49 protein-coding genes (1 of these 49 running past the window's edge) are annotated in these 57,671 nt (G+C 54.7%); 25 read left to right on the forward strand and 24 right to left on the reverse strand.

Going from position 1 to position 57,671, the window contains the following annotated elements:
• From BH712_RS02310 to dsbG, 11 genes are all read left to right on the forward strand, one after another.
• A protein-coding gene (locus tag BH712_RS02310; RefSeq protein ID WP_006810689.1) for an alpha/beta hydrolase crosses the window boundary here: on the forward strand, positions 1 to 1,319 show its 3' portion. It extends 157 nt beyond the left edge of the window; only the last 1,319 of its 1,476 coding nucleotides appear in the window; the start codon falls outside the window, past its left edge; its stop codon occupies positions 1,317 to 1,319.
• Positions 1,320 to 1,405: 86 nt separating this feature from the next.
• Positions 1,406 to 2,617: a diguanylate phosphodiesterase gene (locus BH712_RS02315; RefSeq protein ID WP_006810688.1), complete on the forward strand. Its 1,212-nt coding sequence runs from the start codon at positions 1,406 to 1,408 to the stop codon at positions 2,615 to 2,617.
• Positions 2,618 to 2,705: 88 nt separating this feature from the next.
• Positions 2,706 to 3,602 (forward strand): aminoimidazole riboside kinase, encoded by an 897-nt coding sequence (locus BH712_RS02320; protein WP_006810687.1) that lies wholly within the window; start codon positions 2,706 to 2,708, stop codon positions 3,600 to 3,602.
• 169 nt (positions 3,603 to 3,771) lie between these two features.
• Entirely contained in the window at positions 3,772 to 5,289 is a 1,518-nt protein-coding gene (locus tag BH712_RS02325; RefSeq protein ID WP_006810686.1) for a carbohydrate porin, read from the forward strand.
• A gap of 66 nt (positions 5,290 to 5,355) precedes the next feature.
• On the forward strand, positions 5,356 to 6,726 hold the full coding sequence (locus tag BH712_RS02330; protein ID WP_006810685.1) for a sucrose-specific PTS transporter subunit IIBC: 1,371 nt from the start codon (positions 5,356 to 5,358) through the stop codon (positions 6,724 to 6,726).
• Positions 6,726 to 8,132, forward strand: coding sequence for a sucrose-6-phosphate hydrolase (locus tag BH712_RS02335; RefSeq protein WP_006810684.1), 1,407 nt, complete (start codon positions 6,726 to 6,728; stop codon positions 8,130 to 8,132). Before BH712_RS02330 ends, BH712_RS02335 begins: the two co-directional genes overlap by 1 nt.
• A 28-nt stretch (positions 8,133 to 8,160) precedes the next feature.
• Positions 8,161 to 9,177, forward strand: a complete 1,017-nt coding sequence (locus tag BH712_RS02340; RefSeq protein ID WP_006810683.1) for a LacI family DNA-binding transcriptional regulator — start codon at positions 8,161 to 8,163, stop codon at positions 9,175 to 9,177.
• Between the two features lie 95 nt (positions 9,178 to 9,272).
• Complete coding sequence (locus tag BH712_RS02345; RefSeq protein WP_006810682.1) at positions 9,273 to 10,823, forward strand: methyl-accepting chemotaxis protein; 1,551 nt, start codon at positions 9,273 to 9,275, stop codon at positions 10,821 to 10,823.
• A gap of 189 nt (positions 10,824 to 11,012) precedes the next feature.
• Positions 11,013 to 11,426, forward strand: coding sequence for a hypothetical protein (locus tag BH712_RS02350; RefSeq protein ID WP_006810681.1), 414 nt, complete (start codon positions 11,013 to 11,015; stop codon positions 11,424 to 11,426).
• Between the two features lie 5 nt (positions 11,427 to 11,431).
• Positions 11,432 to 11,989 (forward strand): RNA polymerase sigma factor, encoded by a 558-nt coding sequence (locus tag BH712_RS02355; protein WP_006810680.1) that lies wholly within the window; start codon positions 11,432 to 11,434, stop codon positions 11,987 to 11,989.
• Between the two features lie 41 nt (positions 11,990 to 12,030).
• The gene (gene dsbG, locus BH712_RS02360; RefSeq protein ID WP_006810679.1) at positions 12,031 to 12,807 is read left to right on the forward strand and encodes a thiol:disulfide interchange protein DsbG; all 777 of its coding nucleotides are present in this window, start codon (positions 12,031 to 12,033) and stop codon (positions 12,805 to 12,807) included.
• Positions 12,808 to 12,845: 38 nt separating this feature from the next.
• Here dsbG and BH712_RS02365 read toward each other — a convergent pair whose 3' ends face one another.
• The 3 genes from BH712_RS02365 to BH712_RS02375 all read right to left on the reverse strand — a co-directional run bounded on the left by BH712_RS02365 (position 12,846) and on the right by BH712_RS02375 (position 16,042).
• The gene (locus tag BH712_RS02365; RefSeq protein WP_006810678.1) at positions 12,846 to 14,135 is read right to left on the reverse strand and encodes a glycoside hydrolase family 10-like protein; all 1,290 of its coding nucleotides are present in this window, start codon (positions 14,133 to 14,135) and stop codon (positions 12,846 to 12,848) included.
• Between the two features lie 7 nt (positions 14,136 to 14,142).
• Complete coding sequence (locus BH712_RS02370) at positions 14,143 to 14,430, reverse strand: VF530 family protein (RefSeq protein WP_000123965.1); 288 nt, start codon at positions 14,428 to 14,430, stop codon at positions 14,143 to 14,145.
• Positions 14,431 to 14,560: 130 nt separating this feature from the next.
• Positions 14,561 to 16,042, reverse strand: coding sequence for a UbiD family decarboxylase (locus BH712_RS02375; protein ID WP_006810677.1), 1,482 nt, complete (start codon positions 16,040 to 16,042; stop codon positions 14,561 to 14,563).
• 111 nt (positions 16,043 to 16,153) lie between these two features.
• Between BH712_RS02375 and BH712_RS02380 the strand changes: the two genes are divergently transcribed.
• Positions 16,154 to 17,038, forward strand: coding sequence for a LysR substrate-binding domain-containing protein (locus BH712_RS02380; protein WP_006810676.1), 885 nt, complete (start codon positions 16,154 to 16,156; stop codon positions 17,036 to 17,038).
• An 18-nt stretch (positions 17,039 to 17,056) separates the two neighbouring features.
• On the opposite strand, the gene BH712_RS02385 is transcribed toward BH712_RS02380, so the two are convergent.
• The 3 genes from BH712_RS02385 to BH712_RS02395 all read right to left on the reverse strand — a co-directional run bounded on the left by BH712_RS02385 (position 17,057) and on the right by BH712_RS02395 (position 19,665).
• Entirely contained in the window at positions 17,057 to 18,034 is a 978-nt protein-coding gene (locus tag BH712_RS02385) for an MBL fold metallo-hydrolase (RefSeq protein ID WP_032673840.1), read from the reverse strand.
• 107 nt (positions 18,035 to 18,141) lie between these two features.
• Positions 18,142 to 19,026: an SDR family oxidoreductase gene (locus BH712_RS02390; RefSeq protein ID WP_000103461.1), complete on the reverse strand. Its 885-nt coding sequence runs from the start codon at positions 19,024 to 19,026 to the stop codon at positions 18,142 to 18,144.
• Between the two features lie 111 nt (positions 19,027 to 19,137).
• A complete protein-coding gene (locus BH712_RS02395) occupies positions 19,138 to 19,665 on the reverse strand; it encodes a GNAT family N-acetyltransferase (RefSeq protein ID WP_000548096.1) in 528 nt (175 codons plus the stop codon).
• A gap of 131 nt (positions 19,666 to 19,796) precedes the next feature.
• On the opposite strand from BH712_RS02395, the gene treZ reads away from it, so the two are divergent.
• Genes treZ through glgX form a run of 3 tightly spaced genes read left to right on the forward strand, consistent with a single transcriptional unit; the run spans position 19,797 to position 26,139 of the window.
• Complete coding sequence (treZ, locus tag BH712_RS02400) at positions 19,797 to 21,584, forward strand: malto-oligosyltrehalose trehalohydrolase (RefSeq protein WP_006810674.1); 1,788 nt, start codon at positions 19,797 to 19,799, stop codon at positions 21,582 to 21,584.
• On the forward strand, positions 21,581 to 24,049 hold the full coding sequence (gene treY, locus BH712_RS02405; protein ID WP_006810673.1) for a malto-oligosyltrehalose synthase: 2,469 nt from the start codon (positions 21,581 to 21,583) through the stop codon (positions 24,047 to 24,049). Before treZ ends, treY begins: the two co-directional genes overlap by 4 nt.
• A gap of 14 nt (positions 24,050 to 24,063) precedes the next feature.
• Positions 24,064 to 26,139 (forward strand): glycogen debranching protein GlgX, encoded by a 2,076-nt coding sequence (gene glgX / locus BH712_RS02410; RefSeq protein WP_032673839.1) that lies wholly within the window; start codon positions 24,064 to 24,066, stop codon positions 26,137 to 26,139.
• On the opposite strand, the gene BH712_RS02415 is transcribed toward glgX, so the two are convergent.
• Entirely contained in the window at positions 26,136 to 26,684 is a 549-nt protein-coding gene (locus tag BH712_RS02415; RefSeq protein WP_006810671.1) for a winged helix DNA-binding protein, read from the reverse strand. The genes glgX and BH712_RS02415 overlap by 4 nt on opposite strands.
• Positions 26,685 to 26,908: 224 nt before the next feature.
• On the opposite strand from BH712_RS02415, the gene BH712_RS02420 reads away from it, so the two are divergent.
• From BH712_RS02420 to BH712_RS02430, 3 genes are read left to right on the forward strand one after another with little or no spacing between them, the layout of a single operon-like run.
• Complete coding sequence (locus BH712_RS02420; protein WP_003857121.1) at positions 26,909 to 27,631, forward strand: DUF969 domain-containing protein; 723 nt, start codon at positions 26,909 to 26,911, stop codon at positions 27,629 to 27,631.
• Entirely contained in the window at positions 27,628 to 28,614 is a 987-nt protein-coding gene (locus tag BH712_RS02425) for a DUF979 domain-containing protein (protein WP_006810670.1), read from the forward strand. The genes BH712_RS02420 and BH712_RS02425 overlap by 4 nt, the downstream gene beginning before the upstream one ends.
• Positions 28,615 to 28,623: 9 nt before the next feature.
• A complete protein-coding gene (locus BH712_RS02430) occupies positions 28,624 to 29,619 on the forward strand; it encodes a DUF2891 domain-containing protein (protein ID WP_006810669.1) in 996 nt (331 codons plus the stop codon).
• 20 nt (positions 29,620 to 29,639) lie between these two features.
• Here the strand turns inward: BH712_RS02430 and BH712_RS02435 are convergent, their stop codons facing one another.
• A complete protein-coding gene (locus tag BH712_RS02435; protein WP_032673838.1) occupies positions 29,640 to 31,028 on the reverse strand; it encodes an MFS transporter in 1,389 nt (462 codons plus the stop codon).
• A gap of 128 nt (positions 31,029 to 31,156) precedes the next feature.
• On the opposite strand from BH712_RS02435, the gene BH712_RS02440 reads away from it, so the two are divergent.
• The 3 genes from BH712_RS02440 (at position 31,157) to BH712_RS02450 (ending at position 32,896) form a co-directional block, all read left to right on the forward strand.
• Complete coding sequence (locus tag BH712_RS02440) at positions 31,157 to 32,062, forward strand: LysR family transcriptional regulator (protein ID WP_032673837.1); 906 nt, start codon at positions 31,157 to 31,159, stop codon at positions 32,060 to 32,062.
• A gap of 88 nt (positions 32,063 to 32,150) precedes the next feature.
• A complete protein-coding gene (locus BH712_RS02445) occupies positions 32,151 to 32,417 on the forward strand; it encodes a type II toxin-antitoxin system TacA family antitoxin (RefSeq protein ID WP_032673836.1) in 267 nt (88 codons plus the stop codon).
• Positions 32,405 to 32,896, forward strand: coding sequence for a GNAT family N-acetyltransferase (locus tag BH712_RS02450; RefSeq protein ID WP_006810665.1), 492 nt, complete (start codon positions 32,405 to 32,407; stop codon positions 32,894 to 32,896). The genes BH712_RS02445 and BH712_RS02450 overlap by 13 nt, the downstream gene beginning before the upstream one ends.
• A gap of 38 nt (positions 32,897 to 32,934) precedes the next feature.
• Here BH712_RS02450 and BH712_RS02455 read toward each other — a convergent pair whose 3' ends face one another.
• The 9 genes from BH712_RS02455 to BH712_RS02495 form a co-directional block, all read right to left on the reverse strand.
• On the reverse strand, positions 32,935 to 33,933 hold the full coding sequence (locus BH712_RS02455) for an HAD family hydrolase (protein WP_006810664.1): 999 nt from the start codon (positions 33,931 to 33,933) through the stop codon (positions 32,935 to 32,937).
• Positions 33,930 to 34,943 carry a BatD family protein gene (locus BH712_RS02460; RefSeq protein ID WP_006810663.1) on the reverse strand — a complete coding sequence of 338 codons (1,014 nt, stop codon included), beginning with the start codon at positions 34,941 to 34,943 and terminating at the stop codon, positions 33,930 to 33,932. Before BH712_RS02460 ends, BH712_RS02455 begins: the two co-directional genes overlap by 4 nt.
• Entirely contained in the window at positions 34,940 to 36,454 is a 1,515-nt protein-coding gene (locus BH712_RS02465; protein ID WP_006810662.1) for a vWA domain-containing protein, read from the reverse strand. Before BH712_RS02465 ends, BH712_RS02460 begins: the two co-directional genes overlap by 4 nt.
• Positions 36,451 to 37,428 carry a vWA domain-containing protein gene (locus BH712_RS02470; protein WP_006810661.1) on the reverse strand — a complete coding sequence of 326 codons (978 nt, stop codon included), beginning with the start codon at positions 37,426 to 37,428 and terminating at the stop codon, positions 36,451 to 36,453. The genes BH712_RS02465 and BH712_RS02470 overlap by 4 nt, the downstream gene beginning before the upstream one ends.
• Positions 37,421 to 37,861: a DUF4381 domain-containing protein gene (locus tag BH712_RS02475; protein WP_006810660.1), complete on the reverse strand. Its 441-nt coding sequence runs from the start codon at positions 37,859 to 37,861 to the stop codon at positions 37,421 to 37,423. Before BH712_RS02475 ends, BH712_RS02470 begins: the two co-directional genes overlap by 8 nt.
• A complete protein-coding gene (locus BH712_RS02480; RefSeq protein ID WP_006810659.1) occupies positions 37,862 to 38,767 on the reverse strand; it encodes a DUF58 domain-containing protein in 906 nt (301 codons plus the stop codon). It lies immediately after the preceding gene.
• Positions 38,767 to 39,771, reverse strand: a complete 1,005-nt coding sequence (locus BH712_RS02485; protein ID WP_006810658.1) for an AAA family ATPase — start codon at positions 39,769 to 39,771, stop codon at positions 38,767 to 38,769. The genes BH712_RS02480 and BH712_RS02485 overlap by 1 nt, the downstream gene beginning before the upstream one ends.
• Positions 39,768 to 41,063, reverse strand: a complete 1,296-nt coding sequence (locus BH712_RS02490; RefSeq protein ID WP_006810657.1) for an anaerobic sulfatase maturase — start codon at positions 41,061 to 41,063, stop codon at positions 39,768 to 39,770. The genes BH712_RS02485 and BH712_RS02490 overlap by 4 nt, the downstream gene beginning before the upstream one ends.
• Positions 41,064 to 41,154: 91 nt before the next feature.
• Positions 41,155 to 42,459 carry a sulfatase-like hydrolase/transferase gene (locus BH712_RS02495; RefSeq protein ID WP_420890501.1) on the reverse strand — a complete coding sequence of 435 codons (1,305 nt, stop codon included), beginning with the start codon at positions 42,457 to 42,459 and terminating at the stop codon, positions 41,155 to 41,157.
• On the opposite strand from BH712_RS02495, the gene BH712_RS02500 reads away from it, so the two are divergent.
• On the forward strand, positions 42,385 to 43,527 hold the full coding sequence (locus BH712_RS02500; protein ID WP_032673835.1) for an AlbA family DNA-binding domain-containing protein: 1,143 nt from the start codon (positions 42,385 to 42,387) through the stop codon (positions 43,525 to 43,527). The genes BH712_RS02495 and BH712_RS02500 overlap by 75 nt on opposite strands.
• Before the next feature lie 283 nt (positions 43,528 to 43,810).
• Here the strand turns inward: BH712_RS02500 and BH712_RS02505 are convergent, their stop codons facing one another.
• On the reverse strand, positions 43,811 to 46,609 hold the full coding sequence (locus BH712_RS02505; protein ID WP_006810654.1) for an SEC-C metal-binding domain-containing protein: 2,799 nt from the start codon (positions 46,607 to 46,609) through the stop codon (positions 43,811 to 43,813).
• Positions 46,610 to 46,954: 345 nt separating this feature from the next.
• On the opposite strand from BH712_RS02505, the gene BH712_RS02510 reads away from it, so the two are divergent.
• Both BH712_RS02510 and BH712_RS02515 read left to right on the forward strand, forming a co-directional pair.
• Positions 46,955 to 48,691 carry an ATP-dependent nuclease gene (locus tag BH712_RS02510; protein WP_001543766.1) on the forward strand — a complete coding sequence of 579 codons (1,737 nt, stop codon included), beginning with the start codon at positions 46,955 to 46,957 and terminating at the stop codon, positions 48,689 to 48,691.
• Entirely contained in the window at positions 48,681 to 50,099 is a 1,419-nt protein-coding gene (locus tag BH712_RS02515) for a UvrD-helicase domain-containing protein (RefSeq protein ID WP_001134628.1), read from the forward strand. The genes BH712_RS02510 and BH712_RS02515 overlap by 11 nt, the downstream gene beginning before the upstream one ends.
• Positions 50,100 to 50,187: 88 nt before the next feature.
• On the opposite strand, the gene BH712_RS02520 is transcribed toward BH712_RS02515, so the two are convergent.
• Positions 50,188 to 50,484 carry a helix-turn-helix domain-containing protein gene (locus BH712_RS02520; protein ID WP_000379666.1) on the reverse strand — a complete coding sequence of 99 codons (297 nt, stop codon included), beginning with the start codon at positions 50,482 to 50,484 and terminating at the stop codon, positions 50,188 to 50,190.
• A 307-nt stretch (positions 50,485 to 50,791) separates the two neighbouring features.
• On the reverse strand, positions 50,792 to 51,352 hold the full coding sequence (locus tag BH712_RS02530) for a hypothetical protein (RefSeq protein WP_001543770.1): 561 nt from the start codon (positions 51,350 to 51,352) through the stop codon (positions 50,792 to 50,794).
• 97 nt (positions 51,353 to 51,449) lie between these two features.
• Here BH712_RS02530 and BH712_RS02535 point away from each other — a divergent pair, with 97 nt between their 5' ends.
• The gene (locus tag BH712_RS02535; RefSeq protein ID WP_024189840.1) at positions 51,450 to 51,782 is read left to right on the forward strand and encodes a helix-turn-helix domain-containing protein; all 333 of its coding nucleotides are present in this window, start codon (positions 51,450 to 51,452) and stop codon (positions 51,780 to 51,782) included.
• A 204-nt stretch (positions 51,783 to 51,986) separates the two neighbouring features.
• Here the strand turns inward: BH712_RS02535 and BH712_RS02540 are convergent, their stop codons facing one another.
• The 4 genes from BH712_RS02540 to BH712_RS02555 are packed head-to-tail and all read right to left on the reverse strand — an operon-like array spanning position 51,987 to position 57,663.
• Positions 51,987 to 52,421, reverse strand: a complete 435-nt coding sequence (locus tag BH712_RS02540) for a hypothetical protein (protein WP_001214175.1) — start codon at positions 52,419 to 52,421, stop codon at positions 51,987 to 51,989.
• Positions 52,421 to 54,787: a hypothetical protein gene (locus BH712_RS02545; RefSeq protein WP_006810652.1), complete on the reverse strand. Its 2,367-nt coding sequence runs from the start codon at positions 54,785 to 54,787 to the stop codon at positions 52,421 to 52,423. Before BH712_RS02545 ends, BH712_RS02540 begins: the two co-directional genes overlap by 1 nt.
• A complete protein-coding gene (locus BH712_RS02550; RefSeq protein WP_006810651.1) occupies positions 54,771 to 56,336 on the reverse strand; it encodes a site-specific integrase in 1,566 nt (521 codons plus the stop codon). The genes BH712_RS02545 and BH712_RS02550 overlap by 17 nt, the downstream gene beginning before the upstream one ends.
• Entirely contained in the window at positions 56,323 to 57,663 is a 1,341-nt protein-coding gene (locus tag BH712_RS02555; protein WP_001459747.1) for a site-specific integrase, read from the reverse strand. Before BH712_RS02555 ends, BH712_RS02550 begins: the two co-directional genes overlap by 14 nt.
• Between the last annotated feature and the right edge of the window lie 8 nt (positions 57,664 to 57,671).

Consider the following 57,671-nt stretch of genomic DNA (forward strand, 5'->3'; position numbering starts at 1 on the left):
ACGAAATGTCCGTGCAGGAGATAGATAACGCGAGCTTCGCGGCTTACGTCGCGCGGGAAAACGCCATCTTCACCGCTCTTGACGCGGAGGTGACGGCGAAAGTCACCCCCGCAGAGCGTACGCCGCTGAACCGCTATTACCGTCAAAGCCTGGTCTGGCCAGGACACTTTTCCCCGGATGCGAACCGGTCGTTTGTGCTGATGCCTGCCGGAAAGCCGCGCGGAGCGGTTGTGTTGCTGCACGGTCTGACGGATTCCCCCTACAGCGTCAGGCATCTGGCCCTGAATTATCAAAAGCACGGCTTTGTGGCCGTTGTGCCGCGGTTACCCGGACACGGCACGGCACCGGGTGCGCTGACAAACGTTGAGTGGGAGGCGTGGCTGGCGGCAACGCGCCTTGCGGTTCGTGAAGCGACGCGCCTGACGGGGAACGATCTCCCCCTGCATCTGGTGGGCTACTCCAACGGCGGGGCGCTGGCGATGAAATACGCCCTCGATGCCCTTGATGCGCCTGAACTGCGTAAACCTCAGCAGATTGTTTTGCTGTCACCGATGATTGGCGTCACGGCATTTGCGCGCTTTGCCGGTTTCGCCGGTCTACCGGCCCTGTTACCGGCGTTTGCGAAAGCTGCATGGCTCAACATTTCCCCGGAATACAATCCCTATAAATACAATTCTTTCCCGGTGAATGCGGCACGTCAGTCGTGGCTGCTTACCCGGGCGCTGCATGAGCAGATAAATCGCGATGTTCATGACCACAAACTGACGCAGCTCCCGCCGGTACTGGCCTTTCAGTCGGTGATGGATTCAACGGTCAGTACCCGCGCCGTGGTGACCGGGCTGTTTGACCAGCTTCCGGCAAACGGCAGCGAACTGGTGGTATTTGATATCAACCAGGCCGGGAGTTTCCGCCCCTTGTTTAAGTCCGCATCCTGGACGGCGGTGGCTGACCTGCTGCCCGAGGCAAAAAGACGTTACAGTGTCACGATTGTCACCAATGCCAGCCCCGACAGGTTTAATATGGTGGCAAAAACAACGCCAGCGGGCAGCACCCAGGAATCGGTGGCGCCGCTGTCGGTCTCGTATCCGCAGGAGGTATATTCCCTGTCACATGTTGCCATTCCGTTCCCGCCTGATGACGATCTGTACGGCCGCCATCCTGAGGTGAAAAACCGCTATGGAATTAGCCTCGGGACGATTGCCCTGTGGGGAGAAACATCGGTGCTGAGCGTCGGCAAAGATGCGCTGATGCGCATGACGTCGAATCCGTTCTATGACTATATGCAGACGCGGATCGACAGCCGTATCAGGGAGCATTAAGCCCGGCGTGGAATAGATTAGGTCACACCGGGGAACTGTGTTAAACAGTACCGTTCAGGCGTATACCCCATATCGGACCCGTTTTTGTGCTGACAACTCTTATTTATCGAAGCCAGTTGAGCTTAACCTGTACCTCCGCAGCGTTAAGCGCGCTGGTTGAACAGGCCAGGATCCGAAACACGGAGCAGGGCATTTCCGGCATTCTTCTCTCACGCGGTCATGACGTTCTGCAAATTCTTGAAGGCACGGAACAGAGCGTGGTCGCGCTTTTTAACACCATCCGTGCGGATGACCGGCATACCGGCGTGGTGGAGCTGATGCGCGATTACGGTCCGCGCAGACGTTTTGATAACGTGGGAATGCTGCTGTTTGACCTGGACGTTGAGACCCCGAAAGCGGTTCTGGCGTCGGTTCTGCATTACAGCAAGCTGGAAAGCTATCTGACTTCTGAGGATCGGGTCTTCAAATTCATTCAGACCTTTATTACCGGCAAAGCCGCGGTTCCACCCGCATCGGATTATGAGCCTGATAAATGGACGCTTTCGCCTGAGCGCGCCCCGTTTGGCGAAGGGTTAGGCCTGCTGGCGGGTCAGCCCTGTCAGTTTGCGCTGCAACCGATTATCGAGCCGTCCGAAGGCAAAATTAGCTCCCTTGAAGCGCTCATACGCGGAAACGACGGCGGCAGCCCGGAGCATTTCTTCCGTAGTCTCGATCGCGAACAGATTTACCAGGTCGACCTGGAAACCAAAGCCTGGACCTTTGCGCTGGCACAAAAGCTGGGCATTGGCAGCCACAAACTGGCGGTGAACCTGCTGCCAATGTCGCTGGTCAACGTGCCGGGTGCGGTAGAGTTCCTGGTCACGCAGATCAAAAAGCACGGACTCCAGCCAGAGCAGGTGATCATTGAAGTCACTGAGAACGAGATGATCTCTGGTTTCAATCAGTTTAACAGCGCCATTAAACAGCTGCGTGCGGAAGGGGTTGGGCTGGCGATAGATGATTTTGGTTCCGGCTATGCCGGGCTGTCGCTGCTTACCCGGTTCCAGCCGGATAAGCTCAAAATCGACAGGGAGATCGTCAGCGATATCCACCTGAGCGGACCGAAGCAGGCGATTGTGAAGTCGATAATCAGCTGCTGCACCGATCTGGAAATTACGCTGGTCGCAGAAGGCATAGAGAAGACAGAAGAGTGGTGCTGGCTTGAATCCGCCGGTATTCGCCGCTTCCAGGGCTTTTTGTTCGCCCGCCCGCTGCTCAACGGTGTGGGTGATATCCACTGGCCCCATCGGCTGCGTTAAGCAAATTTTCCCTCGCCATATTTCCCCGACACAATGCCTGTGCTTAAATGGCTAAACCGGTTTAACACGATTTAGCTAAGAAGGTGATATGGAGACGATCTGGGTACTTGGCGATGCAGTGGTGGATCTTCTGCCCGACGGAGAGGGCAAACTGCTGCGATGTCCGGGCGGCGCACCGGCCAACGTTGCAGTGGGGATTGCGCGTCTGGGCGGCAAAAGTGCATTTATCGGTCGGGTGGGCGACGATCCCTTCGGCCGCTTTATGCAAAAAACGCTTGAGAATGAGAAAGTGAATACAGAACGGTTGCGACTGGATCCGCAGCATCGCACCTCTACGGTGGTGGTGGATCTTGATGATGACGGCGAACGGACCTTTACTTTTATGGTGCGCCCGAGCGCTGATCTGTTCCTCGATATTGCCGACCTCCCGCCATTTCGCGCGGGGGAGTGGCTGCACGTCTGCTCTATCGCGCTCAGCGCCGAACCCAGCCGTTCCGCGACGTTTCATGCGATGTCCGCGATCAGACAGGCGGGGGGATTCGTCAGCTTTGACCCGAATATTCGCGCCGATCTCTGGCACGATGAAGTGGAGTTGCGCCACTGTCTCGAGCGGGCATTAGCCTGTGCCGACGTGGTGAAAATCTCGGTGGAAGAGCTGGGGTTCTTAACCGGGAATGCGCAGGTCCATGAGGGGCTGGCGGCGCTGATGCGCACCTGTCCGGCCAGGCTGGTGCTGGTGACGCAGGGAAAAGAGGGCGTAACCGCCTGGCAGGAAGGTACGTTGACGCACTATCCTGCATCGCCCGTGGAATGCGTTGATACCACCGGCGCGGGGGATGCTTTCGTCGCCGGACTGCTGTTCGGTCTTGCACATGATGGCGAAGCCCGTCTCTCAGAGGTCATCACGCTGGCGCAGCGCTGCGGGGCGCTGGCCACAACCGCAAAAGGGGCAATGACCGCGCTGCCTTACCATCACGAACTGTAATTCATCCTTCAGGCCGTCGTCCGACGGCCTGAATTGTCGCCTCGATCACACTTACTAAAACGGTTTAGCAAAAAACGTTGCCGATCCAAAATTCGGCGGTTTAGTATCAACAACCTAAACCGGTTTAGCAATTTAGCACTTTCACTGTAATTTTTAGGGATGCGACAAAATGTATAAAAAACGCAGACTTGCCGTGATGATAGGCATGCTGGCCGGCAGTACCTCTGTTTTTGCCCAGACGGATATGACACGTATTGAAGCGCGCCTGGCGGCGCTGGAGCAACGTTTGCAGGAGGCGGAAACCCGCGCGCAGGTGGCTGAAAAGCGCGCCACGGCAGCGGAACAGAAAACGCAGCAGCTGGTGGCCGCGCAACAGAAAGCGCAAACCACCACGCAGGCGGTGGCGCAGCGTACCACGGCGCTGGAGGAGAAAGCCGATCGGACAGGCGGCTTTGAGTTTCACGGTTACGCCCGTTCCGGCCTGTTGATGAATGACGCGGCCTCCAGCAGCAAAAGCGGCCCTTATCTGACGCCCGCCGGGGAAACGGGCGGGGCCATCGGGCGTCTGGGGAACGAAGCGGATACCTACGTTGAGCTGAATGTTGAGCATAAACAGACGCTGGAGAGCGGTGCGACGACGCGCTTTAAGGCGATGCTTGCCGATGGCCAGAAAACCTATAACGACTGGTCGGCAGACAGCAGTGACCTGAACATTCGTCAGGCCTTTGCCGAACTGGGTAATCTGCCGGACTTTACCGGTGCGCTGAAGGGCAGCACCTTCTGGGCAGGTAAGCGTTTTGACCGCGACAACTTCGACATCCACTGGCTGGATTCCGACGTGGTATTTCTCGCCGGGACCGGCGGTGGCGTCTACGACGTGAAGTGGAACGATACGCTGCACAGTAATTTCTCCCTTTATGGCCGTAACTTCGGCAGCGAAGAGGAGATCGACAACAACGTTCAGAACTACATCCTCAGCATGAACCACTTTGCCGGGCCGGTGCAGATGATGGTCAGCGGCTTGCGGGCAAAAGATAATGACGATCGTAAGGACAGCAATGGCGATCCGATTAAAACCGACGCGGCGAACAACGGGGTACATGCCCTGGTGGGTCTGCATAACGAGAGCTTCTACGGCCTGCGGGAAGGTTCCGCCAAAACGGCGCTGCTTTACGGCCACGGTCTGGGTGCCGAGGTGAAAAGCATCGGTTCAGACGGCGCGCTGCTTTCAGAAGCCGATACCTGGCGCTTTGCAAGTTACGGTGTCACGCCGCTGGGCGGTGGCTGGCACATTGCGCCCGCCGTACTGGCGCAAAGCAGTAAGGATCGCTACGTGAAGGGCGACAGCTATGAGTGGGTCACGCTCAATACGCGTCTCATCAAAGAGGTGACCCAGAATTTCGCGCTGGCGTTCGAGGGCAGCTATCAGTACATGGATTTACACCCGGAAGGCTACAAGGATCGCAATGCGGTTAACGGCAGCCTCTACAAGCTGACCTTCGCCCCGACGTTAAAGGCGGGCAAGATTGGCGATTTCTTCAGCCGTCCGGAGCTGCGTCTGTTCGCCACCTGGATGGACTGGAGCAGCAAGCTGGATAACTACGCCAGCGATGACGCCTTTGGCAGCAGTGGCTTCAACGCGGGCGGGGAATGGAACTTTGGGGTGCAGATGGAAACCTGGTTTTAACCCTTCACGCTCCCGCACCGCGGGGGCGTTTCGAACATCATAAAAAGAGGTCAGGAAGAGGTATCTATGGATTTTAATCATATTGCGCGCGAGCTTATTCCGCTGCTCGGTGGCAAAGAGAACATTGCCAGCGCAGCACACTGCGCCACGCGCCTTCGTCTGGTGCTGGTCGACGATGCGCTTGCCGACCAGCAGGCCATCGGTCAGGTTGAAGGCGTGAAAGGCTGTTTCCGAAACGCCGGGCAGATGCAGGTGATCTTCGGCACCGGGGTGGTGAATAAGGTTTACGCGGCGTTTATTCAGGCGGCAGGGATTAGCGAGTCCAGTAAATCGGAAGCGGCGGATATTGCAGCCCGCAAGCTGAACCCGTTCCAGCGTATCGCGCGTTTGCTCTCCAACATCTTCGTGCCGATTATCCCGGCGATCGTGGCCTCGGGTCTGCTGATGGGGCTGCTCGGGATGGTAAAAACCTACGGCTGGGTTAATCCGGATAACGCACTCTATATCATGCTGGATATGTGCAGCTCGGCGGCGTTTATCATTCTGCCGATCCTGATTGGCTTCACCGCCGCGCGGGAGTTTGGCGGCAACCCCTATCTGGGGGCAACGCTCGGCGGCATTCTGACGCACCCGGCGCTGACCAACGCCTGGGGCGTGGCGTCCGGCTTCCACACCATGAACTTCTTCGGTCTTGAAATCGCCATGATTGGCTATCAGGGAACCGTCTTCCCGGTGCTGCTGGCGGTGTGGTTTATGAGCATTGTGGAAAAACAGCTGCGCCGGGCGATACCGGATGCGTTAGATCTTATCCTGACGCCGTTCCTGACCGTCGTTATCTCCGGCTTCATCGCGTTGTTGATTATTGGCCCCGCGGGGCGCGCGCTGGGCGACGGGATCTCCTTCATTCTCAGTACCCTGATTGCCCACGCAGGCTGGCTGGCCGGGCTGTTGTTTGGCGGGCTGTACTCGGTGATTGTCATTACCGGTATTCACCATAGCTTTCACGCCATCGAAGCCGGGCTGCTGGGTAACCCGTCGATTGGCGTTAACTTCCTGCTGCCGATCTGGGCGATGGCGAACGTAGCGCAGGGCGGGGCGTGTCTGGCGGTGTGGTTCAAAACCCGTGATGCGAAAATCAAAGCCATTACCTTACCGTCGGCGTTTTCCGCGATGCTGGGCATCACCGAAGCGGCGATTTTTGGTATCAACCTGCGTTTCGTGAAGCCGTTTATCGCGGCGCTGATTGGTGGTGCCGCGGGCGGTGCCTGGGTGGTGTCGGTGCATGTCTACATGACCGCCGTTGGGCTGACGGCGCTTCCCGGCATGGCGATCGTCCAGGCCAGCTCGCTGCTCAACTATATTATCGGCATGGTGATTGCCTTTGGCGTGGCGTTCACCGTCTCTCTGCTGCTGAAATATAAGACGGACTCTGAATAATGACGTTAACTTCCCGCTGGCCTGCCGTGTTGCAGGCCGTTATGCAAGGCCAGCCCCGTGCGCTGGCGGACAGCCATTATCCGCAGTGGCATCCCGCGCCGGTGACGGGGTTGATGAACGATCCGAACGGATTTATCTGGTTCGCCGGACGCTACCATCTGTTTTATCAGTGGAACCCGCTGGGCTGCGACCATCGCTATAAGTGCTGGGGACACTGGAGCTCAGCAGATCTGGTGCACTGGCAGCACGAACCAATGGCGCTGATGCCCGACGAAGAGTACGACCGCAACGGCTGTTACTCCGGCAGCGCCGTGGATAACAACGGCGTGCTGACCCTGTGCTACACCGGTAACGTTAAGTTTGACGATGGTGGCCGCACCGCCTGGCAGTGTCTGGCGGTGCAAAATGACGATGGCACGTTTGCCAAACTGGGGCCGGTATTGCCCCTGCCGGACGGGTACACCGGGCACGTTCGGGATCCGAAAGTGTGGCGCCATGACGGGCGGTGGCACATGGTGCTTGGCGCGCAGGACCGGCAAAAGCGCGGCAAAGTGCTGCTGTTTACGTCAGCCGATTTGCACACCTGGGCGTCCTGCGGCGAAATCGCCGGTCACGGCGTCAACGGACTCACGGACGCGGGCTATATGTGGGAGTGCCCGGATCTGTTTGCGCTGGATGGCACACACGTCTTGATCTGCTGCCCACAAGGGCTGGCGCGCGAACCGCATCGCTATCTCAATACCTTTCCGGCAGTCTGGATGAGTGGGGCATTTGATTATCAAACGTCTGCATTTGCGCACGGCGAACTGCATGAGCTTGACGCCGGTTTCGAATTTTACGCGCCGCAAACCACGGTGGCAGAAGATGGCCGCCGCATCCTCATTGGCTGGATGGGCGTGCCGGACGGCGAGGAGATGCTCCAGCCTACGCGGGCGCACGGCTGGATCCACCAGATGACCTGTCCACGGGAGCTGCGCTACCGCGACGGTAAGCTCTGGCAAACGCCGGTACGTGAGCTGGAAACGCTGCGCGAGAGTGAACATCACTGGCAGGGCCGCGCCGACGCTGCGCCGGAACTGGATGGGGCACGCCTTGAGTTTGAACTGAGCACTTCACGCGTGAATGTGGATTTTGCCGGTGCGTTGCGTCTGGTTGTGGATGACGAGGGGCTACGTCTGGAACGCGCCAGCCTGAAAACCGGAGAGACGTTGACCCGCTACTGGCGGGGCCATGTTCATCATTTACGCGTCTTGTGTGACCGTTCCAGCGTCGAAATTTTCATCAATCACGGTGAAGGCGTCATGAGCAGCCGCTATTTTCCTGACCATCCGGCTCAGGTGCGCTTCGAAGGTGCGTCCGACATCACATTACGCTACTGGTCGCTGCGCAGCTGCATGATAGAATAGTGGTTTTGGCAGCCGGAACTAAGTCGTTGTGAGAAAAACAAAACGCGTCACCATTAAAGATATCGCGGCGCTGGCGGGGGTATCAAAAGCCACCGCCAGTCTGGTTCTGAACGGCCGCAGCAAAGAGCTTCGGGTGGCGGAGGAGACGCGCGAGCGCGTGCTGGCGATTGCCAAAGAACATCATTATCAGCCCAGTATTCACGCCCGTTCGCTGCGGGATAACCGCAGCCACACCATTGGTCTGGTGGTGCCGGAAATCACCAACTACGGGTTTGCCGTTTTTTCCCATGAGCTGGAGACTCTCTGCCGCGAGGCGGGTGTTCAGCTGCTGATCTCCTGTAGCGATGAAAATCCGGGCCAGGAGACGGTGGTGGTCAATAACATGGTGGCCCGTCAGGTGGACGGGCTGATTGTCGCCTCCAGCATGCTCAACGACGCGGACTATCAAAAGCTGAGCGAACAGTTGCCCGTGGTGCTCTTTGACCGTCATATGAACGACAGCTCTCTGCCGCTGGTCCTCACCGATTCGATTACCCCAACCGCCACTCTGGTGGCCGACATCGCCCGCCAGCATCCGGATGAGTTCTACTTCCTCGGCGGGCAGCCGCGGCTTTCCCCGACGCGTGACCGTCTGGAAGGGTTTAAGCAGGGGCTGCGCGATGCCAACGTCGAGTTACGTCCGGAGTGGATCATTCATGGTAATTACCATCCCAGCTCCGGCTATGAAATGTTTGCCGAGCTTTGCGCGCGTCTGGGCCGTCCGCCAAAAGCTCTCTTTACCGCCGCCTGCGGTCTGCTGGAAGGGGTGTTGCGCTATATGGGGCAACATAACCTGTTGCAAAGCGATATACGTCTGGCCAGCTTCGACGATCACTATCTCTATGATTCTCTGACCATTCCTGTCGATACCGTTCGTCAGGATAACCGACAGCTCGCCTGGCACTGCTTTGATCTGATTGGCAAACTGATTGAAGGGGAAACGCCGGAGCCGATCCAGCGTAAGCTGGATGCCACTCTGCAACGGCGATATAAGGCTGCCAAGTGACAGTGTAACGTTTCCTGGATACATCAATAACTTTAATTAATTAAAGATCTGATTCAGCCGATAACCAAAGGGAAATTATATCCCTGAGGTGTGTTATGTCGTTGAAAAAATCATCCCTGATTATCCTGTTTTCCCTGCTTTTCTTCTTTGTGGCCAGCATCCTTACCAGCGTTGGGCTCATCATTAAAAGTAATAATTCGCTGGATAATGTGAACAAAGAAATTCAGGTAGTTCTGTCCATTATTGACCCCATTAACCACAGCCGTACCCTGCGCGTCAGGGTCATGGAGTATGTGAAGATGGTGGAAGCGGGGGACGCCACCGACTCGTCTGCAAAACTGGCTTCGGTTAAAGAGGCGCTGACCAAAGCCGATAGTGCATTTTCGGCGTTTATGGCCTCGCCGCGTTTGCCGGATGAAGCCCCGCTGGTCGCTGCCTACCAGGAGGCGTGGCAAAACTACCGTAATCAGGGACTCGCGCCCCTGATTGCCGCTGCCGCCGCCCATGATGTGTCGCGTTTCAACGCCCTTATTCCCGTGGTGTCTCAACTCGATCGCCAATATGAAATTGTGCTCGACCAGGTTCTCTCCGTTCACCAGAAATATGCCAAAACGCTGAACGAGGATGCGAGTCGGAATTTCGTTTCGGGTCTGGTCATCATCGCCTGCATTGCGGTGCTGTTTGTGGTGGTGATCTTTGCCGTCAGCCTGCTGATGAAACGCGTGGTGTTTGCGCCGGTGAACCTGGCGCGCGAGCACTGTCGCCAGATTGCGGACGGGAAGCTGGACGTACCGGTACCGGTCAAGCGTGATTCCGGGAATGAAATCGATCACCTGATGTCCTCGATGGAGCAGATGCGCCAGGCGCTGCTCTCCACCATTTCTCAGGTGCGCGATGCCAGCCACACCGTGACGCATGCGGCGCAGGAAATTGCCTCCGGCAATATCGACCTGGCTTCCCGTACCGAGCAACAGGCTTCGGCCCTGACCCAGACGGCCGCCAGCATGGAAGAGCTGAGCGCGACGGTGGCGAATAACACCGACAACGTTTTCCAGGCCGGTAAGCTGGTGCAGGATGCTGTAAAAAATGCCCATACCGGCGAAGCGGTAACCCGCGAAGTTATCGAAACGATGAATACTATCGCGTCCAATTCGAAGCGCATTGAGGACATCACCAGCGTTATCAACAGCATTGCTTTCCAGACCAACATTCTGGCACTGAACGCGGCCGTTGAAGCGGCGCGTGCCGGTACCCAGGGGCGAGGATTTGCCGTGGTGGCGAGTGAAGTTCGCACTCTGGCACAGAAAAGCGCAGTGGCGGCGAAGGATATTGAAAGCCTTATTGCCCAGTCTGTTTCCAGCGTGAAAAAGGGTGCGGAACTGGTGAATCGTTCGGGAGAGGTGATTGATTCTATTATCAGCTCTGTGAATAAAGTGAACACGCTGATGGAACAGATTTCCGTTGCCTCTGAAGAGCAGAGCCGCGGGATTGGTCAGGTTGGGCAGGCCGTAACGGAGATGGACGGCGTAACCCAGCAGAACGCGGCGCTGGTGCAGCAGTCCGCCGCTGCGGCCGCCTCGCTGGAGGAACAGGCGCAGCAGCTGTCGCAGAGTATTTCGAGTTTCAGTTTGCCTGCGACGGCGTGATGTTCAGAGAGGCTCCTGATGGAGCCTTTTTAATATCTGCATGTAGCCGCTGCACAATCTCCTTCAGCCAATACGGTTAACCATACAAACCCGTCATTACATAAATTTTATCTTTCCCCGGCAATATTTCTATTCCTCATTCGTCTACCTCATCAGAGATCATACTCATTCAACGTAAACGAGGTACACATGAGAAATTTTGATATGCATGGAAAAGGTCACGGGCGTGGTTTGGGCCGCCATCGTACGGGCAAGGGCATCGTGATTGGCGCAGTCCTGTTTGTGGTGCTTGGCCTGCTGGTCATGTCCCTGTGGAACGCGTTACTCCCGGCCATCCTGGGGGTTAAAGCCATTGGCTTCTGGCAGGCTCTGGGGATCCTGCTGCTGAGCCGCATTCTTTTCGGTGGGCTGGGTTTTCGTCCGGGCATGTTCGGTGCACACCGCCGTATGCACGAACAATGGATGAATATGAGCCCCGAACAACGTGAGGCCTTCATTCAGCAGCGTCGGGCAGGATTTGGGCGCCACGGCCATTGCCGGTGGCACGACGGCCGGGATGAGAAGCGAGATGATAACGCTGCGAAAGCGCCGGAAGCCGAGTGAGCAATATGAAAGCCGGTGAGGCGGGGGAATCATTACTGATCTCGGCACTCAATGCCTGCCGCGCGCGGCTAAAAGCCTTCATTCGCGGACGGACTGCGGTTCGTGATGATGTCGATGATATTCTTCAGGAAGTGACCTGGCAGTTGATGAAAGTGGAACAGCCGGTCGAGAACGTCGCCGCCTGGCTGTTTCGCGCTGCACGAAATGAGATGATCGACCGGGCGCGAAAAAAGCACGAGGTTTCACTGCCGGGGTACCTGACAGCAGATGAGGAGGACTTTCCGGAACAGGAGATTGCAGAGACGTTATTCGGCGTACCGCAAACGCCGGAGGAGGAGTATCTCAACATGCTGCTATGGGAAGAGTTGGGGCAAGCCCTGTCGGAACTGCCGCCACCTCAGCGCGAGGTGTTTGAAAAAACGGAATTTGAGGGCTACAGCATGAAGGTGCTGGCAGAGGAAACAGGCGACAGTGTGCAGGCGTTATTATCCCGCAAACACAAAGCCGTGCGATTTTTGCGTAGTCGCCTCAAGGATATTTATGAAGCGTTGACAGGGCAATAAACTTCGACCACTCTGAAAAACAATATTTTAAAGGGGTCGTTATGCTTCAACGGTTAGCAAAGAAAAAGGTGCTGTTACTCTCTGCTCTGATGGTTACAGGGCTGGTCAGGGCAGAGGAGTCGCTTCCGGATGTGGTGAAGCACTTCAGTGAACAGCAGGACATCAAAATCATCAAGAAAATTGACGCCCCCGGCGGCGCGCCAGCGTGGCTGGGGAAATATCAGGACATGGGCGTGACGCTCTTTCTGACGCCTGACGGAAAGCATGTGGTGTCTGGTTATCTTTATGATGAGAAGGGAACCAACCTCAGTGAGGCCTTTTTCCAGAAAGAGATCTACGCCCCGATGGGCCGCGAGATGTGGAAAAAGCTGAATGCGGCGCATCCGCTGAAAGAGGGTGCGGAGACTGCCCCGCGCAAAGTCTTTGTCTTTGCCGACCCGTTCTGCCCGTACTGCAAGCAGTTCTGGGCTGAAGCGCAGCCGTGGGTGACGGCCGGGAAGGTCCAGCTTAATACGCTGCTGGTCGCGTTTCTCAACCCGAACAGCGGGCGTAACGCCTCCGCGATCCTGAATGCGAAAGATCCGGTGTCGGCCTGGAAAGCGTATGAGCTGTCCGGCGGCAAAAAGCTGCCTAAGCCTGAAGGCGCGGCATCCCGGGAAACCGTTGCGATCCTGCAAAATCACCAGACGCTTATGGACAGTCTTGGCGCGAATGCCACACCGGCTATTTATTACCTGAATGAGCAAAACGAACTGCAACAGGTCGTGGGTATGCCAGACGCAAAACAGCTTGAGGCGATGTTCGGGCCGAAGCCATAAGAGAAAGGCAGAAACAGCGTGTTTCTGCCTTTTCTTCATCAGCTCCCCCAGCGTCCACGCAGATAATTTACGGCCTCCTGCGTCTGGGGCTGATTAAGATAATCTTCGCGGAACAGGATGGTGCCTTTTACGTCTGGCAGTGAGTCGTTGAGATCGAGCTGTTTTTTCAGCTCCGGTACGCCGCCGTTTACCGTCCAGTCCGGCTCATTTCTGGAAGGCGCGCCCACTTTGTAGAGCGCGATCCCGATATACAGGCGGGTATGGGTCGGTTTCACCACGTCAGCCCACCATTTTGTCAGCACATCGTAGCGCGCTGCGTCGCGGGCGAAGGGCCAGTAGATCTGCGGCGCAATATAATCCAGTAAACCCTGCTGTACCCACTTACGCGTATCAGCGTAGGACTCATCGTAGGCTGCGGCACCGCGCGTGTCCGAGCCTGCCGGATCGAAGGATCGGTTGCGCCAGACCCCCGCCGGGCTGACGCCAAATTCAACCTCAGGCTTTGCCTGCTTGATCGCCCTGGAGACCTGCACAATCAACTGCTGCGTATTGTGTCGACGCCAGTCCGCTTTTGACGCAAATCCCTCGCCATAGCGCCTGAAGGTCCAGGCATCATTCAGGGGGGACCCCGGCGTTTCGGTGTAAAAATAGTCGTCGAACTGAACGCCGTCGACAGGGTAGCGATCCACCACTTCCATCACCACCTGGGTTATCCAGTCCCGCACCTCGGGAATGCCCGGGTCGAGAACAAAACGATCCCCCGAGGTGCGGATCCATTCCGGATGCTGGACGTATACGCTGGAAGGATGAAGCGACGAGGTGCGGTTAAGCGCGGCGATGGTCGACGGCTTTGTGTTGGTGGAAACGCGGTACGGGTTAAACCAGGCATGCACCTTCATCCCTCGCTTATGCGCTTCATCCAGCATAAACTGGAGCGGATCGTAACCGGGATCTTCCCCGATAGTCCCCGTCAGGGTATCTGACCACGGCAGTATTTTAGAGGCCCACAGCGCCGTACTGTCCGGTTTGACCTGGAAAAAGACGGTGTTGATCCCAAGGTTTTTCAGCTTATCGAGTTTGTCAGTCAGCGCCTTCTGCTGCTGGGCGATACGCTGCTCCGCGCTGCGGCCATTCACCGATGACACGGGAGGCCAGTCGAGACGCGAGACGGTCGCCAGCCAGATCCCGCGCATGGGTTCGTTTGTCTGCTGTACAGGTTTCGCCTGCGGCAGCGGGGTAACGAGTGATTTAGGTGGTCTGGAGGTGCAACTTACCAGTAAAAGCGCGCAGCCAAGCAGCGCGCCAGTCCGTTTTACATGTCGCATCATTTGCGTGTTAGCTCCTGGGTGTCCGGCTATCCGTCCAGGGATTAAAGGCCGGTTCGTCCTGTTCCCCGTTACCGTCATCGTGAAGGGAGTCGAGGTAGAGGGCTTCAACTTCCGCCCGCGCCCATGGGGTACGGCGCAGGAACTTCAGACTCGATTTAACGCTCGGGTCCTTGCGAAAACAGTTGATTTTGATTCGGTTGCCCAGTTCATTCCAGCCATATCGCGCAACCAGCGCGTTAACCTGCATTTCGAGCGTTACGCCATGCAAAGGATCGTTGGAAATATGTGCTGTCATAGGCGTCCGGTAGTCTCATTTTTTATGGGGATGTGATAAACGCTCAAAGGTTACAAGAAAGCAGGGGACGCGGCAATTTCAGCGTGAGGTTCTTCACCCGTGAAGGGTGAAGAGGATTTTCCGGTTAACGCTATTTTTTAAACAGTTCAGGCGCCCACGGCGTCGGGTCTACCTCCATAAATGGCGCACGCTCAAAGCGGGACTTCAGTGCCCAGGGCACCGTACAGTCGAAAATCGTTTTGCAGGTGATGCCGTTTCCACGAATGGAGGGGCTGTAGTCCGGCGCCTGAGACGGATCGAGCTGGTGACCGCGGATCCCCGGCAGATGGGTGATGCTGACATCGCCCTGCATACGGGTGGTCATGGCCCACAAGATGTCGTCGCTGTCGAAAATATCCACGTCTTCGTCGACGAGAATAATGTTTTTAAGCTCGGAATAGGTGGCTAACGCGATGAGTGCCGCCTGACCCTGACGCCCTTCGTCAGAAGGCTGACGTTTTTTCACCTGCAATACGCCAAGGAATTTGCCGCCGCCAGCGGTGTGCGCATAGACGTTTTGCAGAAAACCGGGGATGGCTTCTTCCACCGCATTGCGGATGCTCGCCTCCGTTGGCAAACCGGCCAGCGTGGTGTGCTCTTCGCCCGGACCCACCAGGGTTTGCAGGATCGCCTGATGGCGCATCGTCACGGCCTTCACCTTGATCACCGGCAGCGAGGGGTTAGCCTCCCCGCAGTAGCCGGGAAATTCCGGCATGGCGTGCCCGGTGTGGGTATGCTGATCTTCTTCAACGCGCACGCCCGGCAGCAGTTCGCCTTCGATGATAATTTCCGCACGCGCTATCGCTTTTTCATTTACGGCTACGCCCTGCACCAGCTCGACGGGGGCCTGACGTAACGCACCGGCGACACCCAGCTCGTTATAGCCGAAGGGCGTGGTCGGGGCTTCGAAACAGGCGCCAATGTAGATAGCGGGATCGAGTCCCATATTGATCGTGACCGGCAACGGTTTTCCCGCCTCCTCGGCTTTCTTACGGAACACTTCAATATGGCGGCCCGCGGCAAGGAACATGGAAAGCTCATCGCGTTCCTGAACGCAGAGGCGGTGAATAGTGACATCGGTCAGTGACGCGTCTTCCGGATCGCTTGCCAGCACCAGCCCCAGACAGAAGAACGGACCGGCATCTATCGGCGTGTTGGTCGGTGCCGGAAGCAATTTACGCAGATCAAAGTCCGGATCTTCGGCATAAAACACCTGTTCCTGACACGGCGCCTGGGTCGCCGGGACGACAACGGGAGCAATCGGGTTTTTCACGGCCTGGCCGACATGTTTTGCCAGTTCAGAGGGTTCGCAGCCCAGCAGGAGCGCCGCCCGCTCGCGGCTGGCGTGCATTCCGACCAGAATACGGGAGTCGGGATACCCCTTAATCGCGTTGAACATCATCGCCGGGCCGATGCGCGTTGGACGTTTTACCGTTCCGCCAGCACCAATGTGCCGGTACACACCCGCCAGTTCCGCGTCAGGATCGACCGGATGGCTGGTCTCAAGGTATTGACCTTCATGGCGTTTGAGCAGTTCGATAGCACTTCTGAGATCGTTGATGTGGTTTTCCATATTTTCCCCCTCGGATGAATGCTTCCATTCTTAACCGGACGAAGAGGGCTATCAATTGCATCATTTATGCTATTTTAATAAGAATTTTATTATCAATAATGAAGGCAGGGTATGCAGTTTCGACTGATGCGCAATTTTATTGTGGTGGCTGAAGAGCTTCACATGCACCGGGCGGCGGAGCGTCTCAACATGGCGCAACCGGCGCTAAGCCAGCAGATAAAAACGCTTGAAGATCGTCTGGGAGTGATGCTCTTTAGCCGGGCGAATCGTCGCCTGACGCTGACGCCAGCCGGTGAAGCGTTTCTCAGTAAAGCCAGAGTTGCGATTCTTATGACCGATCAGGCGATTCTGGATGCCAGACAGACGGCCAGAGGGGAACAGGGCGTGCTGAATCTCGGCTGTGTTTCAAGTGCGATATTCGACAGTAAGCTGCCCGCCGCGCTGCGGCTTCTGCATGAGAAATGGCCCGCCATCACCTTGTCTATGATGACGGGGAACGTGCAAACCCTTTATAGCGCCGTGCAAAGCAATCAGCTGGATGTGGCCATTATTCGTGCCCCGTTACCGCTGCTGCCTGACGATCTGCAAAGCCGTCCTTTCACAACGGAAAAAGCGGTGCTGGCCTTACCCCGTCAACACAGTCTGGCTGGCTCCGCCGCGCTGACGCTTGCGTCGGTTAAAGAGGAGAAGTGGATCGCCCTGCGCGACCCGGAGGGAATGGGGCTGGAGCAATATTTCTATGATGCCTGCCACAGCGCGGGCATACAGCCTGACGTGGTGCAAAATGCCACCGATGTCCCCACGGTGATAAGCCTTGTCTCGGCAGGGTTTGGCATCGCCATGCTACCGGCCTCAGCGAAGGCGATATGCGTAGAAAACGTCGTCTATGTGGATATTCTTGACCGACTCCGGGAGAGCGAGCTGACGCTGGTTTGCCACCGGATTATTCGCTCTGAGGTGCTGAAAAAATTGATGAGCATCCTCGATCATACCTGACGTCCGGCGGGGGACATCTTATTTTGCGTCACGGTTGGTATAGGTCACCGGAACCCACGCATAGCCGTCCCGCTCACCTTTCGCCACATAGCCGATCCCGGGGAAAGGCAGATGTGGCGCCGCAATCAGATCTTTGTTTTTCACAAACTGAGCGAAAGCTGCGTTGCGTACCCGGGCGGCGCCGTCCTGATCCTCATCGTAAGCAATCGTCACGTTGGGCTGGGGGAACTGAACCGCGGCAACATGAATTATGTCGCCGACAAAAGTCATTTTTTCACCTTTGCTCTCCAGCGAGTAGAACGCGGAACCTGGAGTGTGTCCCGGGTGAACCGTACCGCTGATGCCCGGCAGAAGCTGTTCCGTGCCGGAGAAAGTCTTCACTTTTCCGGCATCCAGATAGGGCTTTAAGGTCTTGTGCGCAACGTCGAAGTAGTTCTGATCATAGCCAGACTTTTTCTGGTTCTCGTCGTTAAAGAAGAAATCGATATCCGGTTTGCCGACATACACCTGCGCGTGGGTAAACACGCGCTGACCGTCTTTGACCAGGCCGCCAGCGTGATCGGAGTGCGCATGGGTGATCAGGATATCGGTAATATCCTGCGGCCTGATGCCCTGCGTCGCCAGACTCTCAATCAGCCGCCCGCCTTTGCCGGGGCCGAAGAGCTGACCGGAACCGGTATCCACCAGAATTTTGTGGCCGGGGATGGCGATATAGAACGCGTTAATCGATGCTTCCACCGGATTGGCCTGGAAGTTTTTAGCCAGTAACGCATCGATATTTTCCGCCGTCGTCCGGCGCAGTAAGGCGTGCAGATCCTGCGGCACGCTGCCGTCCGTAAAGGCGGTGACAATCGTATCGCCAACCTGAACGTTGTAGCCGCCAGCCTGCTGTTTCACCACATGCTGCGGAACGCTGGCCACCGCGTGGATCGCTGGAAAGAATACAACTGAACCGGTCAACAGGGTTGATATCGCAAGTTTTTTCACAGTAAACATGATGGGCTCCTCAATAGTAAGTTCATCATAGTTCAATTGCGATTTTTGAGAACAGCCGGGGAGTGAATGTGACCTATCCATGAAATGGATAGGTCTGAGAGGATGCGTTACAGCACGCCGGTACCGCCGTCAGAGCACCACACTTGCCCGGAGGCGTATGAGCAGGCATCGGAGGCAAACAGCACATACAGCGGTGCGATTTCAACCGGCTGGCCCGGTCGGCCCAGGGGAGTGTCTTCCCCGAACTTCTGAACTTTGGACTGAGGCTGACCGCCGCTGGACTGAAGCGGTGTCCAGTACGGACCCGGCGCGACGGCATTCACCCGGATGCCACGCGGCCCCAACTGCTGGGCCAGAGACTTGGTGAAGGCCACATTACAGGCTTTGGTTTGCGCATAGTCCACCAGGATCGCGCTCGGTTTAAACGCCTGCACGGACGTGGTGTTGATGATCACGGCGCCTTCCTGCAAATGGCGCAGCGCGGCTTTCGTGATCCAGAAGGGCGCATAGACGTTGGTCTTAAACGTCGCGTCGAAATCTGCCGTGGTGAGATCGTCGATTGATTCGCAGTACTGCTGGCGTCCGGCGTTATTCACAAGGATATCCAGACCACCCAGTTCGGCGACGGCTTTTTCCACCAGCGTATCGCAGAACGACTCCACGCGAATGTCGCCGGGAATGGCGACCGCTTTACGGCCTTCGGCCTGAATCAGCGCAATGACCGATGCCGCATCGGACTCTTCTTCCGGCAGATAACCAATAGCGACATCTGCACCTTCACGGGCATAGGCGATGGCGACCGCGCGACCAATACCGGAATCACCGCCAGTAATCAGCGCTTTTTTTCCTGCCAGCTTTCCCGACCCGATATAACTTGTTTCACCATGATCCGGTATTGGCTTCATTTCCGATGCCAGCCCGGGGGCCATTTGCGGTTGTTCAGCAAACGGTGGACGAGGGTAATGCAGCGTGTGATTATTTCCTGTAGACATACCGGCCTCCTTATATAGTGAATTCCAAGATTAGTCGTTAATTAAACGCAAGCGGGCAAAATTGACAAATTCAGACAAATCTATATTCCATTCGCGGCGGTAAAATATTTCTTAAGCCAGCATGTAATACCAGAAAAGGGCGACTTCATCTTTTTCCGGCAGGGCGTTGTAAAGATAGCGATCGTACCCACCCAGAATAAACCCATAGTGACGATAGAACAGACAGGCTGAAACATTGACGTTCTGCGTCTCCAGCCGCAACCCGGGTGCATTGAGGCTTCGTGCCCAGACGTGGGTGGCGGACATCAGCCTGTGCGCCGCACCCGTTCGGCGTTTTGACCGCTCCACCGCAATGTAATCCACCGAGATAAATTTATTCCAGTTGCAGGACGCGGTAATAAAACCGGCGATTTCACCGTCATCCGTTTCAGCGATAAGAAATATTGAATTTGGATTAACACAATGATTTTCCAGCGTCTGGAGATCAAGCTCATAGGTTTTAAGATAAGGCTCGGTCAGCGCCTCGATATGCAAGTCGCCATTAATAAACGGCTCTCTGGCAATCTCATCAACCATGAAAGAAAAATCACAACATTCAAGACGGGCGAGGTCGGTGCTTAATCCTTTTCGAATATGCATAGTATTCCTTAAGTGGGAGTTATAAATAGATGATAGACGAAGCGGTATACCCTGCTGGCATAACACTCTGTTGATCCTGGTCTAAGCTTGTATTTCGTTCCGCGTAAAATGTGGTCATTCGAGGACAATGAATGGAATTCAGAACATGTCGCTGGCACTGGGGTGCTGAGTTTATTTCCGATGACGTGGTACGTTTTCGCGTCTGGGCTGAAGGGCAGAAAGATCTCACGTTGCGTTTAACCGACACCGACATCCCGATGGCGGCGATGGGCGACGGCTGGTTTCAGATTGACGTGCCCGGCATCCGGCACGGTACGACGTATCAGTTTGTTTTACAGGATGGAATGGCGGTGCCGGACCCGGCCTCGCGCGCGCAGCAGGCTGACGTCAATGGCCCGTCGGTAGTGATCGACCCGCGTCGCAGCCTGCCCACGCGACGGGAATGGCAAGGACGACCGTGGGAAGAGACGGTGATCTACGAGCTGCATATCGGCACCTTCACACCGGAAGGCACCTTCAGGGCGGCCATCGACAAACTGCCTTATCTCGCCGATCTGGGTATTACGCAGCTGGAAGTGATGCCCGTGTCCCAGTTCGGGGGCGCGCGCGGTTGGGGGTATGACGGCGTACTGCTGTATGCCCCGCACTCGGCGTATGGCACACCGGATGATTTTCATGCCTTCATCGATGCCGCTCACGCGCTCGGGCTTTCCGTGGTGCTGGATATCGTACTCAACCACTTTGGACCGGAAGGCAACTACCTGCCGTTACTCTCACCGGCGTTTTTCCATCAGGATCGTATGACGCCGTGGGGCAACGGTATTGCCTATGACGTTGACGCCGTCCGGCAATATATTGCCGAGGCGCCATTATTCTGGCTGTCGGAGTATCATCTCGACGGTTTGCGCTTCGATGCCATCGACCAGATCCATGACGACGCAGAGACCCATATTCTTCCCGAGATAGCGCAACGGATCCGCGACGCATTTCCGGATCGGCATATCCATCTCACCACCGAAGACAGTCGCAACGTCATTTTCCTGCATCCGCGCGATGAGCATGGTCAGACGCCGCTTTTTACCGCCGAATGGAATGATGACTTTCACAACGTCGCGCACGTCTTCGCGACCGGGGAATCACACGGCTATTACCAGGATTTTGCCTTTGAGCCGGAGAAAAAACTGGCGCGGGCGCTGGCAGAAGGGTTTGTCTACCAGGGGGAGATCTCGCTTCAGACCGGGAAATCGCGCGGGGTAGAGTGCCGCGAGCAACCGCCGCAGTTTTTTGTCGATTTTATTCAGAACCACGACCAGGTCGGCAACCGTGCCCAGGGGGAGAGGCTTATCTCTCTGGCAGGCGCAGAGAAAACGCGCGTGCTGTTCGCGGCACTGCTCCTGTCGCCCCATATTCCGCTCCTGTTTATGGGGGAGGAGTATGGCGAGACGCATCCGTTCCTCTTCTTCACCGACTTCCACGGCGACCTGGCGAAAGCGGTGCGGGAAGGGCGCGCGAAAGAGTTTTCCGGCCATGCCGGGCACGATGAAACCGTACCGGATCCTAACGACCTGAATACCTTTATGCGGTCGAAGCTTGACTGGAACAAGGCAGAAACGGAGGAAGGCAGGGCGTGGCTGCACGTTACGCGTGAACTGATTGCGCTGCGTCAGCGTAATATCGTCCCGTTACTGAAACAACGGGGCGCCGTTGAGGGTCACGTCCTGCAAACGGCGCTCGGCATGGTTGCCGTGAGCTGGCGTTTTCCGTCCGGTACGCTGTCGCTGGCGCTGAATATCGGCAAAAAGCCGCTCACTTTACCGGACCTGTCCGGAAAAACGATCTTTAGCTGGCCGGAGGCCGTCGAAAACCTGCCGCCGAACAGCATTGTTGTTCGCTTTGCTGACGGAGACGCAGCGCTATGATCCCTTCATCTACTTATCGAATTCAGTTTCGCAACGGCATGACCTTCGATCGCGTGGTGGACCTGATTCCGTATATGAAAGACCTCGGTATTAGCCATCTCTACGCGTCGCCTGTTTTCACCGCCACCACAGATTCGACCCACGGCTATGACGTGACGGATCCCAACGAAATCGACCCGGCGATTGGCGGACGAGAAGGGTTTGACCGCATGGCGGCGGCGCTTAAACAGGCGGGGATGGGGCTGATTCTGGATATCGTTCCTAACCATATGTCGACCTCGCTGGAAAACCGCTGGTGGCGCGATGTTATCGAGCACGGCAAGAAGAGCCGCTACGCAGCGTATTTTGATATCGACGGGTCCCGACCACTGACGTTGCCGTTTCTTGGCGACACCTTTGAAGCCGAGCTGGAGCGGGGAGCTATTACCTTAAAACGTGACAGTGTCACGAACAGCGCGGCGCTGGTTTACTATGATACCGCTTATCCGCTTAATCCCGGCACGTATGACGAAAGCAAGAGCATCGCTGAGATCCACGCGGCGCAAAGCTGGCGGCTGATGTCCTGGCGGGAAGCGCCGAAACAGCTTTCATGGCGGCGCTTTTTTGAAATTACCGGGCTGGTGGGCGTGCGTGTAGAGGATGAGGCGGTATTCGCAGACACGCACCGCCTGATCCTTGAGCTTGTCCACGCCGGAACTGTCGACGGCCTGCGCATTGACCATGTGGACGGGCTTGCCGATCCGCTGGGCTATTTGCAACGCCTGCGGGCGGCGACCGGGCCGGACTGCTACATCACGGTGGAGAAGATCCTCGCCAAAGGGGAACAGCTTCCCCCGGAATGGCCCGTCTCGGGCACCACGGGGTATGAGTTTATCGCCTCGCTGGCGGAAGTGCTGGTGGATGATACCAACCTCTCGCGGCTGGAGACGCTTCACGACGAGACGCTGGGTACGATCGTGGACAGACAGGCGGAACTTCGCAAAGCCAAAGGGCTGATGACCGATCGTAATTTTGAAGGCGAATTTACCACGCTACTCAAAATAGCCAGCGAGCTGGCCGGGCATAACGGCGCCGACGTGGAGCACGAGGACATTCGCCATGCCTTACGCGAGCTGCTCATCGCTTTTCCGGTGTATCGCACCTACGGCACCGCGGAGGGGCTGACGCCATCGGATGTGGCGCTGCTCAGCCGGGTGGTCGCCAGCGTCAACACCTCTGAACCCGCTCTGAGCCTGATCGTGCGTATTCTCACCGGCGATGTGCCAGAGCATGACCAGGCGCTGGCCTCGCTTTTCCGCACCCGTTTTCAGCAGCTGACCGGGCCGCTGATGGCGAAGTCGGTAGAGGATACGCTGTTCTTCCGCCATAACCTGGAGCTGGCCCTGAACGAAGTCGGCGCCGACCCGACGCCGCGCGCGTTTTCACTTTCCCGTTTTCACCAGGAGATGCGCATTCGTCTTGCCCGGCAACCCGATGCGCTACTGGGCACCTCCACCCACGACACCAAACGCGGCGAGGACGCGCGGGCGCGGCTTTACACCCTGACGGAAGCGCCAGATCTGTGGAGCGAAAACCTGGCGCGCTGGCGGCAGATGAACCAGACGCATGTCCGATTTCTTAATGACGGCACCGCGCCGAACGCCGCCGACACCTGGATGATTTTCCAGGCGCTGGCGGGCGTCTGGCCAGCCACGCTGTCGCCTGACGATCGTGACGGCCTTAAGTCACTTGAAGCGCGTTTCCTTGGTTTTATTGAGAAGGCCCTGCGCGAAGCCAAACAGCGTACCGACTGGATCGACAGCAACGAAGGGTACGAGAGCGTGGTGCTGGACTATGTGCGCCATCTGCTCTCCCCGGATAACACCCTGTTCCTGCATGATTTCAGTGCCGCACTCCAGCCGTTTATTCGGGCGGGGTTAATGAACAGCATGAGTCAGACGGTCATCAAGCTGACGGCGCCCGGCGTACCGGACATCTACCAGGGCAGTGAAGGGCTTAACTTTAGCCTGGTCGACCCGGATAACCGACGCGAACCGGATTTCACCGCACTGGCGGAAAACCTCAGCACGGCGGATGCAACCCTCTTTAACGATGCGCAACGCTGGCGAGACGGCAGCGTGAAACAGTACGTCACCGCCACGCTGTTACGGCTTAGGCCGCATTATCCCGCGCTTTTCCGCTACGGCGACTGGCTGCCGCTGAAGGTGAGCGGCGAGCGGGAGGAGAAACTGATCGTTTATGCCCGCATAAACAATGACGAGGCGCTTATCGTCGCCGTGCCGCGCCTGGTGTTTGACGTCACCGACAATGCGACGCTGTGGGCCAATACTACCGTGGCTATACCCCAGGAGCTGGCCGGAAAGCGCTACCGGGATCTGTTTACCGGTGAGCGTCGCCGTCTGCCAGAGACGCTGGATTTAACGTCTGAAAAGGGATGTTTATTGGTTCTGCTTACCTGCGATTAATCGAGAGAACAAAAATGCCAAAGGATACAACGTTTGAAATTCGGGCCGGTCATGGCCAGCAGTTGGGCGCAAATTATGACGGGAAAGGGGTGAACTTCGCCCTGTTTTCCGCCCACGCGGAGCGGGTGGAGCTTTGTCTGTTCGACCCCTCCGGGAAAACCGAAATCGCCCGCCTGGAGCTGCCGGAATATACCCATGAGGTCTGGCATGGCTATGTGCCGGATCTGAAACCGGGGGCGCTGTATGGCTACCGTGTTTATGGTCCGTACGATCCGGAGAACGGCCACCGGTTCAACCCCAATAAGTTGCTCATTGATCCCTATGCCCGTGAACTGGTGGGTGACATTGAGTGGAACGATGCCCACTTCGGCTATGAGCTGGGCCACGATGAGCTGGATCTCAGTTTTGATACCCGAGACAGCGCGCCGTTTACGCCCAAATGCAAGGTTATCGATCCCAATGCCGTTGACTGGCAAGATTCCCGCCGTCCCGATATCCCCTGGCCGCATACCGTGGTCTATGAGAGCCACGTAAAAGGCTTTACCCAGCTTAACCCGGCGATTCCGCCTGAACTGCGCGGTACGTTTGAGGGGATGGGGCATAAAGCGTCGGTGGAGTACATTAAAAGCCTCGGCATTACCTCGGTCGAACTGCTGCCGGTTCACTGGTTCCCTGACGATCAGCACCTGCTCGATCGCGGCCTGAAAAATTTCTGGGGCTATAACTCGCTCGCTTTCTTTGCGCCAGCGTCCCGCTATTACGGCCCGGCGGGGATCCAGGGGTTCCGCGACATGGTGCGTGCCTATCATGACGCGGGTATCGAGGTGATCCTCGACGTGGTCTATAACCACACGGCAGAGGGCAACGAACTGGGGCCAACCCTGTCGTTCAAAGGGATTGATAACTTCTGCTATTACCGCACCATGCCGGATCAGCACCGGTATTACATCAACGACACCGGCACCGGGAACACCGTTAACACGTCGCACCCGCGCGTGTTGCAGATGGTCATGGACTCCCTGCGTTACTGGGCGGAATCGATGCAGATTGATGGTTTCCGCTTTGACCTCGGGACCATTCTCGGACGTGAGCCGGAGGGATTCGATCCGCGCGGCGGCTTCTTCGATGCCGTGACCCAGGATCCGGTGCTGTCGAAGCTGAAGCTCATCGGTGAGCCGTGGGATATCGGCCCCGGCGGGTATCAGGTGGGGGGCTTCCCGCCAGGCTGGGGTGAGTGGAACGACAAGTACCGCGACACGGTGCGCGAATACTGGAAGGGGGATAACGTCTCTAACGATTTTGCCGCCCGTCTGTTAGGGTCCGGTGATTTGTACGATCTGCGCGGGCGTCGTCCGTGGGCCAGCGTCAATTTTATCACCGCGCATGACGGCTTCACGCTCAACGACCTGGTGTCGTACAACGAGAAGCATAACGCCGATAACGGGGAAGATAATAACGACGGACACAACGATAACCGGTCATATAACTACGGCGAAGAGGGGCCGACGGAAAACCCGGATATCATCGCCACCCGCGAGCGACAAAAGCGCAACTTCCTTACCACGCTCTTCTTCTCTCACGGCACGCCGATGCTGCTGGCAGGTGATGAGTTTGGCCGGACGCAAAAGGGCAATAACAACGGCTATTGTCAGGACAGCGAAATCTCCTGGGTAAACTGGGAAGGACTCACTGAAAACGACGAGAAGCTGCGCGAGTTTACCCGTCGGTTGATTGCCCTTCGCGCTGAGCAGCCGCTGCTGCGACGTGAAAACTGGCGCGACGGGCTGGAGATCCGCTGGTTTAACGCCGGTGGCGGCCCGCAGCAGTCGGAACAGTGGGATGAGGGATCCACCCTTGGTCTCGCCATCAGCCGTCCTGATCTTGTGCAGGAAGAGAGCGTCTGGCACGACGTGCTGATGCTGTTTAACCCGTTTGAAGGCACGGTGCCATTCCAGATCCCGCAGTTTGGCGAAGGGGGCTGGGTGCTGGAACTCTCGACGGCGGATGATGCCCCCACAGGGGAGATCATCACGGACTCCGTCGATTATGAACTGGCCGGACGGAGTATGACGCTTTTCCGCCGTCCTTAAAGAGAAGCCGCCGCGCGTGCGGCGGTATCGTACAGGGAGGAGATCGCGCGGAGTAACTGCGCGGTCTCACCAATCGACGCACCCGGAATGCCGCTTTCCGCATGAATGTTGATCAGGCAGGCTTCCCGCACCTCCCGGTACTTCATGCACAGCGCTTTTCCCTCCTCCGTGGTGGAGAAAAAAAGCTCTTTTCCGGCTTTCTCGCTGGTGACATATCCCGCCTTGACCAGCTTTTTCAGCGCATACGTGACCACATGCGTATCTTCCACGTTCAGCACAAAGCAGATATCAGCCAGCTTTTTCTTACGGTTGCGGTGGTTCACGTGGTGCAGAAGCGAAACGTCAAAGGCCCCCATATCCGGTTCACCCGCTGCGGTCATACAGCGCACCATCCATTTGTTAAACGCATTGCTGGTCATGATCAGCGCATATTCCAGCTCTGATAATTCCGCACACCGCTCTGAGACGAGATGACGGGATGAGACGATACGCCCGTCCGTTATATCGTCGTGGTTTAACGCTGTCGTCTTTTTCTTTGTCGTCATAACGATCCTTCCCCCGAAATGTAAACCCGTCGATAAAATAAGAACATTTTATTGATAAATTGTTTACATGTTTTTGACGTTCAGATATAGCTTTTTAGTGCAGGTTCTGTGGAGCCTGACGCAAAACACAACATCGCGCGCCGTAATGCACCGGCTTCGCTCTGCTGCGAAGTATAAAAAATAGCCGTCGGCGCGCAACGCTCACTTTGGATAGGGTAACGTTTATGGACAGTTCTACACTGTTGCCACTTATCGGGATTCCGGTGGTGGTTATAGGTTTTGCACTGCGTTTCAACCCGCTGCTGGTGGTCGTGGTGGCGGGGCTGGCGACGGGCCTGCTGGTTGGCATGGATTTCGGGATGCTGCTGGAAACCTTTGGCGAAAAGTTTGTGAATAGCCGATCGCTGGCCACCTTCATTCTGATTCTGCCGGTCATTGGTCTGCTGGAGTATTACGGACTGAAAGAGCGCGCGCAGGCCTGGGTCGCGAAGATCGCCAGCGCCACCTCGGCGCGTATCCTGATGCTCTACTTTGTCGCCCGCGAAGGGACGGCTGCGCTGGGGCTGATGTCACTCGGCGGCCACGCGCAAACGGTGCGTCCGCTGCTGGCGCCGATGGCGGAAGGGGCGGCCCTGAATGAATACGGCGAACTGCCGCAGACTATTCGCGACAAAATCAAAGCCCATGCCGCCGCGTGTGACAATATCGCGGTTTTCTTTGGGGAAGATATCTTTATCGCCTTTGGCGCGGTACTGCTGATTGACGCGTTCCTGAAAGAGAACGGGATCGAGGGGATCGAGCCGCTGCATATCGGCCTGTGGGCTATTCCGACCGCTATTGCGGCACTGATCATTCATATGACGCGCCTGCTGCGCCTCGACGCCAGCATTCGTCGCGACGTGATGGCCTGGAAAGCAGAGCAGGGTACGCAGGAGATCGCACCATGATGACCCTCATCACCATTAACCGCGTGTACTACCTGATCGGCTTTGTCGTGATGCTGCTGGTTGTGATGACCCTTCGCGATCGCGCTAACCCGAAACGCTTTACCACCGCGCTGTTCTGGTTCTTGTTCGGCGGGATTTTCCTGTTTGGCGATCTGATGGTGCAGGAGCTGGGCAAGTCGCTGGCGTATCGCATTATTGGCGGCGCCGTTATCGTGATTGCGCTGCTGGCCGGTTTCGGGCTGGTCGGGAAGGGGCACTATAAAATGGCTACCGAGGAGGAGCGCGTTGCCTCGTCGAACCGGCTAAAAAACTGGCTGTTTTTACCCGCGTTGATGATCCCGGTGGTGACGGTGATCGGGACGCTGTTCCTGAAGGGCGTCTCGATCGGCGGCGTTTACCTGCTCGACCAGAAACAGCTCACCCTGGCGGCGCTGTGCGTGGCCTGCGTGGCGGCGATCCTCACGGGCTGGTGGCTGACAAAAGGCACGCCGTTGCATGCGGTGCGTCAGTCTCGTCGGTTGGTCGATACCATTGGCTGGGCGGTGATCCTCCCGCAGATGCTCGCCATGCTCGGCGGGGTGTTTGTGGTGGCAAATACCGGCGAATCGGTACAAAAGGTGGTCAGCCTGTTTGTGAACCCGGACAGCCGCTTCATGCTGGTGGTCATTTACTGCGTGGGGATGGCGCTGTTTACCATGATCATGGGTAACGCCTTCGCTGCCTTCCCGGTGTTAAGCGCCGGTATCGCTCTGCCGTTCCTGATTAACGTCCATCATGGTAATCCGGCGCCGCTGCTGGCTATCGGGATGTACGCGGGCTACTGCGGCACGCTGATGACGCCGATGGCCGCTAACTTCAACATCGTGCCCGCCGCGCTGCTGGAGCTAAAAGACAAATATCAGGTCATCAAGATCCAGATCCCGACCGCGTTAACCCTGCTGGTGGTGAACGTGTTCTTAATGTATTTCCTCGTGTTTCGCTAAGGAGCTGCAATGGAATTAACGCAACATCAGGCTGACGCCTTCGCCAGAATGCCGTTGACCTATTTACGTCAGGAATACCCGAACCACATTATGCATCTGCTCAACGACGACGGCGACGTGTTGCCGCCTCGCGAGCTGCATCCGATTTTTTACGGCTGTTTTGACTGGCACTCGGCGGTGCACGGCTACTGGCTGCTGCTGCGCTGCCTGCGCCTCTGGCCCGAACTGCCGTGCCGGGAAGAGATCATCACTCTGTTCGAAGAACACCTGACCGACGAGAAGGTGGCAAAGGAGCTGGCCTATTTTACCGCGCCGTTCCGCGCATCGTTTGAGCGGCCTTATGGTTACGGCTGGCTGCTGGCGCTGGCCCAGGAGCTGAAACAGTCGTCGCTGCCGCAGGCGGAGCGCTGGTACCAGACGCTGCAACCGTTAACGCGGGATATTCGCCAGCGGCTGGTGGATTACCTCAGCAAGCTCACCTATCCCATCCGCGTCGGCACGCACTACAACACCGCATTTGCGCTCGCACTGGGGCTGGATTATGCCCGGGCGGTGACGGATGACGGGCTTGAACAGGCGATCCTGGACGCGGCGACGCGCTTTTATCATAAGGACACGCAATATCCGGCGCATTATGAGCCGGGCGGCGACGAGTATATTTCCGGGGCGCTGACCGAGGCGTTACTGATGAGTAAGGTGGTGGCGAATTTCCCGGCCTGGTTCGATGCGTTTCTGCCGGAGGTGGCTTGCGTTTCAGCGCTGATGAACCCGGCAGAGGTGAGCGACCGCACCGACCCGAAAATCGCACATCTGGACGGGCTTAACCTCAGCCGCGCCTGGTGTATGAAGCACATAGCCCGTGCTCTGCCGGAAAACCACCCGGCGCAGCAGGCGTTACGCGATGCCGTTGCGCGTCATCTCTCGGCAAGCGTGGAGCATGTTGTCGGCAGTCACTACAGCGGCGGACACTGGCTGGCGAGTTTTGCGCTGCTGGCGCTGGAGTAGGGCTAGTTATATTTTCGCGCTCATCCTGTTTCCGCAGGATGAGTGATTTTACGCAACCGGCTCGCGCTGACGACGACCGATACCGCAGAAGCTGCGGCGGCGATCCACAGCGCAACATGAATTGACCTGTCATCTGTTGCCAGCAAAACGCCCACGGCGGCGGCGCCCAGACACTGCCCGAATGTGCGCATAATGGATAAAACACCGGATGCATAGCTCGCATGCTCACGACTAACGTTTGAGAGCATTTCACGGTTATTGGGACTCTGGAAGCAGCCAAACCCCATTCCGCACACCAGACTCCGCAGACAGATATCCCACATTGAAGGGCGGTCGGGTAACATCGCCAGCAGGATCAAACCGACGACAAAAATCATCAGCCCCAGGGTGGATATCACCGGGGCTGAAATTGTGTCCGCCCACCGGCCTGCATGCGGCGCAATCAGCACGATGCCTAACGGCCACGGCGTAAACAGCAGGGCAGAGACCACCGGACTGTAGCCGTATTCGCTCTGAAACAGGAAGGGCAGCGCAATAAAAGTGATCCCCTGGCTGACAAAAGCGATCATCGACGTGAAGGCCGCGAGGGTAAAACGTTCATTTTTAAACATGGTCGGCGGCAGTAAGGGGTTATCCGTGCGGCGGATCTGCCAGATAAACGCCGTGCCGCTTAGCGCGGCGACAACCGTCCAGCAAAGGCTAGCGAGGTGATAGGTCGCGTCCTGGAGGCTGTTTGCCGCCATGATCGTCGACCCCAACAGCAGCGCTGACAATATGGCGCCCGGGGTGTCGAAGGGCATTTGCTTGCGAACCGCCTCCCGCGGCAGCGCGCTGACCGCCAGCAGTAAGGCGAAGGCGCCTGGGATAATGTTTATCGCAAACAGCCATTGCCAGCTCAGGGTGTGAAGGATCGTTCCGCCCAATACCGGCCCGATAGCGGAACTGGAGGCGATGAGCAGGGCGTGCAAACCCAGAATGCGGCCAAGCACTCGTCCGGGAAATACGGACCGCAGTATTGCGGGGGCAATACTGAGCGTCGCCGCGCCGCCGATCCCCTGAAGCACACGCATGCCGATGAGCACTTCAGGAGATTTCGCCAGCGCGCAACCCAGTGATGTCAGAGTAAATGTCGCCAGACCTGCCAGAAATACGGGTCGGTAACCCAGGCGGGCCGCAAGCGCCGCGAATATCGCCAGCGTCATTGCGGCCGCGAGCAGATAACCGTTGGCGAACCAGACGGCAAGACTGGCAGGTACATGCATCTCCTGGGCCATGGAAGGCAGGGCAATGTTGATCATGGTGCCATCAAACACGCCCATTAAGGTGGTGGTCATTATTGCGGCCATCACCCGTGCGCGCGCTGGGCCAGGCAGTCCTTCGTCGCCGGGTTGAGTGGAAAAGAGCGTCATCATGTGTCCTCTGAGAACCGTGTATGGATGACAAAACTATAAAGCTGGCTTTTACAGGGCGGAAGGCGCACCATCTGCACTTTATCGTTGCATGAAACGCCTTATCTGAATGTGCAGGAATGAGCGCTATGACCGATCCCGATTTTAATTTACTGGTTGCACTCGACATGTTGCTGAGCGAAGCGAGTGTCGCAGGTGCGGCACGTCGCCTGAACCTCAGCACCTCGGCCATGAGCCGGACATTAAGCAGATTACGCGACGTCACAGGCGACCCGATCCTGGTGCGCGCCGGACGTAACATGGTACTGACCCCGTGGGCCGAAGCGACCCGGGATCGCGCCAGGCGTGCAGTGCACGAGGCCAGGGCGGTATTGCAGCCCTCAACCGAAACGTTCAACGCGCAAAGTCTGGCGCGCCTTTTCACTATCAGGGCAAACGATGGTTTTGTGGTGGCCTTTGGGCCTGCGCTTATAGCGGCTGTGGCCGACGCCGCGCCGGACGTCTGTATACGCTTCGCGCCTAAGCCGGAAAAAACGTCGCGCTATCTTCGGGAAGGGCTGGTTGACCTGGAGATTGGCGTCCAGAGCAATATGGGGCCTGAAATACGGCTGCAACGGTTGTTTGAGGATCGGTTTGTGGGCGTCGTGCGTAAGGGGCACCCGCTGGCTACGCAGGCAGACATACACGTGGACGATTATGTCGCCTGGGGCCATGTGGTCGCGTCACCCGAGGGCGCATTGCACGGATCCGTTGACGATGCGCTGGCCGAACTGGGGACAAAACGTAAAATCGCGAGCGTCGTACCGGGATTTCCGACGGCGCTGTCCGTGGCGCTGGAATCGGATCTTATCGCCATGATACCCGCGCTCTATTTACTCAATCAGCAGGTAATGGACCAGGTACACGTTTTCGAGCTGCCGTTCAAAAGCCGACGTATCACGGTGTCGCAGATGTGGCACCCAAGAATGGAACGCGACCCAGGTCACCGCTGGCTGAGAGAGCAAATTCTTGCGGTATGCGGAGTGGGAAGGTGAGACATGATTAAGGGGGTGTGTATAGCGATTGCTATACACACCGCTTATGCTATGCTTGTAAAGCAATTGCTATACAAGAGGTATGCCCATGAAATCAGATGTTCAACTCAATATCAGAGCCAAAGAATCCCAGCGGGCGCTTATCGATGCCGCCGCAGAGATCCTCCATAAATCACGTACAGACTTTATTCTGGAGATGGCCTGTCAGGCAGCCGAGAATGTGATCCTCGATCGGCGTGTATTCAATTTTAACGATGAACAGTATGCAGAGTTCATTGACATGCTCGATGCCCCGGTCGCGGACGATCCTGCCATAGAAAAACTGCTGGCAAGGAAACCTCAGTGGGACGTGTAACAGCTCCAGAGCCCTTATCCAGTGTTCATCAACTGGCGGAGTTCGTCAGTGGAGAGGCCGTGCTTGACGAATGGCTAAAACAAAGAGGCCTGAAAAACCAGGCGCTCGGCGCAGCCCGAACATTTGTGGTTTGTAAAACGGGCACGAAGCAGGTCGCGGGTTTTTACTCACTGGCTACCGGCAGCGTTAACCATACGGAAGCGACAGGCCATCTTCGCCGTAACATGCCGGATCCGATTCCCGTGATTGTACTTGCCCGTCTGGCTGTCGATGTCTCATTACACGGAAATGGGTTGGGAGCCGATTTACTCCACGATGCGGTTTTACGCTGTTATCGGGTGGCAGAGAATATCGGAGTGAGAGCGATCATGGTTCATGCACTCACTGAAAACGCCAAAGCTTTCTATCTTCACCACGGTTTTAAAGCATCCCAGACTCAGGAACGAACACTGTTTCTCCGGCTTCCTCAGGAGAAGTAAAAGGGCAATAAGTTGCCCTTTTGTTTGTCACTCATCCGCTACCGTGTTGTTACCGGACAGAGCGCCGGATCAAACACCGTTTTCCAGTCCTTTTGCATATCCACTACCGTCCAGCCTTTTGCTTTTGCAACCTGTAATCCCTCTATCAGTTTTCCACTGGCCGGGGGATGGCTGTCATAGGCATATTCACGTTCGGCATCGGTATGATGGACGATAAGACCGAATGTTTTCGCATCCGGATTGGCCGCAGTGTATTGCATCATGGCAAGATCGCCATCGCTATTGCCAAAGGCTGCGACGGGACGGTGCCCCATAAACAGATGAATGGCGACCGGTTTATTGGCCGCATCATCGTTAAACGCGCCCTGCATGGTTTTTTTGATTTCAGCCCCGTCGGGGGTGAGTGCAAATTCCCCCAGCGCAAAGGATCCGACAACCTGTTCAGGCGGAATGCCATACATTTTTTGCGAAAGCACGCGCATAAAGTCGATACCGCCACCGGAGATAATCCAGGTTTTGAAGCCATTCTCACGCAAATAATCCAGCAGCTGTCGCATCGGTTGATACCCTAACCGATCGTAACCGCAGTCGAAACGCGGATCTTTTTTGCTGGACACCCAGTTCGCCACGCGCTGGTCGAACTCGGTGGTGGTGATATCGCTGTGGGTTAATGCCAGCAGCTTAAGCAAGCCTGCTTCACCTGCGGCTGCGACGGCGTTGATATCGTTATTAAGCACGGACTGTACCAGCGGCTCTTTCGCCCATTCAGGATGCTGTGGCGCCAGACGTTTCACTTCATCCAGAGCAAACTGGATCTGAAAGGTAAGAGGCGCCTCAGGCCATAAGGTCCCGTCGTTATCAAACACGACATACCTTTTTTCCGGTGGAATATAGGTTGAACGATCGGCGTTGGTTGTATTTTTCACCCACTCCATAATCGCTTTTTTCGCAGCGGTATCATTCCAGGCCGAAAGGGGGTCGGCCATTGCAGAGCCGCACAGGCTGGCTAACACAACGCCAAGGATCACACGCTTCATAAATGACTCCTGTTTTTGGGGACCAGGCCCGGAAGTGCAGTGGGTTTCCAGAATCGACGGTACTGGTTAGTGAGAAATTGACCGCTGCGGCGCAGCGCATGACGTAAAAACCAAAGCGCCATACAGCCCGCAATAGTCAACGCAATAAACAGCGCAATGAGACTGACAGGGAGATCCGTTTTCCCTTTCAGCACCGATTCGGCACCGGCATTTAATGCCGCGCCGACCGTATAGCGACTGCCAGGCAGTTCAGCCAGCTGCCACTGCTGGTGGGTGGTGTCCCACCAGCGTAATTTAATCGGCGGCAGAACAATTTCCCCGGCCTCGATCGGAAGATAGCGCAGGGTTTCAATACGCTGCGCGCCGTCAATGTCGCCTCTGCCGGACGTAATAAGGCTATTTTTTGCCGTTAATCGCTGGGAATGCGAACCAGGTATCGCAAAAAGGAGTTGAGGGATCTGCACCGGAGAAATATCTCCCGCGCGCACCGTCACCACGCGTTCAATAACGTCACCCGCCCGCAGCCCCTTGTCGCCATGAGTGGTGTGTATGTTCACCTGTTGGGTGAGCGTCAGTCGGGAGGCAGGAAGAAAACGATCGGGCTGCTGTACATCCCTGGGCCAGGTTACGTTCTTCTCCAGCGGCGGCAGCTGAACGGTAGTCGGCGCTTCTCCGGCTGCCGCGAAAGTGATTTCCTGCGCGGGTAAGCGAAGCGTTCCCTGATCCCATGCGGCGACCTGCCGCTCCATGCGTACGCCGCTCCAGGTGATGCCACCTTCACGGCGGGTGACAAGCTGATTAGGGATCGCCGTAGTAAGCAGGTCACCATTTTCGACCGGAAAATCGGGCCACGTCGGCGGGGGATTAAACCAGCCATCGGTCCAGAAGGTGACGGCGACGCGCACCGGTTGGCCCGGTGCCACGTGTTCAGGGGCGATCAACTCGCGGGTAATGTTCATTGCAGCGTGACAGGGTAACGTCAAAAATACGATCAGCCAGAGCAGTCTCATTCAGCGCCTCCCGGTTGCGTACGATAAAGATTCTCCAGCAGACCGGAGGGGGACACGGTAAGGTTCTCATACCACTGGCTGACCTGAGGTGTATTACCGGCAACGGGTTGAATATCTTTTTGATTAACACCCTGATCTGGCTTCAGGTCGCGCTTGATCTCATCCGGCTTGTAATCCTGCTCCTCACCCTGTGCAGCCTGACGGTCTCGCTCTTTTTGCCGCAGCTGCATGATGATCGCGGCGATCTTCGCCCGGTTCCCTTGCGCCAGCGTCCAGTCGGGCCGCAGGCTCAACGCTCGGTCATAGCTGTTCAACGCCAGTTGCCACTGTTTTTGCTGGGCCAGCGCATTGCCCGTCCACACCAGCACGTCGGGTGTTTGCTGCGCCTGACGGAAAGCGGCAGTCGCCGCCGGAAAATTTCCGGCCCGATACCAGGCGATACCCTGTCGAAGCGGGTCAGTGTAATGGTGAGCGGCCTTGCTGTAATCACCGCGCGAAAAGGCATATTGCCCCTGCATGTCCGGGCTAATCCACGCATCCAGCCAGGCGGCATGTCCGGCAGGCTGCCAGAGCAGCAGCGGGGCGATAATCACCCAGCAAAAAAGCTGTCGTCGCCAGAAGAAAAGCATTCCCAGCAGGGGGATAACCAGCATCCAGCCGTCGTTTCGCCAGTGCAGATCGCCACGGGCATTGTTTTGCGCCGTTACGCCCTGTTCAATATGGCTAACAATAACCGGGAGGTCGTCGTCGTTGGCCGTCACCAGCGTAACGGGTATGCCCGCATTGCGAATGGCCTCGAAACGGGAGACGTTCAGTCGCGTGTCGATACCAAGCCCCGCGAGCTTTTCAGGTAACGCGCCCCCCTGGGCTGTCCCCGGGACCCATACCTGAAGCGGCAGTCTTTGCTTGCCCAGCCAGGCGGCATCTTCCGCGCTGAGAGTATCGGCCACTAAAATGATGCTGCGAGGTGAAGCGGGCATGTTTTTCATCGCCAGCGACACTGCGTTCTGTAAACCGGAACCTTCACCCGACGGCAGTAAACCCGGTTTTTGCGCATGCAGAAAGAGGGAATAAAACGTGGGATCGACAGTCAGCGGCGTGGTCAGCCAGGCCCCGGCATGATAAACCACCAGGCCAAATCGCGTGCCTGGCTGACGTTCCATTAATGTCATAATTTTTGTCTGCATCCGTTCGTGTCGGCTGGGGGCGAGATCGCCCGCGAGCATGGCACCGTCCTGCTGCAAAATGACCATGACGTTGCTTTGTGGCGTCAACGCTGCGGGCAGCTGTCGTTGCCAGGTTGGGCCAGAAAGCGCAATAACGCCCAGCATGGCTATCCACGGCAAGGCCTGCCCAACTTTACGATGCCGCCCGATGATTAACGCCTTCGCCAGCGGCTTATCCATTATCCGTGACCAGGCGCTGCGGCCTGCTGCCGGGAGCCACCAGAGCGCAACGCAGAGCACCAGTAGCAGTAGCCTCCAGGTATAAATAAAATGGAAGTCGCTCATACTTTGTTCTCCCGGACGATACGGTAGAGCTGGAAAGCCAGCAACAGGAGGAGCGCGGCGGCGAGAGGCCAGGCAAAGAGCGGCACGCGCCAGGACCAGCCGATGCTCTTGACCTGGACCGGCGTGATGGCATCAATTTCTTTCCAGACCGCGTCCAGTGACGCGCCGCTGTTTTCCGCCGTCCAGGAACGTCCTCCTGTCATTCGGGCAAGGTCCTGCAACAGGTTCAGGTCAACTTTGTCATCCCCGCTGCTATTCACATCACCAAACGCGATGGTGTGCAGCTGAACATGGTGGCTGACAGCCAGCTGCGCGGCGAGGCGAGGGGTCAATTGTGATGCGGTGTCATTTCCATCCGTCAGCAGAATCGCCAGCTTGCTGGCCTCCTTATCACCGGTTGAATCCAGCAATTTTACCGTGACGCCCAGCGCATCGCCGATAGCCGTCTGCTGGCCAGCCATGCCGGGGACAAGCTGACTGATGCGTGTTTCGAGCGCCTGCTTGTCCTCGCTCACCGGGGCAAACGGCCAGGCGCTGTTCGCAAATATCACTAGTCCAATACGGTCAGATTTGCGGGCCGCCACGAATTTTTTTACCGACTGTTGCACGGCCTGAAGGCGCGTAAGCCCGCCTGCAACATCGTTTTTTTCCATCGATCCGGACACATCCAGAATCAACATAATATTACGCATGGGCTTCTCAATGTGCTGAGGGGGCGTGAGGTACTCAGGACGGGCAAGAGCACAGACCATCAAAGCCCATACCAGCCAGAACATACAGGTGGCCATCTTGCCGCTGCGCTCAGGCTGCTGGTTAAGCTGTAAAGATTCGATTAACCCAGGCAGGAAGGGGACGCGAACATACTCTTTTACGGTGCGCTCACGGGTGAACAAGAAACGCCCGAGTAGCGGTACGAAAAGCACCAGCCAGGCCCAGGGCCAGGCGAAATCGATTTGGGACAGGTATTCAGACATAAGGAAGCCCCTCTATCCATGAGCGTAGCTGCTGACGCAGCCGAAACGTCTCTTCCTCACTGAGGTGGTTTTCAGGCTGGCAATAGCGCTGACAAAGCTGGTCGCGAATGTCCGCATCAAGCGGCAAATCTGACAGCCAGAGCGCCGGGTCCAGATACGCGCTAATCGTCTGGCGCGCGTGGTGAACCAGTAAAATCCGTTTAATCAAAACAAGCCAGCTGTCCACGGAGTGGGATTGCGTGATTGCCTCCAGTGCCTGACGCCGCCACAAATTCCGTCGCCAGCGGGCCAGACGGATAAGGGCAAAAACGAGCAGGGCGATCAGCAAGACGCCGCCCATGACCAGCCATCCGGCAGGCAGCGGCAGCCAGGAGGGAGGCTCAGGCAGGATCGGCTCCGCCAGCTCTGGTATGGAAAATCCCTTCTCTAACATTCAGACTCCTTTTTGCAACTGCCAGAGCAGATCGTCGGCAACGACTATCTGATTAACGCGAACCCCAAGCCGGGTAAGGCGCTTTTCCTGATCGGAGAGCCGTGCCGTGATGTTCTGTTTAATGCCGTCCTGAAGATAGGGTGAAAGCGAGAAGTCAGCTTCGCGTCCTTCATAGCGGGCGGACAGTTTGCCCTGGGAGGGTAAGCGTAAATGCAAGTCATCCAGCGTGACGAACGCGCTCACTTCACCTCGGCGGCGCAGTGCCGCCAGCAGGGCGTCACACTCGTTATCCAGATCGTGGAAATCACCGATGAGCGCCACCCAGCTTCCGGCTGGAATCAGCGTGATGGCGTGACGCAGCATACTGGCAAGCGTGAGTGGGTGAGGCGATTCTTCAGGATAGTTATCGGCGACCTGGTGATTAAAGCGCACGATATCATCCAGCAGCGCCGGTAAGGTGCCAGCCGGGCTGCGGCATTTATGCAGTGAATACGCGTCATCGCCAAAGATGAGGCCACCTAACCGGTCTCCGTCGTGATAGCTCCGCCAGGCCAGCAGGGCGGCTATTTTGGCGGCGGCAACCGATTTGGTTTGTACGCGGGTAGAAAAAAACATGTCGCGGCGCTGATCGACCAGTATAAAAATAGGCCGCTCTTTCTCTTCGTTATAAAGGCGTATCCACGGGGTTCGCATGCGCGCCGTGGCTTGCCAGTCGATCAGGCGGACGTCATCACCGGGCTGATAGCGACGCAGGCTGTCAAAGTTCATCCCTCGGCCTTGCTGGCGTGAAACACGTTCGCCCGCCAATGCACCCGGCGGGATCTGCCCCGGTGGATTGAAAATGGCTCGCGCATCGGCAGCAAGCCCGATCAACGTTTCACGTTCAATGCGTACCGCACTGCTCATTACGCCACCACTGCGTCTAATAACATTTGTACGGCGTCATCCGGGGTGCAATTGTCGGCGCTGGCCTGCCAGGTCAGCATCAGACGGTGACGCAACACCGCCGGGGCCACTTTTTTGATGTCCTCTGGCAGCACGGCATCGCGTCCTTCCAGCCAGGCCTGCGCACGACCGCAGCGTTCAAGGGCAAGGGTGCCGCGAGGGCTGATGCCAAAGCTCAGATAGCCTGCCAGCGTATCGCTCACCTGTTGCGGGTGACGGCTTAAATCCACAATATTGACGATGTACTCTTCGACCGTCGGGTCCACATGGATGGCAGAAATACCCTGCCAGCAGGCGGCTATCTCCTGCTGGCTCAGCATTAAGGTCTCGGGAAGGGGGGCGCTCGTCCCGGCGGAGGCGGCCAGCTGCTGATATTTTTGCTGTTGCTCCCCGCGGACCAGCTGCATGACTTTCAATTCATTTTGCTTTGTCGGGTAGTCCACCAGGACCTTCATCAGAAAACGGTCCAGCTGTGCTTCGGGCAGGGGCCAGGTGCCCTCCTGATCGACCGGGTTTTGCGTGGCAAGCACCATAAAGACCCCCGGCAGCGGCCAGGTTTTTCCCGCTACGGTGACGTGGCGCTCTTCCATCGCTTCCAGTAGCGCAGACTGGACGCGCGCGGAGGCGCGGTTGATCTCATCCGCGAGGATGATGTTGCCGAATACCGGGCCAGGCCGAAAGCGGAACTGATCTTCTTCACGCGTGGCGTTTTGCTGATAAATCTCGCTTCCGGTGATATCTGAAGGCAGCAGGTCGGGTGTGAACTGGATCCGTCGATAATCCCCCTCAACATGACGCGCCAGCTCGCGTACGGCACGCGTTTTTGCCAGTCCCGGCAGGCCTTCCAGCAGTACGTGACCGTCACAGAGCAGGGCAATGATCAGCATTCGCACCAGCTCTTGCTGACCGATAACCTGTTCATTCATTCGTTGTTCAAGTTGCAGCACTTTCTCGCGTTCGATCATCGTTTTAATCCTGCAAAGTCACGTTTAACCAGCGTGGCGATCCCCACCAGGATGGGCTCGGCGTAATTAAAGAAGGCTTTGATACCGGGGCAGAGATAGTTAAGACCCGCCTCGCCGTCCGGGGCGCGCACAATACGGTTTTTGGGGCACTCGCCCCAGCACATGTTCAGATAAGGGCAGGCCTTGCAGTATTTTGGCAGCGTATCGCGCTTACCCATCCCGAATGCTTTTTGACGTTCTGAGAACGCCAAATGCGCAAGCTGGGTATTCTCTATATTGCCAATCTGGTATTCCGGGTAAACGTAATGGTCGCAGGAGAAGATGTCGCCGTTCTTTTCAATCGCTAACCCTTTACCGCAGAACTCGGAGTGGGTACAGATTTGTGCTGGCAACCCCAGAGTCTGGGCGACGGCCGTTTCAAACAGATTGACCTGTACGCGGCCCAAATCGTTATTGACCCACTCTTCAAAGACGGCAATTAAAAATTTGCCCCAGTCGTCCGGATCAACCGACCAGTCGGTGACGATGGAGTCGAGATCCCCGGGGTGCGCGCGTCGGCTACCGGTCACGGGGATGGTATCGTCACGCCAGAACTGCGGCGCGGTCTGTTTGAAATCGACAGGCTCCACGCACGGGTTGAACTGCACATAGGTGGCGCCCAGTTCGCGGGTGACAAAGCGGTAGACCTCAAGCGGGAAGAGGGCATTCGTGCGGTTAACCGTGACAAGTGCATTAAAAGGGACGCCGTGACGCTTGAGGGCATCGACGCCCGCCATCACTTTATCAAACGTTGGCTTGCCGCTGCGGGTAACGCGATAGCGGTCATGCAGTTCCCGTGGGCCATCAATTGACAGACCCACCAGAAATTTATGTTCTTTGAGGAATTCAGCCCATTTATCGTTAATCAGGACGCCATTTGTTTGTAAGTCGTTTTCGACGCGCTGACCGGGCTTTTGATACTGTTTCTGAAATTTGACGACTTTCTCAAAAAATTCGAGCCCCATAAGGGTGGGTTCACCGCCTTGCCAGGAGAAAACCACCTGATCGCCGTCCTGACCGTCAATATACTGCCGAATGAAATTCTCAAGCACCTCGTCGCTCATACCGGTATGGCGATCCTGATGCAGCAACTCTTCTTTGTGCAGATAAAAACAGTAGGAACAATCGAGGTTACAGGTCGAGCCCGTCGGCTTGGCCATCACATGAAAGCGGCGCTTATATTCAGGGCCTTTGCCGTCATATTTCTCGGCGGACGGTAACGCTTTAACGGGTAGTGTGGTGCTGTACTTCATAGCATGCCCCTGAGAAGAAATAACAGACAATGTGCGCAGGTATCACAAAAAAATGGACGGATTGCATGTGCAATCCGCCTGACACAGCGTGTTACTTGTTGATACCAGACCCTTGCTCCAGCATGGCTGACGCATCGGAAATGGTGAACGAACCTGGTTTTTGACGAGGCGGGAACTCTTTAAAGGTTGCCAGCATCTCTTTCGCGTATTTCTGCGCACCCCCCATCAGGAACAGACGGTCGTAGAACCAGGAGTTATAGCCCATACCGTCGCTGCCTTTTTCCAGCGGGTCGATCTCGAGGTCAAAGATCATCGGTGTGCGAAGCTTGGTGAACGGATACTTCCACAGATCCAGACCGGTGTGCTCCTGAATCATAAAGTGCGCTTTCCAGCGACCGTAGCGCATCGCCAGCAGGTCACCGTCATCACTCCAGTAGAAGAACTCTTTACGCTGGTTGTCACCTTTACCCTGAAGGAAATCGAGTTGGTTATACCCATCCAGATGGACCTTATAGGTCATAGAGGAGGTCTTATACCCCTTCAACAGCTCCTGTTTGATGTTGGGATCCCCTGCGGCGGCAACCAGCGTTGGGAACCAGTCATAGCTGGCAAACATGCCGTCAACAATGGTGCCTGGCTTGATATGGCCCGGCCAGCGGATCATCGCCGGTACGCGGAAGCCGCCTTCCCAGCCGGTATTTTTCTCCCCACGGAACGGGGTTTCACCCGCATCTGGCCAGGTCGCCGTCATCGGGCCGTTATCCGTGGTGTAAATCAGGATGGTATTGTCTTCAATGCCCAGATCTTTGATTTTCTGAAGCACTTCGCCGATCATCTTGTCGTGTTCAACCATACCGTCGGCATACGTTCCCAGCCCTGTCGCGCCGATGCTGCCATCCTTCAGATGCGTTTTGTTGTGCATACGCGTCGTGTTGAACCAGGTAAAGAACGGTTTACCTGCTTTGGCCTGACGCTCCATAAAGTCATTGTTGGCCGCCAGCGTCTCTTCGTCCACGGTACCCATACGCTTCACCGTCAACGGACCGGTATCTTCGATTTTGCCGTCTGCGGTACTCTTAATGACGCCACGTGGGCCGAACTCTTTACGGAAGGCCGGGTCTTTCGGGTAATCCGGGTTTTCAGGTTCTTCTTCAGCGTTCAGGTGGTAGAGGTTACCGAGGAACTCATCGAAACCATGGGCAGTGGGCAGGAACTCATCGCGGTCGCCGAGGTGGTTTTTACCAAACTGGCCGGTCGCATAGCCCAGTTGCTTAAGGGCGCTGGCAATCGTAATGTCTTCTTTTTTCGGATAGAGGGGACTATGAACGAAACCATCGAAAAACTGATTGCCAGTGGAAAGGAAGGGCCATGGTGGGACTTTAAACAAACCTACCACCAAAACAATGCAACCCTTGTTCACGATATCCTCTGCATGGCAAACGTCCTGCATGACGGTGACCGGTATCTGATTTTTGGCGTGAATGATGAAGGGGTGATTACCGGCGTGCCGGAAGATGGTAAGCAACTTAACCAGGCAAATTTAATCGATCTGTTAAGAAAAGTCAGTTTTGCAGAGCACCATTGTGAGGATATTCAGCTGCACCACATCACACTCCAGCATAAGGTGCTGGCTATTCTACAAATTCGTAACGTCAGAATGAAACCCTACTATCTGACCCAGGACTATATAAAAGAGGGAAAAACTGTCAGAGCCGGTGTCGTTTACACCCGGCAACAAGATGCCAATACGCCCGTAACTAGCTGTGCCAGCCCTGGAGATGTCATGGCAATGTGGAGAGAGCGCTTTAACCTGGACCTGGCACCCGCTGACCGCATAGTCAGACTGCTTCTGGATTACGACAATTGGGAATATGACGGTATCAGCGAGGCCTATTATCGGTTGGACCCGGATTATGCCATTCATATTGGCTACACAGAAAAAGATATAGGAGGACAACACTGGTGGTCAACGATTAGCATTGAGCAACCTTGTCACTATGAATACATCCTCAAATACCGTGGGCTTGTACTTGAACGAGTGCCAATCGTACATTACAGAAATGAGGGTTTACAGTTTCCCTTTCCAGAGATGGATACGCTGGCTTATCCAGGAAAAAGGGATGGATTCGTAACTGATTATTATGCAGACGTTTTTTACTTCGTAAAAAACACCTTACCCTACAATCTGTTGAGTCATATCAGAGAATTACACTCACTGCCTGGCCGTAATTCAGGCATAACCATGCCGTTAACCACCCAGACCAAACCGCCGATTATCGAGCTGCCATTCATGGTGTTTGAGAACGCAGGGGAAAAAGAAGAAAAGCTAAAGTTTATTCAAAGTCAGCTTGCTGATTTTTGTCCGGATGGTATGCCTGATACAGCATCGATGAAAACTGACCCAGAACTAAGAATGGAAGTAGAGAGGCAATTTTCCTGGTGGGTTTTTAACCATATGCGTTGAGCCGAAGCCAGTAACCCTGCCTGGGAGTTGTTCATTTTTGACGTTGCAACTAAAGGTCAGCGCTACGATAGCGTGTTTTAGTGCGCACTCGCGTATTTTCTCCCTCTTGGGTGAATTTGGCCTACTTTCGCGGGCCATATACTGCCCCACGCACGACGATGTGCTTTAAGAGAGTCAACGGCAATACCAATAAAAAGCGCTCGGTTGCACGATGTGGACAGCATCCTGATATGGCTCCCGTGGACTTAGCCCCCGGCCGCGTCCAACATAGCGAAGCCAGCACTCAGGCTCCATGACATTTTTTATACTTTACTCCCGACCCGCAGGGACAAGGTTCATTTCTGCCTACCGCCCCGAACAATCGCGTTACTTCGGATTTAGCCGCCTTGTAAGCAAGCTGCGCGATGTAGTTCGACTGATTTTCAACCTCTAGTCGCTGCTCACCTGTTAACCCTTCAAAAAAGGGGGCTAGCCGACACATCTCCGCTTCTGCCTGCTCATGTTCGCCTGCAAGTGCCAGTATAACGGCGTACTGGCTTCGGACCTGAACCAGTCGCTGTACTAGACCGGCTTCATTGACGACTGGCAGGACGTATTGCTCCATCACCTCTCTGGCACCGACATAGTCCTTTATTGCGACAAACTCATCAGCTAGATCCTGTCCTACCCGGACCAGAGATTCGGGGGCTGCGGTCATGTTATAAAATTTCATCGCGTGAATGCGCAGAAACGGTGACACCTTTCCCTGCGCATCATTAATTCTGGCGAGCAACTCTAGGGCATCGGCCAGATGTTTGATGTGCTCGTGAACATTTTCAGGCTGGTTGATGATTGCCCACAGCACATCCGAGTTTTTACCCATGACATCCTGTGGGGTAATACCAAATAACGCGTAGTAGCGATTCACTACGCTCAGACACAGTGTTTCTGCTTGTTTGTATCTTTTCAGTCTCCAGAGCGCGATAGCATGGTTATAGTCAAAAATACGCGCATGCTCCTCATCCGGAAGGCTGGGGCGGGCATCTTCAGCCAGCGTTTGCACTTCACTAAGGTCTCCCTTTTCGGATAAGAAAAGCATCCGTTTCATGGTGTAGGCCGTGCGTTCCCGGTAACCAAACTCATGTTCTGTAAGCAAAGCTCCCATCGCTTCCAGCCATTGTGCAATTTGCTCAGAAACACCGTCTTTAAGCTCGGAAAAAACGAGCCCATCAAGTGCCCAGAACTTTTGTAAAGGCGCCAGAGAGTCCGAAGCTGTCGCCTGTTTCAGGCTTTCCATAATGTCGACAGCAATGCCCATCTCATAAAACAGCTCTTCACCAGATAGAGCGATGAGCGTCATGACATCGTTAAGCTTGATGTAAATCTGCGTTAGAAGAGAAAATCGCGAAGTGTCGCGTTCTTGCTGAAGGCTCTCAATCAAAAGATCTTTTAACGCCAGTAACGCGTTATTTACGATATCCACGTCCATCATGGTCAGGTGTTGCAGCCCCAGCGCCCTGACAGCATCGTGTACCTTTAACGTCTGGTTTCCATAGTTTTCAATGGTTCCGGTGGCCCGCATTTTTTTAATTAATGTGGCTGCCCCGTTTGAAGGGATATTCAATGAGCGGGCAAGGTACTCTGAAACTTCATCACGGCTTAGCCCCACATCGGACAGACTGAACAACGCCAGAGCGTTCTGGACCAGTGGCTCAAACCCCTGATAGACACGGCTGAGAATGACTTCCTGCGCGGTTTCCGTACTGTTTTCCTGCTGCCGCAGTTCAGCACACAGCGTGTCTATATCCCCTTTGTATTCCTCTGCGGCAACTCTCGCCGCGCTTTCGACATACAGCGGCAACCCTCCGGTGTAGCTTCGTAGCTGCTCATATCCCAGCGCACTGGCGTGCCCACCGAGGTCGGCCACTGCGGCAGCCACTGTGTCGATATCCCATCCCTGTAACGATTCACGCTGAAGTCCAGTCATCGCCTCCAGTTGACGGACATTGTCATGGGGCTGGCACAGCAGCACAAAATGGATACGGGTTGTGGCGTGCAGAACATCCCGCAAGTTCTCCACAGGGATACGATGCGCATTATCCAGAACCAGCAGCAGGTTGTCGTTCCGTTGCTGCAAGAAGGTGTCGAACGTTCTCAGCGCTTCAACGCCACTGGCACCAGGGAGCAGTATTCTTCGCAGGCCACCTTGCTCCTGAGTCGCAAACCGGGCTGCCAGCTCACGAACCAGCGTACTGGCAAGTGCAGGGCCTGGAAGGTCGCCAGCGTCGTAATATGCACACGCCTGAGTACTGTGCTGGGCAGCCTGTGCTGCCCATGCTGTTTTACCTGCACCGGACAAGCCGCAAATGATGCGTATCCGCTCATCCGACACAAAAGAGGGTTCCTCTCTTTGTGGCCGGTAGAGTGTCGGCGGTGCAGGGAAGTCCTGTAACTGAACGATGAGTTGTTCGAACAGGGCAGGAAGATCCCGGGTATAAAACGCATGCTGTCCGTCAGCATCACCTCCGGTGGCGGCGAGCTGGACCAGACCGGCCATCTTCCAGATCAGGGATTCTGGCGACAATAACGAAAAATTCAGTTGCTCTGCTTGCGCGATGCACCACGCGGCCGCATCAGCCACGGTGTCCCAGGCAGGGGGAAGTGCGGGATGGCGCTCAGCGGTTGACTGGGGCCAGATAAAACGGACATCCGCAGGAAGCATATTATCCTCAATCATCTTCTGCAGATGTGAACCTGGTGCCTGGTTGGCGACGATAACGAAAGAAGCGCTTCCCTGGCGGCGCCCATCAGTGTGCTCGTTACGCAGCTCCGCAAACCGCGCGAGCGCGCTAGACACATCGCTGAGAATGATGGGTTTCAGGCGGGTTTTAACCTGAACGTAAATGCGCTCCTGCCCGGAGTTCAGCTCAATATCCTCATCCAGCTCAACGGTCACTGCCTCCACGCTGGCTTTCTGTGCCAGCAGCAAGCAGCCAACGGCATACAAGTGCTGATAAAGGAATCCCCGGTGTACGGCTTCAATACGTACCAACTGGGCAGAGTCCAAAACATCCGGCGTAGATTTTTCTTCGCTTCCCCGCATTTTTGTTCCTCAAGTTACTTGTCAGAAGTACCCAAGATTTACCTATCAGCGTGCGCAATGGAACTTAAGTATGGCTACCAAAAGTTTGACCAGAACACACGGATTAATCGGTGCGCAACAATTTCACCTCATATTCTGGTGGAGGCTGATGTAGTTCGTATGGTGTTACATCAATAAATTGAAGGAAATCCACCCGCTGTCAGATATGTCAGTAAAACAGGCTATATATCATTGATTAAGAAATTCGGGGGCGTTACTTTTATCCGTGTCAGTGCACTGGCTGCGCATTTGTAGTTATCTTTACGACAGGCGAGTGGACAAAAAGAATAAAAGAGGGAGAGTCCCATGGTCAGAGTTTGTAAAGTTGAAATCCAGAACTTCCGATCTATTCGTTTGCTGACCTGGTTGCCTTCGCCAGGGCTCAACTGCCTCATGGGCCCTGGGGACAGTGGCAAGACCACCATTCTTGACGCTATAGATTTGTGCCTGGGGGCGCGGCGTAATGTCAGTTTCAGCGACACCGATTTTTTTGGTCTCGATGTGACTCAGCCCATCAGTATTACCCTGACCCTGGGGTCATTGCCGGATGCGCTGAGGACAATGGAAACCTACGGCAATTATTTGCAGGCATTCAACAGCGCGACGGGGCAGATACAGGAAGAGCCCCAGCTCGGGCTGGAAACGGTTTTGTGTCTGCGGCTTAGCGTCGACAGTGAACTGGAGCCTAACTGGACGCTGGTGTCTCAGCGTGCCGAAGTGCTAGGTCAGGAACGCAATCTGGCCTGGAAAGATCGGCTGCTCATCGCACCGGCGAGATTTGGCACCTATGCAAGCTCAAATTTGTCCTGGGCACGCGGATCGGTGCTTAATCGGCTCACGGAGGAGCGCCCTAATCTGGGGGCTGAACTGTCAAATGCTGCGCGTCAGGCCCGAACCAGTTTCGGTGGTCAGGCAGCGGTACAACTCGCGGCAACGCTGGACGTAGTTACTCAGAAGGCCAATGAGTTGGGTGTGCCGGTCGGTGGTCGGACTCAGGCCTTACTGGACGCTCACGCGGTTTCTATCGGCGATGGTGCAATTGCGCTGCACAACGCCGCTGGTGTGCCGCTGCGTTCTCTTGGTACGGGGTCGTCCCGTCTTCTGGTGGCAGGAATGCAGCGTGCTGCCGCGCAACGGGCCTCCGTGGCGCTGGTCGATGAAGTGGAATACGGACTCGAACCGCATCGGCTTACCCGGTTACTGAACTCACTGGGGGCCAGGGAAACACCGCCGCCACTTCAGGTTTTTCTGACCACACACTCTCCCGTGGCCGTGCGTGAGCTTAATGGCAACCAGCTCTTTGTCGTGCGGGGCCATCCGACAGCACCCCACCTGGTGCTGCCGGTGGGCATTTCCGATGATATTCAAAGTACGGTCCGGGCCGACCCCGAAGCCTTTCTGGCGCGTAGCGTGATCGTCTGTGAAGGGGCGAGCGAGGTAGGGTTAATCCGCGGGCTGGATCACTACTGGACCTCCCTCAACGGTAATTCCATGCTGAGTGCAGGAACCGCATTCGTGAATGTTGGTGGAGGAGAGCCTGACCGATGTTTTGTGCGTGGGCTAGCACTGAGTCGACTTGGCTACCGTGTGCTGGTTCTGGTGGATGCGGATAAGCCGCCCACCCCGGCGACGGTCGAGGCCTTCGAGGCTGCGGGTGGAGAACATATCACATGGCGAGCCGGTCGCGCGCTGGAGGATGAATTGTTTATGAGCCTGCCGGATGCAGGCGTCGACGCGCTGCTTCAACGAGGTATTGAGCTTATGGAGGAGGAACTGGTGGCGGCACATATCCAGACGCAATCCAACGGTCAGGTAACGCTTGCCCATATTCGGCAACAGCGGCACCTGATTGGGGGGCCTTATTCTCCTGAAATACGACAACTATTGGGACTCACTGCGCGTAACCGACGAAACGGGTGGTTTAAATCGGTGACCCGGTATGAGGATGTGGCGCACGATATCCTCGGTCCTCATCTCCCCGCGTCCGATGCCGGGTTCCAGGCGCTGATTAGCCGGCTTTACTGGTGGGCACATGCCGCCTGACTACAACCTGCTGGAATATCATCGGGGGGCGATTACGGCCCCGGCCGGGTGCGGTAAAACACAAATCATTGCGGATACCCTGGCCCTGCATACGGGGACCAGGCCGGTACTTATCCTCACGCACACCAACGCGGGTGTGACAACACTGCGTCTGCGTATGCAACGTGCCGGGGTTTCTGCCGTGGCCTACCGTATCGCCACCATTGATGGATTTGCCATGCGTCTTGTGGCGATGTTTCCGGCGCGGAGTGGGCTCAATGTTGAGGTCCTTCAACTACGCAATCGCAGAACTGACTATCCCGCTATACGGCAGGCTGCCTGCCAGTTGCTGCAGGCAGGGCATCTCAATGATATTCTGGCGGCCAGTTACGCTCACCTCATCGTGGACGAATACCAGGACTGCAACCTGGTGCAACATGCACTGGTAACCGCGCTATCAACGGTGCTGCCTGCCTGTGTACTGGGTGACCCCATGCAGGCCATTTTTGGCTTTCGGGGGAACCAGCTCGTGGACTGGGATGCACATGTACTCTCTCACTTTCCACTGATTGGTGAGCTCAATCATCCATGGCGCTGGGCTAACGCAGGGGCGCCGGAGCTCGGTCGCTGGCTTCTGGACTGCCGACGGATGTTGCTGAATGGTAACGCCATTGACCTTCGCCAGGTGCCTGCTGAGGTGACCTGGGTGCCGTTACGGGCAGAAACAGTTGTTCAGCAGCGCCTTACTGCAGCCCTGACACGCGCTGTCACCGCAAACGGGCAGGTACTGGTGATTGGAAACAGCTATGACACCCGCGGGCGTCAGCAGATGGCCAGCCAGACCCCGGGAGCAACGACCGTCGAAGCCGTCGATTTAGTCGACCTTACCGACTTTGGTGCAGCGTTTAACCTAGACGCTGCGGATGCGTTGACGCGCCTGGTGCAGTTTGCCGCAGGCGTCATGACCCAAGTTGGCCCCGCAGCATTGCTGCCCCGTCTGGAAACGCTACGAAGAGGGCGAGCCCGCAACCCGCCGACGGTTGCCGAAGCAGCGTTAGTGGCATTTGCAGAGAGACCCGGTTTTACGCTGGCCGCTGAGGCACTGCGCCTTCTGACCCGCCAGGATAATGCGCGGGTCTATCGGCCAGAGGTTTTGCGCTGTTGTTTGCGCGCCTTGCAGTCGGCTGCTGCCGGAGGCTGCACATTTGCAGACGCCACGGTAAACGAGCGCGAACGCAATCGCCACGAGAGTCGACCATTGGCCCGGCGTGTAATCGGCAGCACATTGTTGCTAAAGGGACTGGAAGGGGAGGTGGCAGTCATCACATCCCCGGAAGAGATGGATGCACGACACCTCTATGTCGCTATGACGCGGGGATCTTCGCGGCTGGTTGTGTGCTCGCTAACTCCCATATTGACGGCCCGCTAACTCCGATGCAAAGCGCCCTTGCTCGCAAATCGCACCTTCCTTAAGGGCAGTGCCTGACGTACAGCCCTATCAAATAGCCTGGCTTCTATCACCATTCCTCACGCCTTGCCGGTGAATCAAACTCCTTTTCTACAAAATTTGCAGGGTTTGTATAAGTTGAAAGCGGTGCAGAACTGAGCGAAATCTCCACCCCTAAAATATTTAACACTTTGTATAGACGCTCAAAACTTGCTTTTGAAGGATTTGACTCAAGGCGAGCATAAGTCTGCTGGGTTACACCCAACATGGCAGATAATTCTCTTTGAGTTAATCCTTTTGATTTACGAAAACCAATTAGAAGTGGACGTAACTGGCTAAGAAGTCTAACGGGAAAAATAGTATCCATAAGTAGGTGGCCATGTCGATTACTTCATAATAAATTCACTCCTCGTAAGAAACAGCCTGTAAGGTGTCTTATTACTTTACAGCTTACAAGGTGTAAGGGTGAACTCGTTGTATTAACTAATACTGCTCAAATTTTAAAGGTTGCATCTCGCGCTGGCTGGGATTATATTTATTAAGGACTAGCATATAGTGGTGTACGCTGTTATCCTCTTTGTAATGAGGCTTATCAGTGTGTGAAGGGAGAGGGCGGACTCTGCTTTGCCCTCTCTCTTTCATGGACTTATTTAACTTTAAATGTTTTTTAAAAGTCATTGCCTTATTGCAATGGTTTTATTAAAAATCCCAATCAATGTGTTTATTTTTTCATTTATCTTAATTTGCTTTTTCTCTTGCTCGAGAGAAAGCTTTCTGAATTCATTTTCCCTGCTCGGCACGGCAATTATCAACTCTTCATAAATCTCCTTTGCTCCTGATACTTTTTCCAACTCGCTGCTGTATTTTTCAATAAGAGTTCTTATTTGAATATTTACATTTCTGTATTCATGACTGGTAGCACTTAAAACAAGTTGACTGGAATTTTTTTTGGGTGCCTCAATTAACTCTACGCTTTTCTTTACGACATTGAATTCAGATGTGACTGAGTATACATATTGATACGCGCCTGATTTTCTGACTTTACTCAATAATCCTTTTCTAACTAAACACTGAATTTGGTTATAAGCAAAAGCTTTTGCCTTAAAATAACTTTTCGGAAGTGAAAATCGCTCGATAAGAATTTGAGCCACATCGTTACTGGTGAAGTTATCTTTAGCAATATAGATTATTGCGGAAAATATGTACGACTCAGCGTTGGATACTCGACTATTCATATGACTAAAACAAGGCAGTTAACTTAGGATTGCTAAGTATACAACAATGGCAGATACTTAGACAATCTAAGCATTCGAGGCCAATGAAGATGAATCAGTGTCTGAAAAAAATCCGATACCAGAAAGACTTAAGGAAGCGAGAAGCAGGGCGGGTTTATCACAGCGCTCATTGGGCCTCCTTGTTGGGTTTGATCCCGCTTCGGCTAGCAGTCGTATGAATCATTATGAGAAAGGGCGCCATGTCCCCGATATTGATACGCTTCGACGGATGGCGGCAGAGTTAAACGTGCCGTTGAACTACTTTTTTTGTGATGATCAGACCACAGCTGAACTTGCATTACTCATATCCCGGATGACAGAGGAAGAGCGAAGTAATCTTATCGAAGCACTCAAAAGGCATCCAGGCGAAAAGCATGCTGACAAAAAATGATATTACATATAAAGCGACTGAACTTTTTGAAGGTAACGAAAGTGTAGCATTACACTGATGCAATGAACCAAGCAGGACATTACAGTGGGAGACGCCCTCTCAGATAACAAACTCAAAAGAGGGAGCCATAAATATATGTTTATCAATACAACCAGCATTCTGCCGACAACCGGGAAGCTGTCGGCTAAATCTTCCATGTCAGAATTATGACGACTTATGTAGTTCCCGAATCATATGGTTGGCCAACAGGCTTTCCACCGGTATAACCGAATTGATTTTTACCGCTTTGACAATTTCTATCAACGAAAGGGTATTTTGCGCTAATTGGTCTCGCAATTCACTTACTTCAGCCTGCAACTGCTGGTTTCTGGCCAGCAAAGCCTGACGGGTTTTGCGGTTGACGTATTGCTGTTTTTCTTTTGGGCGTAGATTCAATGGGCCAAGTTGCTGGTCAACATAGGCAGCAATTAGGCGTTTACGCTCTAGGCTGCTCAGCGTACTTAAACCACCGTTAACGATACCTTTTGCCTTGAGCCTAATATGCAGGGCCTTGGCGGAAATAGGGGACTTGTCAAAGCCTTCAACCAGCATCAGTTGTAATTCGTGCTCAATCAGTGTGTTCAGTTCCTTGCCGCGCATCAATCATTCTCCTGCATCAATTGTTGGTATTCAAGTGCAAAAAGCTGGGCCAGTGTACGGACTTTGCCCTCGGTGATTACTCCACCAGACAACACACTCTCAGCAGCAACCAGTTGTTGAGTCTTGGCACGACGATGCCATTGTGCTTGTATTGCCTCGAGTTGCTGTAACCGTCGTTCGATGTCGGCCAGTCTGGTCTGGTAATCAGGCTGATGTTGAGTAAGTTGGGTCAACTTCGAATGTGCTTGCTGTAAAGCCTGTTTTTTGGCAATCAGATTTGGCAGCTCATCTATCCGGCCTGTCAGCGTGAAATGTTCACAAAAGGCAGCACTCTGGCATTTCAGTCGATAAGGACATCCCCAGAGGTTAACTTCCCGCATACAGGAGCCAAATTTCAGCGGATACAGCACGGCATGTCTTGCCACCATGTCAGAGGCTTGCTCTGGTCCTTCTGCGTCGCGGATTTCTTCAAAGGCGGCAGCAACATCTTCAAAGAGGCCGTTAGCAAATGACGCCTCGACAAACCTGGCTACATCATCCCGATCGTCAAAAGTATGCAGGTTGGCTTTGATGGTATTGTCCAAAGTCATGTGTTCCGTGACCGCCAGTTGGCCGGTCCGTTTGACGATATCCAGTGGCGTAGCAATGGAGGACGAAGAGGGCGAGACAGTTAGTGCTGTCGAAATCGGCTGCAAGGGCACCAACGAGGCGGCTTTTCGCCGTTCTGCAAGCGCCAGATGTTGATAATGCTGATTCTGCGTGATGTCCACTCGACCCATCAACATTGCCTGTAAGTGGTCAGAGATATCCGCAATAGCAAGAAAGGTATTGATGTTGTGCCGGGGAATGTGGGTACGCATCCGCGTCGAGGTGCCATCCTCCTCCAGTAATTGATATTTGCTGAATACTGATCCATCAGGCTCAACGTTGCCTAAGAATTTATTCATAAGTGTGTTAGTGAAGGGTATCGGTGTAGCCAGCAAAGCCAGTGTGCGCTTTAATGCCAGCGAACCCTTCTCGTGTAGAAATAGCAGATCCTCGTAGTTAACTTGGTAGCGTTTGCCATTTTCCATCCAGGCGTGTGTACAGGGTTCGTTGGCATTCGCCAGGCCAAATTCGGTCTTAATGTAATGATTGAGAGCAGTCTTGGAATAATCGATAGATTTGCTGTTTTTCGGGCCTGGTATTTCTTGAACGGGCAGCACACCTCTTTTGCTAAGGGCTTTGGATGTTTTGTCCCGTTGTCCTGCCCGGCCCCGAAAACTTGAGGTAGTTTGGGTGATGTACTTCACCACATCGTCCAGTTCGACTCGTTCACCGGGCATGTTGCTGATGGCCTGTGGCAGGTAATCAGCAAAAGATTTTGCCCGTAGATAGGTAAGATGGCTGCGTATTGGTGCGGTCAACATTTTAACGGTACTGAATATACTCTCGACCAGCGGTACTGCCAGCGGTTCTACCCAATGCGTTCGCTCCCCAGCACCTTTGACACCAACATAACGGATACCAAGAAAATAATCGGGTAATCCCTTGTCCTGAAATCGTTTGCAGATTGCCGGATCATCAATCTGGCGTTTAAACAGGGCATCCTGTCTGAGATTAAACGCTTCAATGGAGCGAAAGCCGGTAATAACCAATAACAACAGGCAATTTAACGCGATTTTCTCAGCATCACTTTCCACCCGCTGGATTAATGCAACTATGTTCAGAAATCCGCGAATGGTAATCAACGCATCTTCACCATCGGTAGTGGTATCAGACAGCTTGGCCTGCTGTTTCAGCGCCATGGTTTCCCGGGCTTTGCGGGTCAAGTTGGTTTTGTTGGTATACTTCACATCAGAGTTGTATTGCAGTTTAACCAACGTAAATGTGAAGTGATTGACCAATTTTTGAAGGCTAACGCACCGCCCTTTATAGTTAGCTGTATTGGGGTCACTAGGAGATGAAACGCTACTGAGAAGATCCATCGCTCGTTGAATGACAACTGTGCTCAGGTAAGATGGATGGGTCTGTCCTGTCTCATAAAGCATCGCATGGTACCATCGTTTCAGAATCATCAAAGTTGCCTTTGCCACCGCTGGCGACATACTCCTATTTCCCTGTCGGTAAACCACTACCAGCATAGCTTTCATGAACTGACTATATTCTTTGTCGATGGGCAGATGTTCTACAATACCTTTGAATCTGTTCATCTCATCAAAACGTAATGTATTTCTGCCGTTCCCTCGCAACCATCCACTTCCCTGGTTACCACTTACCCAGATATGATCATTCCATGTTTGGGCAAAATCAGCAGACAGGTGCTGTTCGAACCATTTTTTTTGCTCTTCAATAAAAGCCTGAAAATGCTCAAAGTGATTTTTCATTGGACTTCACCTGTTCCTGATGAAAACGGCAGCGGGCGATAACAGACTCAATTTCAAACTGTGTGGTTTCATGGATTAAAATGAGCGGATTTCGGGAATTACCTACACCGTCTGAAATAGCGATTAGTTCATCGACTTCTTTTTTGACGCATTCAAGTAGAGCCTGATGTTCACCATCCGTAAAAGGGCGATAATACAGACAGCCGTAACAAGAACGCACTTCGCTGAAAGGGCATGTACTACTGTTCCTGGAGCAACCACCAATTTTATCATGCAACTCGTCACCAACGAGTCCCACCACTGGATGGCCTTTCCAATGTGCTGAGTCGACCAGTTCCCCAGTGAGCATCATAGCCACCATATTTTGCCAAACGGGATTCGACCCAAGCGCTTTAGCACGGATCAAGGCCAACGCGGGAGTTGCCATAATGTAGTATTTAGCTACGGCAAGAGAGGTGTGCCCCAGTACATGTGCTATCTCTTCAGCGCTAGCACCTTGCATCGCCAAAGAGTGCCCAACATTGTGGCGTAAATCAGTGGGTGTAATTGTGGGCAATGCAGCTTCGCCACATGCTACGGCGGCTTGATATTCAGGAGGACAGAAATTTAGGATTGCCTGATTAATTGCCTGAGACACATAATGCGGAGCTGAAACGCTGAAATCGAATAGTTTATCTTCGGGGTTTTTCTTATATCTCACGGTATAGTTCATAATTAACTCCCCAATTTCTGGGGGGATCGCCAGAAATAACCGCTCTGTCGTCACTCGTCTTTGTTTAGCATATGGTAAAAAGACACTGTATCGAATCAGACCAGATTCCTGATTTCGTGTATCGATACGAACATCTTTGACCGCCAGCCTAGCGAGTTGTACTGGGCGTGCACCCGTTACATAAGCCAACCCAAGGATAGCTGCATTGCGCACTTCGCTGTGACTGAAACTTTTGCCATCGCGTAACAACGAAGCCATTTCAAACAGTCCATTGCAAATCATGTTTTTTTCAAGAGGGTCAAGAATATTATCGATTTCTTGGTAAACCCCCCAATGTTCGAGATACGGTCGAGGGACGAACTCAAGATCATCGTAATCTTCAAGATTGAAACCTGGGAATGTTTCAGCACAAAGTATTTTTAATCCGAATAACACGGAATAAAAAGTAGCATTATCAATATCCTCTTTTTCGATAAATAATCGGAGCGTACTAAGCGAAAACCCACCATGTTCTCGACAATATGAAATGATATTCCTCCAATCAAGGTGCAACGCTGGAAGTTTGGTTGGAAATCTCGTCGATGCATATTTGAAACAGATATACTTGTTTAATTTATTTGAGATATAATCTTGATTGAAAACAAGATATCGCCGACTGCCTGAATAATCGAAAGTCCATTTATTTCCTTTGTTAACAATATATTTATCATCAAACTCCATTGCCGTTTTTAGATAAATTCGATCAGGAATATCGAGTTCAAAGATAGCCTTAGCTAAATCAGGAGGGTAAACTGAGTTCCCTTCGTCAGATTTTAATGCATTATCAAATGATGTCATCGTTATATCTATCCATTATAGTATCTAACGTATTATGTAGCGCTGCATTGTCTTGAATAATTCGTTGGACATTGGCAGCATTAGCCTGCTCAGACAGGAAACGTTTTGCATATAGATCAGGCATTTGACTTGTCGGACTCCATCCCCCCATCAGTCGTAGTTCATCTTTGGCTTCTTCCATTATCCCTGAGAGGGAAGGGACTTCAGCAATAAAGTGTGTTTTATTTTGCTGGCTTTTCAAATATTTTAAATGCCATATTTTTTGCAATGTCAAAAAGGCCCAAGTATGTCGGGTTGTATGCGGAGTCAATCGTTGCAACGAGTCAGAGTACAACGGTGATTTGTACTCTGGATATTGGTTAGTGAAGACCTGATCTATTTTCGAAAAAATAGAATGAACTGATGTGTAGGACAAAGGCTTCGCTGACTGTTGACTCGATGTAAAGATGAAATCGTGTTTATCAGTTTTTGGTCGAAGCTTTGCTATATAAATGCTTAAAAAAATATAATCCTGCTTATCGAGCTCCAACACACGATTAGCCCATGCATTTTTGAGAGATGGCGCATTCTTTCTTGGTTCGTATGCCTCGTCGACAGTTGTCACAATCAAACTAAACTTATCACCTTTTAAATTAGGTTTAATTGAGCTGCACTCTAACAACAATAGCTCACCTGTTCGTAAACCATAATTTAACAACAGACGAATAATCAAAAAATTGCGGAACTGAAGATGCCCGGAAGGGAAAGGATTTAGCGGGTTATGCTTTTGGGCAGAAGAGGGGGTTATTATTCCATACAGGCTGAGCACCATTGCCCCAGACAAACTCTGAAATCCTTGGCTGCTGTGACTATGTTGCGAAAATTTGTTTGATGTAAGCGTTCGATAATTCTCCCGGCAAAGCTGTAAACGGGTGTGTAAACGCGAAGCCAAAAGTGATAATGCTTTGGGAGAGTCATCCCGGTATGCAGGTGATATGTAGGTGTTAATCAAAAAAGAAATGAAATGGATCACAGCACGAACTCTAACTGTATGAGTTAAGCTATTGGCTTTTGTGACTCTCGTTAAAGACAACACATTTGACTGGACGTTGTGGCCATTTTCTAGATACATCCAAAATGCGGGCATTTCACCGACAGCAATGTCTGGATTGTGGTCAGATGAATAGAAGCTGTAGCAAAACGAGACACCATACTTTTGCCTCCAGAATTCGTAAAAAAACTTCACAGATTGAAGTGAAGCTGACTGTGTGGACAATGAGCGGAAAGCCAAATGGTCAATATGGTACCTAAGGGGATACAGCAACGGCAGAGAGGTTTCCAAGTCCATCAGGATCC

It is taken from the genome of Enterobacter hormaechei ATCC 49162, assembly GCF_001875655.1.
Classification (GTDB): domain Bacteria; phylum Pseudomonadota; class Gammaproteobacteria; order Enterobacterales; family Enterobacteriaceae; genus Enterobacter; species Enterobacter hormaechei.

Bases quoted from the DNA above. Each gene is read 5' to 3' on its own strand.
- BH712_RS02320 (WP_006810687.1), top strand. From the start codon at position 2,706: ATGGAGACGATCTGGGTACTTGGCGATGCAGTGGTGGATCTTCTGCCC.
- BH712_RS02325 (WP_006810686.1), top strand. From the start codon at position 3,772: ATGTATAAAAAACGCAGACTTGCCGTGATGATAGGCATGCTGGCCGGC.
- BH712_RS02330 (WP_006810685.1), top strand. From the start codon at position 5,356: ATGGATTTTAATCATATTGCGCGCGAGCTTATTCCGCTGCTCGGTGGC.
- BH712_RS02335 (WP_006810684.1), top strand. From the start codon at position 6,726: ATGACGTTAACTTCCCGCTGGCCTGCCGTGTTGCAGGCCGTTATGCAA.
- BH712_RS02345 (WP_006810682.1), top strand. From the start codon at position 9,273: ATGTCGTTGAAAAAATCATCCCTGATTATCCTGTTTTCCCTGCTTTTC.
- BH712_RS02350 (WP_006810681.1), top strand. From the start codon at position 11,013: ATGAGAAATTTTGATATGCATGGAAAAGGTCACGGGCGTGGTTTGGGC.
- BH712_RS02355 (WP_006810680.1), top strand. From the start codon at position 11,432: ATGAAAGCCGGTGAGGCGGGGGAATCATTACTGATCTCGGCACTCAAT.
- dsbG (WP_006810679.1), top strand. From the start codon at position 12,031: ATGCTTCAACGGTTAGCAAAGAAAAAGGTGCTGTTACTCTCTGCTCTG.
- BH712_RS02365 (WP_006810678.1), bottom strand. From the start codon at position 14,135: ATGATGCGACATGTAAAACGGACTGGCGCGCTGCTTGGCTGCGCGCTT.
- BH712_RS02370 (WP_000123965.1), bottom strand. From the start codon at position 14,430: ATGACAGCACATATTTCCAACGATCCTTTGCATGGCGTAACGCTCGAA.
- BH712_RS02375 (WP_006810677.1), bottom strand. From the start codon at position 16,042: ATGGAAAACCACATCAACGATCTCAGAAGTGCTATCGAACTGCTCAAA.
- BH712_RS02380 (WP_006810676.1), top strand. From the start codon at position 16,154: ATGCAGTTTCGACTGATGCGCAATTTTATTGTGGTGGCTGAAGAGCTT.
- BH712_RS02385 (WP_032673840.1), bottom strand. From the start codon at position 18,034: ATGTTTACTGTGAAAAAACTTGCGATATCAACCCTGTTGACCGGTTCA.
- BH712_RS02390 (WP_000103461.1), bottom strand. From the start codon at position 19,026: ATGTCTACAGGAAATAATCACACGCTGCATTACCCTCGTCCACCGTTT.
- BH712_RS02395 (WP_000548096.1), bottom strand. From the start codon at position 19,665: ATGCATATTCGAAAAGGATTAAGCACCGACCTCGCCCGTCTTGAATGT.
- treZ (WP_006810674.1), top strand. From the start codon at position 19,797: ATGGAATTCAGAACATGTCGCTGGCACTGGGGTGCTGAGTTTATTTCC.
- treY (WP_006810673.1), top strand. From the start codon at position 21,581: ATGATCCCTTCATCTACTTATCGAATTCAGTTTCGCAACGGCATGACC.
- glgX (WP_032673839.1), top strand. From the start codon at position 24,064: ATGCCAAAGGATACAACGTTTGAAATTCGGGCCGGTCATGGCCAGCAG.
- BH712_RS02415 (WP_006810671.1), bottom strand. From the start codon at position 26,684: ATGACGACAAAGAAAAAGACGACAGCGTTAAACCACGACGATATAACG.
- BH712_RS02420 (WP_003857121.1), top strand. From the start codon at position 26,909: ATGGACAGTTCTACACTGTTGCCACTTATCGGGATTCCGGTGGTGGTT.
- BH712_RS02425 (WP_006810670.1), top strand. From the start codon at position 27,628: ATGATGACCCTCATCACCATTAACCGCGTGTACTACCTGATCGGCTTT.
- BH712_RS02430 (WP_006810669.1), top strand. From the start codon at position 28,624: ATGGAATTAACGCAACATCAGGCTGACGCCTTCGCCAGAATGCCGTTG.
- BH712_RS02435 (WP_032673838.1), bottom strand. From the start codon at position 31,028: ATGACGCTCTTTTCCACTCAACCCGGCGACGAAGGACTGCCTGGCCCA.
- BH712_RS02440 (WP_032673837.1), top strand. From the start codon at position 31,157: ATGACCGATCCCGATTTTAATTTACTGGTTGCACTCGACATGTTGCTG.
- BH712_RS02445 (WP_032673836.1), top strand. From the start codon at position 32,151: ATGAAATCAGATGTTCAACTCAATATCAGAGCCAAAGAATCCCAGCGG.
- BH712_RS02455 (WP_006810664.1), bottom strand. From the start codon at position 33,933: ATGAAGCGTGTGATCCTTGGCGTTGTGTTAGCCAGCCTGTGCGGCTCT.
- BH712_RS02460 (WP_006810663.1), bottom strand. From the start codon at position 34,943: ATGAGACTGCTCTGGCTGATCGTATTTTTGACGTTACCCTGTCACGCT.
- BH712_RS02465 (WP_006810662.1), bottom strand. From the start codon at position 36,454: ATGAGCGACTTCCATTTTATTTATACCTGGAGGCTACTGCTACTGGTG.
- BH712_RS02470 (WP_006810661.1), bottom strand. From the start codon at position 37,428: ATGTCTGAATACCTGTCCCAAATCGATTTCGCCTGGCCCTGGGCCTGG.
- BH712_RS02475 (WP_006810660.1), bottom strand. From the start codon at position 37,861: ATGTTAGAGAAGGGATTTTCCATACCAGAGCTGGCGGAGCCGATCCTG.
- BH712_RS02480 (WP_006810659.1), bottom strand. From the start codon at position 38,767: ATGAGCAGTGCGGTACGCATTGAACGTGAAACGTTGATCGGGCTTGCT.
- BH712_RS02485 (WP_006810658.1), bottom strand. From the start codon at position 39,771: ATGATCGAACGCGAGAAAGTGCTGCAACTTGAACAACGAATGAATGAA.
- BH712_RS02490 (WP_006810657.1), bottom strand. From the start codon at position 41,063: ATGAAGTACAGCACCACACTACCCGTTAAAGCGTTACCGTCCGCCGAG.
- BH712_RS02500 (WP_032673835.1), top strand. From the start codon at position 42,385: ATGAACGAAACCATCGAAAAACTGATTGCCAGTGGAAAGGAAGGGCCA.
- BH712_RS02505 (WP_006810654.1), bottom strand. From the start codon at position 46,609: ATGCGGGGAAGCGAAGAAAAATCTACGCCGGATGTTTTGGACTCTGCC.
- BH712_RS02510 (WP_001543766.1), top strand. From the start codon at position 46,955: ATGGTCAGAGTTTGTAAAGTTGAAATCCAGAACTTCCGATCTATTCGT.
- BH712_RS02515 (WP_001134628.1), top strand. From the start codon at position 48,681: ATGCCGCCTGACTACAACCTGCTGGAATATCATCGGGGGGCGATTACG.
- BH712_RS02520 (WP_000379666.1), bottom strand. From the start codon at position 50,484: ATGGATACTATTTTTCCCGTTAGACTTCTTAGCCAGTTACGTCCACTT.
- BH712_RS02530 (WP_001543770.1), bottom strand. From the start codon at position 51,352: ATGAATAGTCGAGTATCCAACGCTGAGTCGTACATATTTTCCGCAATA.
- BH712_RS02540 (WP_001214175.1), bottom strand. From the start codon at position 52,421: ATGCGCGGCAAGGAACTGAACACACTGATTGAGCACGAATTACAACTG.
- BH712_RS02545 (WP_006810652.1), bottom strand. From the start codon at position 54,787: ATGAAAAATCACTTTGAGCATTTTCAGGCTTTTATTGAAGAGCAAAAA.
- BH712_RS02550 (WP_006810651.1), bottom strand. From the start codon at position 56,336: ATGACATCATTTGATAATGCATTAAAATCTGACGAAGGGAACTCAGTT.
- BH712_RS02555 (WP_001459747.1), bottom strand. From the start codon at position 57,663: ATGGACTTGGAAACCTCTCTGCCGTTGCTGTATCCCCTTAGGTACCAT.